General features: G+C 66.3%; 37 protein-coding genes and 1 pseudogene (1 of these 38 cut by a window edge). 18 read left to right on the top strand and 20 right to left on the bottom strand.

Annotated features, from left to right (window positions below; translation table 11 throughout):
- Positions 1-191: 191 nt before the first annotated feature.
- From ACUXVH_RS16245 to gnd, 3 genes are read right to left on the bottom strand one after another with little or no spacing between them, the layout of a single operon-like run.
- Positions 192-1,028, bottom strand: coding sequence for an HAD family hydrolase (locus ACUXVH_RS16245; RefSeq protein ID WP_445495383.1), 837 nt, complete (start codon positions 1,026-1,028; stop codon positions 192-194).
- Positions 1,010-2,527, bottom strand: a complete 1,518-nt coding sequence (gene zwf, locus ACUXVH_RS16240) for a glucose-6-phosphate dehydrogenase (RefSeq protein WP_445495381.1) — start codon at positions 2,525-2,527, stop codon at positions 1,010-1,012. The genes ACUXVH_RS16245 and zwf overlap by 19 nt, the downstream gene beginning before the upstream one ends.
- On the bottom strand, positions 2,524-3,504 hold the full coding sequence (gene gnd / locus ACUXVH_RS16235; protein ID WP_015635708.1) for a phosphogluconate dehydrogenase (NAD(+)-dependent, decarboxylating): 981 nt from the start codon (positions 3,502-3,504) through the stop codon (positions 2,524-2,526). Before gnd ends, zwf begins: the two co-directional genes overlap by 4 nt.
- 407 nt (positions 3,505-3,911) lie before the next feature.
- Here gnd and ACUXVH_RS16230 point away from each other — a divergent pair, with 407 nt between their 5' ends.
- The 5 genes from ACUXVH_RS16230 (at position 3,912) to ACUXVH_RS16210 (ending at position 9,008) form a co-directional block, all read left to right on the top strand.
- A complete protein-coding gene (locus ACUXVH_RS16230) occupies positions 3,912-4,088 on the top strand; it encodes a DUF6026 family protein (RefSeq protein WP_220222694.1) in 177 nt (58 codons plus the stop codon).
- Between the two features lie 246 nt (positions 4,089-4,334).
- Complete coding sequence (locus tag ACUXVH_RS16225) at positions 4,335-6,077, top strand: phosphoethanolamine transferase CptA (RefSeq protein ID WP_065364121.1); 1,743 nt, start codon at positions 4,335-4,337, stop codon at positions 6,075-6,077.
- A gap of 292 nt (positions 6,078-6,369) precedes the next feature.
- A complete protein-coding gene (locus ACUXVH_RS16220) occupies positions 6,370-6,594 on the top strand; it encodes a hypothetical protein (protein ID WP_445495378.1) in 225 nt (74 codons plus the stop codon).
- Between the two features lie 318 nt (positions 6,595-6,912).
- Entirely contained in the window at positions 6,913-7,587 is a 675-nt protein-coding gene (locus tag ACUXVH_RS16215; protein WP_011061434.1) for a heavy metal response regulator transcription factor, read from the top strand.
- The gene (locus tag ACUXVH_RS16210; RefSeq protein ID WP_445495376.1) at positions 7,584-9,008 is read left to right on the top strand and encodes a heavy metal sensor histidine kinase; all 1,425 of its coding nucleotides are present in this window, start codon (positions 7,584-7,586) and stop codon (positions 9,006-9,008) included. Before ACUXVH_RS16215 ends, ACUXVH_RS16210 begins: the two co-directional genes overlap by 4 nt.
- Here ACUXVH_RS16210 and chrA read toward each other — a convergent pair.
- The 8 genes and pseudogenes from chrA to ACUXVH_RS16170 form a co-directional block, all read right to left on the bottom strand.
- Positions 9,005-10,192: a chromate efflux transporter gene (gene chrA / locus ACUXVH_RS16205; protein WP_015635712.1), complete on the bottom strand. Its 1,188-nt coding sequence runs from the start codon at positions 10,190-10,192 to the stop codon at positions 9,005-9,007. The genes ACUXVH_RS16210 and chrA overlap by 4 nt on opposite strands.
- The gene (locus ACUXVH_RS16200) at positions 10,192-10,683 is read right to left on the bottom strand and encodes a GNAT family N-acetyltransferase (protein WP_065364722.1); all 492 of its coding nucleotides are present in this window, start codon (positions 10,681-10,683) and stop codon (positions 10,192-10,194) included. Before ACUXVH_RS16200 ends, chrA begins: the two co-directional genes overlap by 1 nt.
- 158 nt (positions 10,684-10,841) lie before the next feature.
- Positions 10,842-11,969 (bottom strand): cell division protein ZapE, encoded by a 1,128-nt coding sequence (zapE, locus tag ACUXVH_RS16195; protein WP_015635714.1) that lies wholly within the window; start codon positions 11,967-11,969, stop codon positions 10,842-10,844.
- Positions 11,970-12,145: 176 nt separating this feature from the next.
- Entirely contained in the window at positions 12,146-12,475 is a 330-nt protein-coding gene (locus ACUXVH_RS16190; protein ID WP_011061439.1) for a ketosteroid isomerase, read from the bottom strand.
- A gap of 52 nt (positions 12,476-12,527) precedes the next feature.
- Entirely contained in the window at positions 12,528-13,244 is a 717-nt protein-coding gene (locus ACUXVH_RS16185) for a helix-turn-helix transcriptional regulator (protein ID WP_015635716.1), read from the bottom strand.
- A gap of 250 nt (positions 13,245-13,494) precedes the next feature.
- Positions 13,495-15,972: a TonB-dependent siderophore receptor gene (locus ACUXVH_RS16180; RefSeq protein WP_065364124.1), complete on the bottom strand. Its 2,478-nt coding sequence runs from the start codon at positions 15,970-15,972 to the stop codon at positions 13,495-13,497.
- A 122-nt stretch (positions 15,973-16,094) separates the two neighbouring features.
- Positions 16,095-17,054, bottom strand: coding sequence for a FecR family protein (locus ACUXVH_RS16175; protein ID WP_401332960.1), 960 nt, complete (start codon positions 17,052-17,054; stop codon positions 16,095-16,097).
- Between the two features lie 7 nt (positions 17,055-17,061).
- Positions 17,062-17,559, bottom strand: a pseudogene (locus ACUXVH_RS16170) (RNA polymerase sigma factor); the annotation flags it as partial.
- 258 nt (positions 17,560-17,817) lie between these two features.
- Here ACUXVH_RS16170 and ACUXVH_RS16165 point away from each other — a divergent pair.
- Complete coding sequence (locus ACUXVH_RS16165; protein ID WP_011061444.1) at positions 17,818-19,257, top strand: nucleobase:cation symporter-2 family protein; 1,440 nt, start codon at positions 17,818-17,820, stop codon at positions 19,255-19,257.
- A 168-nt stretch (positions 19,258-19,425) separates the two neighbouring features.
- Positions 19,426-19,887, top strand: a complete 462-nt coding sequence (locus ACUXVH_RS16160) for an LEA type 2 family protein (RefSeq protein WP_011061445.1) — start codon at positions 19,426-19,428, stop codon at positions 19,885-19,887.
- Here ACUXVH_RS16160 and glsB read toward each other — a convergent pair whose 3' ends face one another.
- From glsB to ACUXVH_RS16115, 9 genes are all read right to left on the bottom strand, one after another.
- Positions 19,888-20,796, bottom strand: a complete 909-nt coding sequence (glsB, locus tag ACUXVH_RS16155; RefSeq protein WP_011061446.1) for a glutaminase B — start codon at positions 20,794-20,796, stop codon at positions 19,888-19,890.
- A 171-nt stretch (positions 20,797-20,967) separates the two neighbouring features.
- The gene (locus ACUXVH_RS16150; protein WP_210672391.1) at positions 20,968-21,426 is read right to left on the bottom strand and encodes an REP-associated tyrosine transposase; all 459 of its coding nucleotides are present in this window, start codon (positions 21,424-21,426) and stop codon (positions 20,968-20,970) included.
- Between the two features lie 186 nt (positions 21,427-21,612).
- Positions 21,613-23,403, bottom strand: a complete 1,791-nt coding sequence (locus ACUXVH_RS16145) for a dipeptide ABC transporter ATP-binding protein (RefSeq protein ID WP_445495371.1) — start codon at positions 23,401-23,403, stop codon at positions 21,613-21,615.
- Positions 23,400-24,245, bottom strand: coding sequence for an ABC transporter permease (locus ACUXVH_RS16140; protein ID WP_169891568.1), 846 nt, complete (start codon positions 24,243-24,245; stop codon positions 23,400-23,402). The genes ACUXVH_RS16145 and ACUXVH_RS16140 overlap by 4 nt, the downstream gene beginning before the upstream one ends.
- Positions 24,246-24,268: 23 nt before the next feature.
- Positions 24,269-25,330 (bottom strand): ABC transporter permease, encoded by a 1,062-nt coding sequence (locus tag ACUXVH_RS16135; RefSeq protein WP_445495368.1) that lies wholly within the window; start codon positions 25,328-25,330, stop codon positions 24,269-24,271.
- A complete protein-coding gene (locus tag ACUXVH_RS16130; RefSeq protein ID WP_015635724.1) occupies positions 25,323-26,894 on the bottom strand; it encodes an ABC transporter substrate-binding protein in 1,572 nt (523 codons plus the stop codon). Before ACUXVH_RS16130 ends, ACUXVH_RS16135 begins: the two co-directional genes overlap by 8 nt.
- 10 nt (positions 26,895-26,904) lie before the next feature.
- The gene (locus ACUXVH_RS16125; RefSeq protein WP_065364129.1) at positions 26,905-28,104 is read right to left on the bottom strand and encodes an LLM class flavin-dependent oxidoreductase; all 1,200 of its coding nucleotides are present in this window, start codon (positions 28,102-28,104) and stop codon (positions 26,905-26,907) included.
- Positions 28,105-28,291: 187 nt separating this feature from the next.
- Complete coding sequence (locus ACUXVH_RS16120) at positions 28,292-29,023, bottom strand: class II aldolase/adducin family protein (protein WP_041118341.1); 732 nt, start codon at positions 29,021-29,023, stop codon at positions 28,292-28,294.
- A gap of 15 nt (positions 29,024-29,038) precedes the next feature.
- Positions 29,039-30,094, bottom strand: a complete 1,056-nt coding sequence (locus ACUXVH_RS16115) for an ABC transporter substrate-binding protein (protein WP_077934177.1) — start codon at positions 30,092-30,094, stop codon at positions 29,039-29,041.
- Between the two features lie 465 nt (positions 30,095-30,559).
- On the opposite strand from ACUXVH_RS16115, the gene ACUXVH_RS16110 reads away from it, so the two are divergent.
- The 11 genes from ACUXVH_RS16110 to ACUXVH_RS16060 form a co-directional block, all read left to right on the top strand.
- Positions 30,560-31,807 carry an acyl-CoA dehydrogenase family protein gene (locus tag ACUXVH_RS16110; RefSeq protein WP_445495365.1) on the top strand — a complete coding sequence of 416 codons (1,248 nt, stop codon included), beginning with the start codon at positions 30,560-30,562 and terminating at the stop codon, positions 31,805-31,807.
- Positions 31,808-32,048: 241 nt separating this feature from the next.
- A complete protein-coding gene (locus tag ACUXVH_RS16105; RefSeq protein WP_123473433.1) occupies positions 32,049-33,830 on the top strand; it encodes an ABC transporter ATP-binding protein in 1,782 nt (593 codons plus the stop codon).
- Positions 33,823-35,730, top strand: a complete 1,908-nt coding sequence (locus ACUXVH_RS16100; protein ID WP_342402223.1) for an ABC transporter ATP-binding protein — start codon at positions 33,823-33,825, stop codon at positions 35,728-35,730. The genes ACUXVH_RS16105 and ACUXVH_RS16100 overlap by 8 nt, the downstream gene beginning before the upstream one ends.
- Positions 35,731-36,001: 271 nt before the next feature.
- Positions 36,002-37,159, top strand: coding sequence for an LLM class flavin-dependent oxidoreductase (locus ACUXVH_RS16095; protein WP_041118346.1), 1,158 nt, complete (start codon positions 36,002-36,004; stop codon positions 37,157-37,159).
- Between the two features lie 19 nt (positions 37,160-37,178).
- Positions 37,179-38,231 (top strand): ABC transporter substrate-binding protein, encoded by a 1,053-nt coding sequence (locus ACUXVH_RS16090; protein ID WP_011061459.1) that lies wholly within the window; start codon positions 37,179-37,181, stop codon positions 38,229-38,231.
- A 37-nt stretch (positions 38,232-38,268) separates the two neighbouring features.
- The gene (locus ACUXVH_RS16085; RefSeq protein ID WP_019094957.1) at positions 38,269-39,327 is read left to right on the top strand and encodes an ABC transporter substrate-binding protein; all 1,059 of its coding nucleotides are present in this window, start codon (positions 38,269-38,271) and stop codon (positions 39,325-39,327) included.
- Positions 39,328-39,724: 397 nt separating this feature from the next.
- Positions 39,725-41,995 carry a TonB-dependent receptor gene (locus ACUXVH_RS16080; protein ID WP_065364723.1) on the top strand — a complete coding sequence of 757 codons (2,271 nt, stop codon included), beginning with the start codon at positions 39,725-39,727 and terminating at the stop codon, positions 41,993-41,995.
- Between the two features lie 190 nt (positions 41,996-42,185).
- Entirely contained in the window at positions 42,186-44,657 is a 2,472-nt protein-coding gene (locus ACUXVH_RS16075; RefSeq protein ID WP_220222708.1) for a TonB-dependent receptor plug domain-containing protein, read from the top strand.
- A 367-nt stretch (positions 44,658-45,024) separates the two neighbouring features.
- On the top strand, positions 45,025-45,792 hold the full coding sequence (locus tag ACUXVH_RS16070) for an ABC transporter permease (protein ID WP_019094960.1): 768 nt from the start codon (positions 45,025-45,027) through the stop codon (positions 45,790-45,792).
- 10 nt (positions 45,793-45,802) lie between these two features.
- Complete coding sequence (locus ACUXVH_RS16065) at positions 45,803-46,564, top strand: ABC transporter permease (protein WP_015635737.1); 762 nt, start codon at positions 45,803-45,805, stop codon at positions 46,562-46,564.
- A 9-nt stretch (positions 46,565-46,573) separates the two neighbouring features.
- Positions 46,574-46,876 carry the 5' portion of an ABC transporter ATP-binding protein gene (locus ACUXVH_RS16060; RefSeq protein WP_445495360.1) on the top strand. The gene runs 495 nt beyond the window's last position, so only the first 303 of its 798 coding nucleotides appear in the window; it begins with the start codon at positions 46,574-46,576; its stop codon lies off the right edge, out of view.

The following is a 46,876-nucleotide window of genomic DNA, read 5'->3' as shown; positions in this document are numbered from 1 at the left end:
CGTGCCCTGTTGCTCTGCCTGACCCTGGGACTTGCCGCCTGCAGCTCCGCGCCCACCCATTACTACACCCTGCTGCCTTCGGCCCCCCGGGGGCGCCGGGGGGTGTGGTGGGGGGGGGGGGGGGGGGGGGGGGGGGCGCTGGGGGGCGGGGGGGGGGGGGGGGGCCGGGCGGCGCGCCCGCCCCACGGCCCTCAACGCATGAGGATATAGCGCTCGATGGCTTCGGCGGCGCCGTCTTCCAGGTTGCTGCCGGTGATCACATCAGCCTGGCGCTTGACCTGTTCTTCCGCCTGGCCCATGGCAATCGACAGGCCGGCACGCTGGAACATCGCCGGGTCGTTGCCGCCATCGCCCAGGGCCGCAGTGTGCTCCAGCGGCACCCCCAGGTATTCGGCCAGGGTCACCAGGGCCTGCCCCTTGTCCGCCTGCAAGGCAGTGAGATCGAGGAACCTGGGTTGGGAACGGGACGCCTGGGCCTGCCCTGCAGTGGCGGCCTGCAGGCGGGCCTCCAACTGCACCAGCAAACGGTGATCGCTGCTGGCGGCGACGATCTTGTCGATGCGCGGCAGGTATTCCTCGAAGCTGTCCACCACCTTGGGGGCGTAACCCAGCGCCTGGCGCTCCAGGGGCATCAGGGCACCGTCCAGGTTGCGCAGCAGCCATTCGTTGTCGGCAAACACCCAGGTCTCGACCTGTGGGCAGGGTTCGAACAGCAGCAAGGCGGTGACCGCCGCTTCCACCGGAACATGGTGGCGAGCCAGGAAACTGCCATCGGGCTTGACGATGCTGCCGCCGTTGAAGCCGGCAGTGGGCAGGTCGACGCCCAGCGCCTCGATCTGCTGCAGCATGGCCCGCGGCGGCCGTCCGGTGGCCAGGCTGAAGGCTACCCCGGCCTCGCGCAGCGCACGGACCGCATCCAGGGTGCGGGGGCTGAGGCTGTGGTCGGGGCGCAACAGGGTGCCGTCCATGTCACTGAGGAGGAACTCGATAGGCCGCGCCTGCATGCCACTCACCCCAGGGGTCGCCATACGCGGCCATCCCGGGCCAGCAGTTCATCCCCGGCTGCCGGGCCATCCACGCCCGCCGGGTAGCTCTGCAAGCTGACGTCCTGTTGCCAGGCATCGAGGAAAGGTTGCACCGCGCGCCAGCCGTTCTCGATGTTGTCGGCGCGCTGGAACAGGGTCTGGTCGCCGATCAGGCAGTCGTAGATCAGGGTTTCGTAGCCAGTGGAGGGCTGCATCTCGAAAAAGTCGCGGTAGGCAAAACCCAGCTCGATGTTGGCCATGTCCAGGCTCGGCCCGGGCTTTTTCGCCAGCAGGTCGAACCACATGCCTTCGTTGGGCTGGATCTGGATCCGCAGGTAGGTCGGCAACAGGCGCTCGACCTCGGTATCGCGGAACTGTGCATAGGGCGCCGGCTTGAAGCAGATGACGATCTCGGTGTCACGCACACTCATGCGCTTGCCGGTGCGCAGGTAGAACGGCACCCCGACCCAGCGCCAGTTGTCGATCATCACCTTCAGCGCAACGTAGGTTTCGGTGCTGCTGTCCGGCGCCACGTTGGCTTCCTCGCGGTAGCCCGCCAGGGCCTTGCCGGCCACTTCACCGGCGCTGTACTGGCCGCGCACCGAGTTGGCCCGGGCCTCTTCCACGGACCAGGGGCGGATAGCCCCCACCACCTTGGCCTTTTCGCCACGTACCGCATCGGCGCCAAAGGCAGCGGGCGGCTCCATGGCCACCATCGCCAGCAACTGGAACAGGTGGTTGGGCACCATGTCCCGCAGGGCACCGGTGTGTTCATAAAAGCTGCCACGGGTTTCCACGCCGACGGTTTCCGCCGCGGTGATCTGCACGTGGTCGATGTAATGGTTGTTCCAGAATGCCTCGAACAGGCTGTTGGAAAAACGGCTGACCAGGATGTTCTGGACCGTTTCCTTGCCCAGGTAATGGTCGATGCGATAGATCTGCTTCTCGCTCATGACCTTGAGCAGGCAGCCGTTGAGGGCTTCGGCGGTCTGCAGGTCGGAGCCGAAGGGCTTTTCAATCACCACCCGGCGAAAAGCCTGCGGCCCCTCCTCCAGCAACCCGGCGCTGCCCAGGCGGCGCACCACTTCACTGAAGAAGCGCGGTGCGGTGGCCAGGTAGAACACCGCGTTGCCGGTGCCGCTGGCGGCAATCCGCGCCGCCAGTTCGGCATAGGTGGAGTCGTCGAGAAAATCGCCCTGGACATAGCTGATGCCCCGGGTCAGGCGGGCCCAGACGGCGGCATCCACCGCCGCCCCCTGGCCTTGCTTGTTGAGCACTTCATCGCGAAGGAAGTCTTCCAGCAGGGTGGCGAACTCGGCGTCGCTCACCGCGTTGTGGTCGACGCCGACAATCCGCAGCCCCTCATCCAGCAAACCGTCGCGGCTGAGGTTGTACAGCGCCGGCATCAGCAGGCGCTTGACCAGATCACCGCGGGCGCCGAACAGGAACAGCGTGGTCGGCGGCGCCGGCAACGCCTTGGACTTCTTTCGCGTGGTGGTCATTTTTTCCCGGTCTCCACATGGCCGCCAAAGCCGAAGCGCATGGCCGAGAGCAGCTTGTCACCGTAGGTGCCCTGGCCGCGGGAGCGGTAGCGGGAGAACAGCGAGTTGGACAGTACCGGCACCGGCACCGATTGCTCCATGGCCGCTTCGATGGTCCAGCGCCCTTCGCCACTGTCGGCCACCGAGCCGGAGAAGCCGTCGAGCTTCGGATCGCCCGCCAGGGCATCGGCGGTCAGGTCCAGCAGCCAGGAGGACACCACGCTGCCACGGCGCCAGACTTCGGCGATATCGGCGACATTGAGGTCGAAGCGCTGGTCTTCCGGAAGGCTTTCCGAGGCCTTGGTCTTGAGGATGTCGAAGCCCTCGGCGAAGGCCTGCATCATGCCGTACTCGATGCCGTTGTGGATCATCTTGACGAAGTGCCCGGAGCCGGCCGGGCCGGCGTGGATGTAGCCGCGTTCGGCACGGTCGTCATCGGCGACCCGGTCCTTGGTCCGCGGGATGGTGCCCATGCCGGGCGCCAGGGCGGCGAACAGCGGGTCCAGGCGCAGCACTTCGGCAGCGTCGCCGCCGATCATCATGCAGTAGCCACGCTCCAGGCCCCAGACGCCGCCGGAGGTGCCGACGTCGATGTACTTCAGGCCCTTTTGCGCCAGGTCGCGGGCGCGGCGGATGTCGTCTTTATAGTAGGTGTTGCCACCGTCGATGATCACATCGCCCGGCTCCAGCAACTGGCTGAGCGTGTCGATGGTGTCTTCGGTGGGTGCGCCCGCGGGCAGCATGACCCAGACCGCCCGGGGCTTTTCCAGGCCCGCCACCAGGGCCGGCAGGTCGGCGACGCCCTTGGCGCCTTCCGCGGCCAGGGCGCTGACGAAGTCGGTGTTGCGGTCAAAGACTACGGTCTCGTGCCCATTGAGCATCAGGCGCCGTGCAATGTTGCCGCCCATGCGGCCCAGTCCAATAATCCCCAGTTGCATGTGCTGATGCTCCTACTGCAAAAATTCTGATCAAAAAAAGTTATAGCCCAGTGGGCCGGGGCAAAATCCCGAGGGGCGCAACTATACAAGGCAAGAAGCCCCAAGACAGCGCAATCTTCAGACAGATTCCGAGTTTTTACCCCCGACGGCGCGAATTACCCATCGACCGGCCCCAGCCAATTCCCCTGACGGGCAGCAGAGCAATGAAGATTAGTCCTGTGCCAGCCCCTGAAGTTTCCCTGGCCCTGGGTGGATAACGCTGCAAATCTGCGCGAAGACACAGCGACCGCGAAAAATAAAAAAGTTCCCTTTGCCCGAAAAATAAATAAAATTGTCACCGATAGTGTTTTGCGCAGGGATGCGGCCAGCGAAGCATAGTTGAGACACGCCATTTGCGAGGTGAAGCAATGGGCACAGTACTACCGGCACGACCAGCACAAACTCTGTACGTCAGCATTCGTCGTGACGAATTGCGTCAACTCAAAGACGAACGCGATCAACTGCAACGGGAGCTCGCACAATTGCGCCTGCAGTTGCAAAGCCAGGGTCAACCGGCGCCGCTACACCTCTCCTCCGCGAGCTGAGCCTCGCCCCTGAACGCAGGCCCGACCTGCGTTCAGCCCCGCTGTAGGTCCCGGGCCAAGCCGCCTTCCCTCGCCATACCGCCACAGCCCACCCCGTTGCAGACCACAAAATAGCGACGTTCAGCTGACAAAGTTTTCACACTTGCCTGTCGATACTCCCGGCCATTGTGGCCGTCTTGTTACAAGACGGCGCTCATTCGCGACGCCCTTGGCGCGCAATGAATCTGGATCCCTGGGGAGCGCTCAATGGCATTGTTCAAACGCAGTAATGCATCTGCGAAAGGTTTTGACTGGATGGGGCTGCTCTGGCTGTTCCTGTTCTTCTGGTATTTCTCCGGCATCACCCAACTGCTGATCCAGCTGACCGACACCTCCGGCTTCACCGGTTTCCGCCAGGCGTTCTTAATGAGCGCCATCTGGCTGGCACCGATGCTGCTGTTCCCGGCGCGCACCAAAGTCATGGCCGCCGTGATCGGCGTGGTGCTCTGGGCCTGTTCCATGGCCAGCCTGGGCTACTTCTTCGTCTACCAGCAGGAGTTCTCGCAAAGCGTCATCTTCATCATGTTCGAGTCCAACCCCTCGGAAGCCGGTGAATACCTGACCCAGTACTTTGCCTGGTGGATGCTCCTGGCGTTCCTCGCCCACAGCGCATTCGCCTTCTTCCTCTGGACCCGCCTGCGCCCGGTCTACCTGCCTCGGGGCCAGGCCCTGGTGGCGGCGACGGCTATCCTGGTGGCCATCGTCGGCTACCCGCTGGTCAAGCAGATCTCCCGCGCCGATACCCTGGCCGCCGGCCTGGAGAAATTCGAAACCCGCATCGAGCCCGCCGTGCCCTGGCAGATGGTGATTGCCTATCGCCGCTACCGCGAGCAACTGGACGGCATGCAGGGCATGCTCGCCAGCGCCAGCAAGATCGCCCCCCTGACCAACCTCAAGGACAGCATGGCCAACCAGCCGGCGACCCTGGTACTGGTCATCGGCGAATCCACCAACCGCCAGCGCATGAGCCTGTACGGCTACCCGCGCCAGACCACCCCGGAGCTGGACAAGCTCAAGGATCAGCTGGCGATCTTCAACAACGTCATCACCCCGCGCCCCTACACCATCGAGGCGCTGCAGCAGGTACTGACCTTCGCCGACGAAGAAAACCCCGACCTGTACCTCAAGAGCCCGTCCCTGGTCAGCGTGATGAAGCAGGCCGGCTACAAGACCTACTGGATCACCAACCAGCAGACCATGACCAAGCGCAACACCATGCTCACCACCTTCTCCGAACAGGCGGACGAGCAGGTGTACCTGAACAACAACCGCAACCAGAACGCCCGCCAGTACGACGGCGACGTGCTCGAACCGTTCTCCAAGGCCCTGGCCGACAGCGCACCGCGCAAGTTCATCGTGGTCCACCTGCTGGGCACCCACATGAGCTACCAGTACCGCTATCCGCCCAGCTTCGACAAGTTCAATGATCGCCAGGGCGTACCGGCCGGCGTGCGCGACGACCAGCTGCCCACCTACAACAGCTACGACAACGCCGTGCTGTACAACGACTTCGTGGTCTCGAACCTGATCAAGAACTACGCCAAGACCGACCCCAACGGTTTCCTGCTGTACCTCTCGGACCACGGCGAGGACGTCTTCGACTCCGCCGGCCATGACACCCTGGGGCGCAACGAAGCCCGGCCGACGGCGCCGATGTACACCATTCCGTTCATGGCCTGGGCCTCGCCGAAATGGCGGGAAACCCATGACTGGAGCTTTGCCTCGGACCTCAGCCGCCCCTACATGAGCTCCCAGCTGATTCACACCTGGGCGGACCTGGCGGGCCTGAGTTTCGATGAGCTGGACCACAGCCGCAGCCTGGTGAGCGACAGCTTCAAGCCACGCCCGCTGCTGATCGGCGACCCCTACTCGCGCCAGAGCAAGCCCTTGATCGACTTCAGCCTGATGAAACCCAAGGCCCCGGACGAAGCCACGGTGGTACAGAAGTAAGCCCCCTGTCACGCCCGCTGGATCCGGCTTGCCGGCAAACAGCCCCGAGAACCCTGGCCGGTTCCCGGGGCTTTTTTTTGCACCAGGCCGCATCCGCAGGTGGCGCCTTCAAGGCGGTGCCCTTCCCGGCCAGCGCGGCCAAGCGCCGGCAAAGACACATGATGTCGAAATTGTAATCAGCACTTCAGGCTGACGTTAACCCTCGCTTAATACACTTCGGTGAAACTTTCGCCCATCACTTCTTGTGCAGGGACGTAACAAGTACCGAACATTCTTAAGCAGGAAAAACAGCATGAAACTTTCAACTTTGGTATTAAGCGGCCTGATTCTGGTAGGTTCCAGCGCGGCCTTTGCCGAAGGTGGCTCGGAAAATATGCAGCGCTTCTATGACAACTTCCGCGTTAGCCAGCAGCAACTTCACGGCGACAAGACCGAAAACACCGCAAAAGCCGAAAAGCAGAAATCCGAGTCCAACTATTCCGCCTCGGATGCCAAGCAACAACAGCCTGGTGCCTGACTCCCAGTTCCAGCGATACCCATTCCCGGCAATCTGCTCCTTTGCCAGAAGTGGATGTTTGGCGCCCTTGCGGGCGCCTTTTTCATAGGGGCTGCCCTTCCTCTCTTGCACCCGCATGACAGACAGATGACAACCTGGTCATCTGCCGCCCGCAGTGCCCCGGCTCAATTAGTATCGCCGCACCATGCCGCTCGCCACTGATCGGACAGCCTGGTTAATCAGTTGAATTAGCTGGGTTATTTTATTGACCCTATAGCTACTACAGACTTTAACCTGCGCTCGCTCGACAGCCCCGACAGCTTTGAAGAGGATATTGCAATGCGCATTCTGGTGATTGAGGACGAACCCAAGACGGCCGACTACCTGCATCAGGGCCTGAGTGAAAGTGGCTATGTGGTGGACCGGGCGAACAATGGCGTGGACGGCCTGCACCTGATTCAACAACAGCCCTATGAATTGGTAATCCTGGATATCAATCTGCCCGGCAAAGATGGTTGGCAAGTTCTTGAACAACTGCAGGGAAACTATCCCGCACGGGTCATGATGTTGACTGCCCGCGGGCGCCTGGAAGACAAGGTCAAGGGCCTGGATATGGGCGCCGATGATTATCTGGTCAAACCGTTTCAATTTCCCGAGTTGCTGGCCCGGGTTCGTACCCTGATGCGTCGTAGTGAAGTCATTGTCCAACCGGAAGTTCTGCAAGTTGCCGACCTGCAACTTGACCCGCGCCGTCATCGAGCTTATCGCGGCAGTCGGCGTATCGACCTGACGACCAAGGAATTCACCCTGCTGCATGTATTGATGCGCCACAGCGGAGAAGTACTGACCCGCACCCAGATCATTTCCCTGGTCTGGGACATGAACTTCGACTGCGACACCAATGTGGTGGAAGTCTCCATCAGCCGCTTGCGGGGCAAGATCGACGACGCCAGTGACGTCAAGCTGATCCATACCCTGCGCGGTGTCGGTTATGTCCTGGAAGCACGCCCATGACAGCGCGCCCCGCCGCCGCGGCCAGCAGCCTGTCCATGCGCCTGGGGCTGACCGTCGCCCTGATGGGCGCGGCACTGGTGGTGCTGCTGGCAACCCTGGCCTACCTGGCGTTGAACCATGAGCTGGACAACCTGGCGCGCAAGGGCCTGGACAGCAAGCTGGAGCAGATCCGGCACAGCCTCACCAGCGACCTCAAGAGCAGTGACCTGGCGGCCCGCCCCCATTCCCTGCTGGACCTGGTGATGGGCCACGACAACCTGCAATTGAGCATCCTCGGCAGCGATCCGCTGGCCGAACCCCTGCTGATTGTCGGCGGCATGGCCCAGGAGTCCCTGCCCGAGCCCCTGGGCAATATCGGTGGCGATGGCTATATCGACTGGCGCGACAGCCGCGGCAACCCCTTGCTCAGCGCCCTGCAGCAGATGAGCCTGCGCAACGGCGAGCAGGTCCAGGTGGTACTGACCCTGGACCGCAGCAACGATCAGGCGCTGCTCAGCGCCTACCTGCGTTCCACGGTGATCGCCCTGCCCCTGTTGCTGCTGCTGATCGGTTTCGGCGCCTGGTGGCTGGTGCAACGGGGCCTGCTGCCGCTGCAGCAGTTCAGCCGGGTCGCGGCGCGGGTGACCACCCAGGACCTGACCCACCGCCTGAAGCTGCAGGGCCTGCCCCGGGAGCTGGCGGAGCTGGGCCAGGGCATCAATGTCATGCTGCAACGCCTGGACGGCGGCGTGCAGCGCCTGTCGCAGTTCTCCGACGACCTGGCCCACGAGTTGCGCTCGCCCATCAGCAACCTGATGGGCAAGGCCCAGGTGACCCTGTCCCGGGAACGCCCGCCAGAGGAGTACAAGGCGGTGCTGGAGGCCAGTATCGAAGAGCTGGAGCGGGTCACGCGGATCGTCGCCGACATGCTGTTCCTGGCCCAGGTCAGCCAGCCGGCGTCCCAGGCCCGGTTCGCCCGGGTCTCGCTGGGGGAAGAAGCGCGCCGGGTCATCGACCTGTTCGCCCTGAGCGCCGAAGAGAAGCAGCTGCAACTGCAGCCCAGTGGCGATGCCTGGGTGCTGGGGGACCGGCTTATGATCCAGCGGGCCATTTCCAACCTGCTGTCCAACGCCATTCGCCACAGCCCGCCGCGGGGGCAGATCAGCCTGCGGGTGGAGCAGACCATGGAGGCCGTGAGCCTGAGCGTGGGCAACCCCGGCCCGGGCATCGCTGCCAGCCACCTGCCCCATCTGTTCGAGCGCTTCTATCGGGTCGACAGCAGCCGCACCCGGGCCGAAGGCGGCACCGGACTGGGCCTGGCCATCGTCCGTTCGATCATGAACCTGCACCAGGGGCGCACCGAGGTCAGCAGCATCCCGGAACTCCTGACCGAGTTCCGCCTGGTATTCCCCCGGCTCGACCCGGCGCAGCACGACCTCTAGAGCAGCCAGGCACCGGCACCGGCCCCCAGCAGCACCAGGGCCCAGGGCGGCACCCGGCCGCTGCGCAACAGCAGCAGCGCCAGCAACACCGCCACCAGTTCCGGTGCGCCGGTCACGCTGCTGGTCCATAGGGGTTGGTACAACGCTGCCGCCAGCAGGCCCACCACCGCGGCATTGACCCCGGCCAGGGCCGCCTGGATGCCCTGGCGGTGGCGCAGCCGCTGCCAGAAGGGCACCACGCCGATCACCAGCAACAGCCCCGGCAGAAAGATCGCCAGCAGGCACACCACCGCCCCACTCCAGCCATCGATGGCCGCGCCGAGAAAGGCCGCGACGCTGAACAGCGGGCCGGGCATCGCCTGGGCGCTGGCGTACCCGGCCAGGAACAGCGGGCTGCTGACCCAGCCGGGCTCCACCACCTGCGCCTGCAACAGCGGCAGCACCACATGGCCGCCGCCGAATACCAGAGCGCCGACCCGGTAGAAACCATCGAACAGGCTCAGCAGGCGCCCCGGCCAGAGCAGCACCAGCCCCGGCAACAGCACCAGCAGCAATAGCGCCAGCCCCAGGCAACACGCCCCCAGGCGGCGACTCGACCCAGAGGGAGGGCTCTGGACCTGCACCTGGAACACCGGCCTGATCAGCCAGCGGCCCAGCAGCGCCGCCAGCAGCATCACCAGCAACTGCCCGCCCAGGCCCGGCCAGCGCAGCACCAGCGCCGCGGCCAGCACTGCAATGACGATCTGCAAGGCGCCCCGGCACAGGCTGCGGGCCATGCCCCACAAGGCCTGGGCCACCACCGCCACCGCCACCAGTTGCAAGCCCTTGAGCGCCCCGGCCGGGACCCCGCCCCCCAACCCCAGGGCCAGCAGTGCCAGGGCCAGGGCCGAAGGCAAGGTAAAGCCGGCCCAGGCACACAGGGCCCCGGGCAGGCCACGGCGAGACAATCCCAGGGCGATGCCGACCTGACTGCTGGCAGGTCCGGGAAGAAACTGGCACAGCGCGACCAGCTCGGCATAGGCCGCCTCCCCCAGCCAGCGCCGGCGCTGGACGAATTCCTGGCGAAAGTAACCCAGGTGCGCCAGCGGCCCGCCAAACGAACTCAGGCCCAGGCGCAGAAACACCAGGAAGATCCGCCAGGGTGTTTCTACCGGGACCGGCGCGCAGGGGCTGGGGGCGTGCATTACAAGGCTTTGCTCCAGAACAGCATGCGCCCGTGAGCCGGGTCGAGCATGGCATTGGCGAAACCGCAGGCGCGATAGGCGGCCTGGGCCTGGGCATTGCCCTCCAGCACTTCCAGGGTGACCTTGCAGCAGCCCCGTTGCCGGGCGATGTCCTCGACCTTCTGCAGCAGGCGCTTGCTCAGGCCCTGGCCGCGGTAGCTGTCCAGCACCACCACGTCATGGATATTCACCAGGGGCCGGCAGGCAAAGGTGGAGAAGCCTTCGAAGCAGTTCACCAGGCCCACCGGCTGCCCGCCGGCAAAGGCCAGCACGCTGAACGCCTGGGGCCGCTTGGCCAGCTCCGCCGGCAACTGCTGGAGCCGGTCTGCGTCCAGGCGTTGGCCGCCGCCCATGGGGTCCTCGGCATAGTGGTTGAGCAACACGCCTATGGCTTCGGCATGCACCGGGTTGCTGTAACTGGCTTGCAACACCACGACATCGGCAACGTCCATGTTCATCCTCGATCAACGTATTGAAAGTGAGCGCTCAGGGCTCAGGCAGCCTCGATTGTAGGCTGGGGGATTTGACCAAACGAAGATTTTTAACCCGCGCACTACAGAAAAAATCCTAAGCAGCGGCCGGGATCCATGGCAGCCGGAAGGGTTTCCCTTCAGGCCGCGGGCCCACCGGCAAAACGCTGCAACTGCATTTCCTGCAGGCGGCTGAGGGTGCGGCGGAAAGCGAACTCCAGGTAGCCCTCGGTGTACAGCTGTTCCATGGGCACCCGGGCTTCCAGGTACAGCGGCACCTTGCGGTCGTAGCACTCGTCCACCAGGGCGATGAAACGCCGCACCGCGTCGTCATGTACCGACAGCTGCGGCAACTCACGATCCCCGGCCACCACCCGCTCGGCACCATCCTCGGTGCCCCGGGCAATGCGTGCGGGGCGCTGGCAAGCGCTGAGGTTGGGCACATCGCTCAGGAGAATGGCCTGGAAGCGGTCGCACAGGGCCATGAAGTCCATGGCGGAAAACGGCTGTTCGCACAGTTCGACGAAGCTGCACCAGACCACCGTCCCGCACGCCTTGACCACCTGCAACGGGCGATAGCCGAGCAACAGCGGCTCGCTGCTCGCCGGCTGCCCGGCACTCAAGCGCTCGAACACCGGCCCCAGGGCGCTCGGCTGCCCCTCGGCGCCAAGCCAGTAGCGTTGCTCGGCGGCGCCCGGGTGCAGGCGGTGATCCTGCTCGCCGTCCACCGCCACCACCTGCATGTGCTGGCGGATGGCGCTGATCGCCGGAACGAAGCGCTCGCGGTTGAAGCCATCGGCATACAGCTGCTCCGGGGGCTGGTTGGAGGTGCAGACCAGCACCACGCCCTGGTCGAACATCACCTGGAACAGGCGCCCGAGGATGATCGCGTCACCGATGTCATTGACGAACAGTTCATCGAAGCACAGCACCCGCACCTCTTCGGCCAGCTCCCGGGCCAGGGCCTGCAAGGGGTCGGCAATACCGGTCAGCTGGAACGAACGCTGGTGCACCCAGCCCATGAAGTGATGAAAGTGCTGGCGCCGCGCCGGGACCCGCAGGCTCTGGTAGAACTGGTCCATCAGCCAGGTCTTGCCCCGCCCAACCGCGCCCCACAGATAGACCCCGGGCACCGCCGTGCGCCCTTGATGCAGGGCTTCATGGCATTGCTGCAAGGCCTGCACCGCCCGCGCCTGCGCCGCGTCGGCGACAAAGCCCTGCTGCTCCAGGGCGTACTGGTAGGCGCTCATGGGGGAATCGAATGGCATGGGGCTCGGGCCTCCTGGCAAAGAGCCGCAGTATGCCAGCATGAGCCGCTCCAGGCCGACCTGTAGCCGCTGCCGAGCCCGCGAAGCTGGGAAAAGGACCGCAGGGCCTTGCCTGGCGATCTCCAGCAAAACCTTGGGCATGCTCAGGTTTTTCGCCGCCTGCGCCAGCGGCTACATCAGCGGGAAATATCCAGGCGTTCGATCCGCCCCTGGGCGTCCAGGCGGAAGGTATGGCGCAGGGCCTGGGGGCTGCCGGGGAAGTCACCGCACACCCGGCTGTCGAGCAGCACTTTGCCGGTGCGCTGCTGGACCCCGAGGATTTCCAGGCGGCACGCGCCTTTGCCCATCCAGCGGGCGATCTGCTGGGGCCCCACGCAGTGCTCGCGTTCATCGAAGACCTGGGCGCGGTCGGCGAAGATCGACGCCACCACTGCGCTGTCGCCGCTGTTGATGGCCGTGACATAAGCGGCGATGGCCGGGGCCAGGGAAGGGTCTGTGGCCGACATGACAAAAGCTCCTTGCTGTTGAATGAGCGGGCCATGCTAAAGCCCCCGCGTGTCATTTCCTGTCAGCAGTGAAACGGCCCTGCTCATCGCTGTGCATGCGTTTGCGCCAGGCGCGCAGCCAGTCGCTGCGCCGCCCCGGATACCGCTCGCCCTGTTCCTGGGCGGCGGCAATGCGGTCGGTGCGGAAGGTGCGGTAATCCTCGCGCAATTCACACCAGGCCACGATCACCCGGGCCTCGTTGAGAAAGCCCAGGGCCAGGGGCCAGACCCGGCGCTGGCTGGGGTTCTGGTTGACGTCGGCATAGTCGATCAGCAGCTTGGCCTGAAGGCGGATCGCCTGGCGGAACACATTGAGCGACACCGGGTTGTCGGGGAAGCCGTAGCCCGCCGGGCCGGGCAACAGGGTCGGATTGCGCAGTGCGTCCTGGGCCGCGGGGGCCAGCACCGCAGCGATCTTGGCCATGGCATCGGCGGCGGCCTTGCTCAGTTCCTCGTCGCCGCGCTGGTCGACGTAGCGCAGGCCCAGCACCACGGCCTCGGTCTCGTCGGCATTGAGCATCAACGGCGGCAGGAACAGCCCGCTGCGCAGCACGTAGCCTATCCCGGCCTCACCGTAGATCGGCGCGCCCAGGGCGGTCAGCTCGGCGATATCGCGGTACAGGGTGCGCTCGGAAACCTCCAGCTCCGAGGCCAGGGTCGCGGCGGTCACCGGACGGCTTTTGCCCCGCAGCATCTGCAGCAAGGTGAGTAAACGACTGGCTCGCGACACGCAGGTGCACTCCGGAAAAAACACCGGCGCAGATTACCAGAGCCTCCTGACAGTTTCTGTCAGGAGGATGGGGGTTGGCGGGACATTGCCAGGCATGGTTCTGCCGGGGTCCTGTAGCCGCTGGCGCAGGCGGTGAAGGCACTGCGTCGCAGGGTTCGGCTGGGAGTTGCCAAGCAAGGCCCTGCGGGCCTTTGCGCAGCCTCGCTGGGGCTCGGCAGCGGCTACAGGGGCCGCAAGAGCCCCCGGGGCATCAGTAGGCCATGGTCCAGGTCAGGGTGTAGGTGCGGCCACGGCCCTGGTAGTCGTAAAGGTAGTCCGGGCCGTAGGTCGGCGAGTAGAACAGCTTGGCGCGCTGGCCCCAGACGGTGCTGTACTGCTTGTCCAGCAGGTTCTGGATGCCGCCGCTGAAGGTGCCGAACTCGGTGTCGTGGCTGCCCAGCAGGTCGAAGGTGGTGTAGCCGTCGATGGTGTTGGGCGCATCCACGCTGTGGGTGGCGTCGATCTGCTTGACCGCGTCGTCCTTGAGGGTGAAGGCGTGGTTGCCCTGCAGGCGCACGCTGCTGCTGTCGTCCTTCCAGCCGACGAAGGCGGTGAGCTTGGACAGCGAGGCATACCGCGCATCACGCTTTTGCCAGCCGCCGTTCTTGCCCTCCTCCTCGGAACGCACCGCGTGCAGGGTGCCGCCCAGCTCCCAGCCGTTCTGGAAGTGCCGGGTCAGGGCGCTTTCAAAACCGTAGTCGCGGCTTTTCTGGTCCTTGACGTCGATGGTCAGGGTGGCCTGGTCGGTGGTGATCACCTTGTCCGACCAGATGTAGTACAGCGCCGCCTGGGCATCCCAGTCGCTATCGGAGAAGCGCCAGCCGGTCTCCACCTGGCGGCTCTTGATCCCGGCCAGGGGGTTGTCGTCCACGCTCAGGCCCGGCTTGCCGTAGAACTTGGCCGGGTCCGGCAGATCGAAGCCCTCGCCGTAGTTGACCCACAGCTGGTGGCCGTTCTTGAAGTCGTAGATGGTGCCCAGGTTGTAGAGGTTGACCGCATAGTCGTTGCTGCCGCCGGGTACGTTCTTGAACTGGCCCACGTCCACGTCCATCTGCTGGCGCCGGTAGCCGCCGGATACCGTCAGGTTGTCGGTGGCGTGCCAGTCCAGCTGGGCATAACCGGACAGGCCGTCGACCCGGTAGCTGGGATAGCGCGGCGCCTTGCTCTGGGTCACCAGGTCGAGGCCGCCGCTGCCCGAGGAGATGCCCTGGTCGAAGGTGCTCTGCTGGGCATTGAAACGCTCGCGGTCCAGGTCCACGCCGTAGGTCAGCTTGAACGCCTCGAACTCCTTGGCGAACAGCGCCTTGAGGCTGGTGACTTCGAAATTCTGCTGGGACGCGGCGAAGTACACACCCTTGGAGCCTGCGGGGCTGCCGCTGTTGTAGTAGGGGAACGGGAAGAAGTTGTCGTCTTCCTTGCGGTACGAGGCCTGCAGGTAGAAATCCTGGCCCAGCACGTCGCTGTGGTGGTAGTTGGCGTTGAGCAGCAGGCGCTTGGTACGCGGTTCCAGGTCGGTGGAGTAGCCGCCGCGCAGCTCGGCGTCTTCCAGGTTGGACGGCGCCTTGTACTTGAGGTTGGGGAAGTAGATCCCGGTGCTGCCATGGTTGCCGGAGTCGTAGTACTGGGCCAGCAGGTCCAGGCTCTGCTCTTCGTTGAACTGCAGGGCCAGGCTGCCCATCAGGTCCAGGGTACGGTTGTACTGCAGGTCGGTCTGGGTGTTGTCGATGAAGATCTGCTTGCCGGCACCGTCATAGAACGCCTGGTTCTGCTCCCCCGCCACCGCCAGCCGGCCGCTGATGGCTTCGTTGCCGCCGCTCACCGACTGGGCGATGCGGGTCGTCAGGTCGTCACTGTTGTTGAAGCCGCTGCTGGCCCCCAGCTGGGTCTCGAAGCGCGCCGGGCCCGGTTCGCCTTTCTTGGTGACGATATTGATGATGCCGCCGGTGGCGCCGCCGCCGTAGATGGCGCTGGCCCCGGACAGCACTTCGACCCGCTCGACGTTGAACGGCGAGATGCTGTCGAACTGCCGGGACAGGCCCCTGGAGCTGTTCTGGCTGACCCCGTCGATCATCACCAGCACGTTGCGCCCGCGCATGTTCTGGCCGTAGTTGGTGCGCCCTTCCGGAGCCAGGTCGAGGCCCGGTACCAGCTTGCCGATGGCTTCCTTGAGGCTGACCCCGGTGCTCAACTGCTCGCGCAGCTGGCTCTGCTCCACCACCCACACGGTGCCGGGAATCTCGCTGATGGCGGCGCTGGTGCGTGACGCCACGGTGACCTGGGTCGGCTTGAGGTTGAGGCTGGCGGCCGGCACGCCAGCCCGACGCAGGATCACCGTGTGCCCGTCGCTGAACGACCAGCTCATGCCACTGCCGGCCAGCAGGCTTTGCAGGGCCTGGGCCACCGTGACCTCGCCGTTGAGGGCGGTGGATTGCAGCCCCTCGACATCGCTGGTGGTGTACAGCAGGCGCAGGTCGGCCTGATCGGCGAAGCGGGTCAGCGCCTGGTCCAGGGGCTGGGCCGGCAGGTTCAACGAGACCCGGCGCTCCTGGGCGCTGCCGGCCTGGCTGACCGTGGCGGCCTCCTGGGCCTGGGCCAGGACCGGGCTCAAGGCCCCGGCGAACAGGGCCTGGGCCAGTAATGTGCGGCGCATGATGTGGTGACCGCGCCCCAGTGTCGACAGCTTGAACATTGCTTTCACGTGTTCCTTCCCAGCCGGTTGAAATGACGTCAATGAGAATGATTGTCTTCTCAGTCTCACTACGACGATTTCCCCCAGGGGAACTTGCAGTGCCCAGGCAAAAAAAATTCGACTCAGTGCAGGACCGCCAGCCATGGCAGGTAGGTGACGTGCAGCGGGTAGCGCTGCTGCAGGGCCTTGAGCGAGCCTTGCGGATCATGCAGGTCGAACACGCCGCTGATGGCCAGGGACGCCAACTGACCGTCGGAAATCAGGATGCGCCCGTGCTGGTAGCGCTCCAGTTCACCTATCACCTCACCCAGCGGGCGGCCGTTGAAGATCAGCTTGCCGCGCTGCCAGGCGGTCAGGCTGGCGGCGTCCACGGTCTGCTGGGCCAGCAGCGGCTGGCCGGGCTGGTATTGCAGGCGCTGGTCGGCCTGGAGCAGCACCGGTGCGTGGTCACCGCTGAACTGCACCTGCCCTTCGCGCACCACCACCGTCAGTTGGTGGCCGTCGCGGCGCACGCTGAAGGCACTGGCAGCGCTTTGCAGTTGCTGGGCCTGGGCCTGGACCACGAAGGGCCGCTGCGGGTCGGCCAGCGGTTCGAACAGCGCTTCGCCGCTGCGCAGGATCACCCGGCGCTCATCCGTCGAGTAGGCCACCGACAGCGCACTGGCGCTGTTGAGGGTGACCCGCGAGCCGTCCGCCAGGGTGATGCTCTGTTGCTGGCCGACCCCGGTGTGGTAGTCCGAGGTCAAGGCCGGCCACTGCTGCCAGCCCAGGCCAGCCCCCAGCGCCAGCAGCAGCGAAGCGGCCAGCGCCGGCCAGAAGCGCCGTGGCCGGCGCACCATGGCGGGCGGCGCCTGGTGTTGCCGCGCGGTCTCGGTCTGCCCCAGGTCACCCCACAGTTGCTGGGCCTCGGCGGCCGCTGCGGCATGGGCCGGGCTGCGCTGGCGCCATTGCTGGAAGGCCATGCGCTGGGCCGGCGTGGCGTTGCCGGAGTGCAGCAGCACCAGCCAGTCGATGGCGGCGTCTTCGAGGCTTTCGGGGTGGTCGGTCATGGCATCGGCGGCAGGCAAGAAGGAATCATTCATGGTGGACTTTCAGCCAGTCGCGGCAATGGCGCAGGGCCTGGCCGATGTATTTTGCCACCATGCTTTCGGAAACGCCCAGGCGCAATGCGATTTGTGCCTGGGTCAGGCCTTCCAGGCGATTGAGCAGCAAGGCCTGGCGGGCGTTGTCCGAGAGTTGCGCCAGGGCCTCGTCGAGCACCGCCAGGCGCTCCTTGGCCAGCAGCACGGCTTCCGGTGCCGGGGCCGGGTCCACCGCTTCGGCGTGCTCCTGGCCGTCGGCGAGGTTGGCCGCCAGGCGCTGCTCGCGGCGCAGGGTGTCGATGGCCAGGTTGCCGGCCACACGGAAAATGAAACCGCGATCGTTGTGCACCTCCACCGTCTGCGGATCGACCTTGAGCAACTTGAGGTAGGTCTCCTGGGCCACGTCCGCCGCCCGTTGGCGATCGCTCATGCGCCGGGTGAGAAACTTCAGCAGGTCGTCGTAATGCTCTTGAAAGCTGCGCAGCAGGCTGGGGGTCGGCAGCATCGGGGGGCGGTCCGCAGATCGGGGAGGCGGATTATTCCATAAAGGCAAATGAGAAACAGTATCTTTCGTATCCTTTCCAACTTGGCTTTTTCCGCCTGTTTGCCCTTCTGGCTGCGGCGCCTTTCTGGCATCCTGCGCCTCCTTTTTTCTGACCGGGTGCGCACGTCTTGTCCATGACATGGCGTTGCGGCCCAAGTCCCGTCCACTTTCCGACGTGTGCCCCCGTAGTTTTCACACGTCACTGGCAGGCCTTTTCCCATGACCGCACCCGACCGCTCCCCTCCCCGCTACAAGTCAGACCTGATCTACGGCCTCAACGACCGTCCGCATTTCAGCGCGGCGATCTTCGCCGCCCTGCAGCATGTGCTGGCCAGTTTCGTCGGCATCATCAGCCCGACCCTGATCTTCGGCGGGGTCCTGGGGCTGGAAAGCGAGCTGCCGTACCTGATCAGCATGGCGCTGTTCGTCTCCGGCCTGGGCACCTTCGTCCAGGCCCGGCGCCTGGGGCCCATCGGTTCCGGCCTGCTGTGCGTGCAAGGCACCAGCTTTTCCTTTATCAGCGTGCTGCTCAGTGCCGGCTTCATGGTCAAGGGCCGGGGTGGCGACACCAACGAAATCCTCTCCACCATCTTCGGCATCTGCTTTGTCGCAGCCTTTATCGAGATGTTCCTCAGCCAGTTCATCGGCAAGTTGCGCAAGCTGATCACCCCGGTGGTGACCGGCACCATCATCACCCTGATGGGCCTGTCGCTGATCAAGGTGGCGGTCACCGACATGGCCGGCGGCTACGGTGCCAGTGACCTGGGCGCGGCGAGCAACCTGGGGCTGGCGGCGCTGGTGCTGCTGACCATCGTGGTGCTCAACCGCTTCAACCACCCGATGCTGCGCCTGGGCTCCATCGTCATCGGCCTGACCCTGGGCTTCGTGGTGGCCTGGATGCTCGGCCGGGTGGACATGGCCGCCATGCCCGAGGTGCCCCTGGTGAGCGTGCCGGTGCCGTTCAAGTACGGCTTCTCCTTCGACCTGATCGCCTTCATTCCCCTGGCGGTGATCTTCCTGATTTCCCCCCTGGAAGCAGCCGGCGACCTGACGGCCAACTCGATGATTTCCCAGCAGCCGGTCAAGGGCCCGCTGTACATCAAGCGCATCAAGTCCGGGCTGCTGGCGGACGGTTTCAACTCGGCGGTGGCTGCGGTGTTCAACAGCCTGCCGATGGTCACCTTTGCCCAGAACAACGGGGTCATCCAACTGACCGGCGTGGCCAGCCGCTACGTGGCCTACTTCATTGCCGGGCTGCTGGTGCTGCTGGGCCTGTTCCCGGTGATCGGCGCGGTGCTGCAACTGATGCCCAAGCCGGTGCTGGGCGGCGCCACCCTGATCATGTTCGGTACCGTGGCCGTGGCCGGGATCAAGATCCTCGCCGAGGCCGGGCTGCACCGACGCAACGTGCTGATCGTGGCCATCTCCCTGGGCATGGGCCTGGGCGTGGCGGCGGTGCCGGAAGTGCTGCGCGAGCTGCCCAAGGCGCTGCACAACATCTTCGAGTCGCCGATTACCGTGGGCGCCTTCTGCGCGATCTTCCTGAACATCTTCCTGCCGGAGGAATTCCTTGAGCTGGAAGAAGACGAGTTCGATCCGGAAGCGGCGACCCTCAAGGTCATGCAAGACCCGGACATGAGCGGCAAAGCGAACTCCTGAGGCTCGCGGGCGTCTATGCTGCGAGCGCTGGTGATGGGCCCTCGGCCGTGGAAGGCTGGCCGGGGGTTTGCCAGGCAAGGCCCTGCGGGCCTTGTCGTAGCCTCGCAGGCTCGGCAGCGGCTACAAGGTGCTGGCCAGCCATTCATTTCCATTGCCGACAGGTATTCCATGCGTAGATTGATCGCCTTGACCCTGGTACTGCTCAGCCTGAGCGCTTGTGCGCTGTTGCCCAATCGCGATCCACTGGCGATCAATGTGGTGGGCATCGAGCCACTGCCGAGCCAGGATCTGGAAATGCGTTTCGCGGTGAAACTGCGTCTGCAGAACCCCAACGAAAGCCCCATCGACTACAACGGCGTGGCCCTGGACCTGGAAGTCAACGGCCGCCCCCTGGCCTCCGGGGTCAGCGACCAGCAGGGGCATATCGGCCGCTACTCGGAAGACATCCTGGTGATCCCGGTCAGCGTCTCGGCCTTCTCGGTGCTGCGCCAGACCCTGGGCCTGAGCCAGACCCAGAGCCTGGACAACCTGCCCTACGTGCTGCGCGGCAAGCTTGCCGGCGGGCTGTTCGGCACCCAGCGCTTCATCGATCGCGGGCAGCTCAGCCTGAGCAACCCCGGCGCCTGGTAACTAGAACACCGACCAGCCGATACGCTGGCTGAGCAGTTCCAGGGCCGCCATGCCCACCAGCGAGTTGCCGGCGCTGTTGAGCTCCGGCGACCAGACGCAGACCGTGAACTGCCCCGGCACCACCGCCACAATTCCCCCGCCCACCCCGCTCTTGCCCGGCAGGCCGACCCGATAGGCGAAGTTGCCGGCCTCGTCGTACAGGCCGCTGGTGGCCATGATCGAGTTGACCTGCTGGGTCTGGCGCCGGGTGAGAATCTGCTCCCCGCTGTGCTTGCAGAAGCCGTCGTTGGCCAGGAAACAGAAGGCCCGGGCCAGATCTACGCAGCTCATGCGCAAGGCGCAGTGGCTGAAGTAACTGCGCAGCACCGCCTCCACATCATTGTGAAAGTTGCCGAAGGACTGCATCAGGTAGGCCATGGCCGCGTTGCGGGCGCGGTGCTGGTACTCCGACTCGGCCACCCGACCGTCCACCATCACCTGCAGGTTGCCCGACAGGCGCCGGACAAAGTCGCGCATGGACAAGGCCGGCGCGGCAAAGCGCGACTGGTTGATGTCGCAGATCACCAGGGCCCCGGCATTGATGAAGGGGTTGCGCGGCCGGCCACGCTCGAACTCCAGTTGCACCAGGGAATTGAACGGCTGCCCCGAGGGCTCGTGGCCCAGGCGCTCCCAGATCGCCTCGCCGGAATGACCGATGGCCTGCACCAGGCTGAAGACCTTGGAAATGCTCTGCACCGAGAACGGCGTATCGGCGTCACCGGCGCTGAACACCTGGCCGTCGTTGCCATACACGGCAATGCCCAACTGATTGGCCGGCACATCCGCCAGGGCCGGAATGTAATTGGCCACCTGGCCTTGGCCGATCAGGGGGCGGACTTCATCGAGAATCTGGTTCAACAGGTCTTGCATGTTCTGGCTCATTACCAATACGACTGCGGGGCTATGGCAGCTAGACGCACGCCAGAGCCGGCGCAGCACAGTCCACCGGCAAATGCCCCCCCTGTAGGAGCTGGCTTGCCAGCGAAGGCGTCGGCAGATTCGCCACATGCCTTTCGGGCCCCTTCGCCGGCAAGCCGGCTCCTACAGCCAGATGGCGTCCCAGAGGGGGTAATCGTGCACGCGGGTGACCAGGCCGGCGCGAATCGGGTTGGCGACTATGTAACGGGAGCCCCCCAGCAGGTTCTCTTCCCGGCGCAGTGCGCGGTCGTGGTAACCCTTTTGCCAGACGCGACCGGTTCGCTGCAGGCAAGCATTGATGTCCCGTGCGCTGCGGGATTTGATGTCGCGCATCAGGGCCGATAGCGAGCCCGTCCCCAGCGCCAGCAGCCAGTGGAAATGATCAGGTATCACCACCCAGGCCAGGGAACTGGCACGACCTTCAAGTTGGGCCTGGTGCAGTTGTCGCACCAACAGGCGGCCGATACGCCAATCACCAAAGAATGGTTCGCGGTGGTGGGTCACAGCAGTGAGCAGGTAGACCTGGCCGGTTTGAGAGTAGCGCCCGGTACGCAGCCGGTTGCCGTGGAAGCGCTGGGGCATTGCGATGCCCTCCGTGTGACGGATACACAAGCCAAGGCTAACCCGTGGGTACGGGTGCGCCGGGGCATTGTGGATCCGGGTATTTCTGGGAGGGTCTCTTCGCCGGCAAGCCGGCTCCTACGGGTGAGCGCTGGCCTTGCAGGAGCTGGCTTGCCAGCGAAGGCGGTGCAAGAGTTTCTGAAGATGTCACCCAAGCCGTGGCGAATTCTCCAGCAGGGTCCGGGTGTAGATGTGCTCGGGTCGGTCCAGCACGGCGTCCACTGCGCCCTGCTCCACCACCCGTCCCTGCTTGAGCACCAGCACCCGGTCGGCAATGGCCCGTACCACGCCCAGGTCATGGGTGACGAACAGCAGGGTCAGGCCTTCGTCTTGCAACTGGCGCAGGAGCGCGAGGATCGAGGCCTGTACCGAGACGTCCAGGGCCGAGGTGACTTCATCGCAGATCAGCAGTTTGGGTTCGCTCACCAGGGCCCGGGCAATCGCCACCCGCTGTCGTTCGCCCCCGGACAGGCTGTGGGGATAGTGGTCCGCCAGGGCCGGCGACAGCGACACCCGTTGCAGCACCGCATGGACCCGCGCCCTGGCCTCGGCCCCCCGGATGCCGAAAAAGTGCTCCAGGGGTGCGCTCAGGGTCTGGTACAGGGTGTGCCGCGGGTTCAGCGCCCGATAGGGGTTCTGGAAAATGTACTGGATCTGGTGCCGCAGCCCTTTGCTCCGCTGCCGGGCCGACAGGCTCAGAGGCTGGCCGGCATACCGCACCCGGCCTTCGGCGTGCTCGCCAAGCCCGGCCAGGGCCCGGGCCAGGCTGGTCTTGCCGGAGCCGGACTCGCCCACCAGCGCCAGGCACTCCCCCGCCACCACTTGCAGGCTGACGTCGAACAGCACCTGGCGGTCATAGGCCAGGTTCAGGCCCTGGACCTCCAGCAGCGGCCGTCGTTCGCTGCCGGACACAGCCGCTTGCACCGCCACCACGGGCGCCGGCATGGGCAACGCCTGCCGATAAGGGTCGATACAGGCCACCTGGACATCAGTTGCAAGCCCTTGCAGCAACGGCTCGCCCGCTGTGCATTGGGCACCCTGGCGCGGGCACCGGGGCGCGAAGGCACACCCCGCCGGCCGCTGCCCCGGCGCCGGGGCCTGCCCAGGTATCGCCAGCAGGGGCCGGCGCTGGCCGACATCGGGAATCGCCGCCAGCAGGCCCCGGGTATAGGGGTGGGCCGGCTGGCGAAACAGCGCCTCGCGGGAGGCGCTTTCGACGATCCGCCCGGCGTACATCACCAGCACCCGGTCCACCAGGTCCTTGATCACGGCCAGGTCGTGGGACACATAGATCGCCGCCACACCCAGGCTTTTGCACAGGTGGCGCAAGGTGCCGAGGATGTGCGCCTGGGTGGTCACATCCAGGGCCGTGGTGGGCTCATCGAGCACGATCAGCCGGGGCCGCAGGACAAAGGCCAGGGCCAGCATCACCCGCTGCTGCTGGCCGCCGGACAGCTGATGGGGAAAGCGCCGCAGGAACTCGCGATCCGCCGGCAAGCCCACATCCTTGAGGGTGTCGCGGATCCGCTGCTGCCGCCCGTGGCGGTCCAGGTGCGATGGATGCACCGCCAGGGTTTCCTCCAGCAGGTCGGCAATGCGCAGCGCCGGGTTCAGGGCGGTGGCCGGGTCCTGGGCCACATAGCCGATCAGGCCGCCCCGGGCCCGGCGCAGGTCCTGCGCCGAGAGGTCCAGCAACGACTGCCCGGCCACCTCGACCCGCCCTTCGACAATCCGCGCGCCCCGCCGGGCATGGGCCAGCAGGGCCGTGGCCAGGGTGGTCTTGCCCGAGCCCGACTCCCCCACCAGGCCAAGAATTTCCCCCGCGGCCAGGCTGAAGCCGACCCCGGACAACACCTCCACGCCAGCCGCCAGCTCCACCCGCAACCCCTCAACCTGCAGCACCCGGGCCTCTCGGGTCACTTCCACCACGGCGTTCATGGGCCTTTCTCCCCGATCCGCGCCTGACTGCGGCCGATGCCCTCGGCGAGGATGTTGGTGCCGTAGGCGAACACCCCGATCAGCAGCGCCGGGGCCAGCACCGCCCAGGGCTGGACCAGCAGCCCGGCCTGGTTCTCGTTGATCATCAGCCCCCAGTCGGCGGCCGGCGGCGCCACCCCATAGCCGAGGAAGCTCAGCCCCGACAGCATGCCCACGCCCCAGGTCAGCATGTTGCCGAAGTGCACCAGCAGCGGCGTGAGGATGTTCGGCAGGATTTCCCCAGAGAGGATCCGCCAGCGCGAATAGCCCATCATCTGCGCCGCCTCGACGAACTCCTGCCCCGCCACCGCCACCGCGCTGCCCCGGGCCAGGCGCACCACCCCGGGGGTGAAGGCGATGGCCACGGTGAGCACGATCAACCAGGGCGCGCGCCCCAGCATCGAAACGATCAACAGCACCAGGATCAGGTCGGGAAAGGCCAGGGACACATCTGCCAACCAACTGATCAACGTGTCCAGCCGGCGCCGCGAAAGGCCGGCCAGCAACCCCAGGGCGCCGCCCACCAGCAGGGCGATGGAGGCCGCCGCCAGGGACATCCACAACACCGACAGGCCCCCGCTGAGCAACCGCGAAAGCACGTCGTGGCCAAGAAAGTCATGGCCGAGCCAGGCGCCGGCAGCGGGCGCGCCGTATACCGGGCCCAGCATGTCGGTGCTGCCATGGGGCGCCAGCCAGGGCCCGAACAGCGCCAGCAGTACCACCAGCAAGGTGATGAATGCGCCCTTGCGGGTTTGCGGTTCGCCCAGCCACAGGCGCCAGCGGGAAATGCGTAAGTCGTTCATGGATAGGTCCTCATGCCGCAGGTTCAGGGAGCCTTGGGCGCCGAGCGGCGCCACCAGGGCTGGAGGCCTCGTCGGTTGCGGCGGATCAGGCCGGCCCGCCGCGCCGTACGCAACTTGGGGGTCAGCAGCACCGTGGCCAGGTCTGCCAACAGGTTGATCAGCACCACCCCCAGGGTGATCACCAGCACGATGGCCTGGATCATCGGCAGATCGCGCATCTGGATCGCCGAGTTGAGGGCGGTGCCGATCCCCGGATAGCTGAACACCACTTCCGCCAGCAGGGCCCCGCCGATCAGGGTGCGCAGGGTCAGGGCCAGCCCCTGCACCGCCGGCACCAGGGCATTGGCCAGGGTGTGGCGCCAGACGATGCGCCACTCAGGGATGCCCCGCAGCCTCGCGGCGATCACATAGTCCGATTCCAGGGCCTCGATCATTGCCGCGCGCACCATGCGCGTCAGGTAGGGCAAGGCCGACAGGCTCAAGGCCAGCACCGGCAGTATCAGGAATTGCAGCTGGCGCCACAGTGCCAACTGGGGGTCGAGGATCGACACCGCCGGCAGCAGGTCCATGTGGGGCATGGAAAACAGCAGCACCAGGCCAATGGCCAGAAGAAAACCCGGGGTAGCCTTGAGGAAGATCAGCAACGACAGGCTCAAGCGGTCCAGGCGGCTATCACGACGCAGGGCCAGGGTCACCCCCAGCAGCAGCGCCGCGGGCACCACCAACGCGATGACCCCGGCCAGCAACGCCAGGGTGTAGCCCAGGCGCGCGAAGAGGACGTCGGCCACAGGCGCGCTGGAATCCAGGGACTGCCCCAGATCGCCTTCCAGGGTCTGGCCCAGCCAGTGCAGATACTGCTCCAGCAGGGGCCGGTCCAGCCCCAGTTGCCGTTGCAGGGTGAGGATGCTTTCCAGTGGCGCGTCGGGGCCAAGGATCACTCGCGCCGGGTCCGAGGGCAGCGCCTGGGTGGCGATGAACACCACCAGGCTGATGACCCAGGCCGTGAGCAGGCCGTAGCCCAGGCGGCCGACGAACCAGGACAGCCAGGCCGGGCTACGGGGCGTGTTGCGGCAGGTGTCAGGCATGGTTCAACCACATTTCGTCAAAGCGCCAGGAGGCGAAGGTCGTCTGTTCCGGCACGAGCCCGCCAACCCGCACCGAGGCCGCGTCCAGCACATCGTTGAAGCCCCAGATCAGCAGCCCGCCGCGCTGGTGCTGGATGGCCTGGGCTTCGTGCACCCATTGCCGGCGCAGTTGCAGATCGGGCTGGGCCAGGGCCTGCTGGTACAGCTGGGTGAATCGCGGGTCGTGAAAGTTGCTGCGGTTGTAGATGGCCTGGGGAGCGTCGTTGTGCAGCGCCGAGGCAAGAAAGCCCCGGGCCGGCGTGGCCCCGGGCGACAGCAGCCACTGTTCGCGCTGGGGGCCGTTGAACACCGAAGCGTCAACCTGGGTCACCTTGACCTCGACCCCGGCCCTCTTCGCCTGCTGGGCGAACACCAGCGCCGCGTTCACCCCCGGGCCCGGGGTGGTGGTCAGCTCCACCCGCAGGTCGCTGTGCCCGGCCTGACGCAACAGCGAACGGGCCTGTTCCAGGTCATGGGGCCGCTGGGCAATGCCGTGGTTGTAGGTGGGGTCGTGGGGCGAATACAGGTCATTGGCGACTCGGCCGAAACCATTGAGCCCACGGTCCACCAGCTCCTGGCGGTCGGCCAGCAGGCGGAATGCCTGGCGCACCCGCACATCCTGGAACGGCGCCTTGGCCAGATTGAGGTTGAAGCCGGTGAAAGAAGTACTCGGCGAGGCGTAGAAGCGCAGCCGCGGATCGGCCTTGAGCAGCGCGCTGTGCTCGGCCTGTACGCCGCTGGCCACGTCGATCTGCCCGGCCCGCAGCGCCGCCGCCCGCGACACCTGGTCCTTGAACTCGATGATCTCCAGTTCGTCGGCGTAGGGCTGGCCGGGCTTGTAGTAGTTCTCGAAACGGCTGTACAGCGAGCGCTGGCCGGGAATGAAGCGCTTGAGCCGGTAGGGGCCGGCGCCCACCGGGTTGGTCTGCGGGTGGTAGTCGGTGGGCACTATGGCACCGAAGCTGATCAGGGTTTCGTCCAGGGGAAAGAAGCTCTGGCCCTGTTTGAAGCGGATTTCGATGGTGCGCTGATCGAGCTTGCGCAGGGCCTGGCGATCGATGGCCCCCACCAGCCCGGCAAAGGGCGAAGCCAGTTGCGGGTCGGTCAGGCGCAGGATGGAAAACAGCATGTCGTCGGCGCCGATGCTCTTGCCGTGGTGGAACTCCAGCCCCGGCTTGATGCGGATGGTCCAGACGCTGGCGTCGGCATTGGGCTCGGCGAACTCCGCCAGGGCCAGCCGGGTGCTGACGTCCGGGTTCCATTCCCAGAACTTGCTGTACAGCGCCCAGCCGCGAATGATCCCGCCGCCCACCGGTTTGTGGGCGTCGAGATTGCCGGACTGGTCGCCATCGATGATCCCCACCCGCAGGCGCCCGCCGCGCACCGGGGTGCCGGGCAGCAGCGGCGCGGCACCGGGCGCCGCACCGTTGTCACAGCCGCTGAGCAGGCTGCTGCCCAGCAACAGGCCGCCACCGGCGGCCAGGGAATGGCCGAGGAATACCCGGCGGGAAAATGCCTCGCTCATGGCTCGCTCCTCAGGCCTGCTCGGTGGCCTTGGCCGGTTGCCTGGCCACCAGCGTGGCGCCCAGGCGCGGCACCTCGAAACCGTGGTCCAGGTCCAGCAGCGGGAACAGCAGGTCGGCCACCCGGTGGGCCTCGTCGATCAGCGGAAAGCCCGAAAGGATGAAGGCCGAAGTGCCCTGCTCTTCGTATTCACGAATGCGCTCGGCCACTTGCCGCGCGCTGCCCACCAGGTAGGTGCCGGCGGCGGGCCCGAGAATGTTGAAACCGAACAGGCTCGGGCCGAGCCAGACATTGGGGTAGATCTCCAGGTCCCGGGCCTTGGGCAGGCGGCCGGCGCGGATCGCCTCGACATTGCGCTGGATCTGCGGGTCGTCGCTGTGGAAGCTGTCCAGGGTTTCCCCCGGCGGCAACTGGCGTTCGATGGAAGCCCGGGCGGTCTGCAGCGAGGTGCGCTGCAGCAGTTTCTCGGCGTGGGCCCAGGCCTCCTCCTCGGTTTCCCGGACGATGATCTGCAGGCGCGTACCGAAGCTCAGCTCACGGCCGATCTTCGCCGCCTCGGCGGCCACCTTGCGGAATTTCTCGCCGAGTTTCGGCGGCGTGTCGGCAAAGCTCAGGTACACATCCAGCAACTGCACTGAATGGGCCACTCCCGGGCCGGAGGTGCCGGCGCCCCACAGCGGGATGCCGGGGCGTTGCCTCGGCGCGTGCCAGCCGCCCAGGGGATGGCCGGCCGCGGCCGGCGAGCGCGGCGCCAGCTTGACGTAGCGGCCGTCGTAGCCGTCGGTGTCCCCGGCATAGAAGCCCTGGAACGCCCGCCAGTACTCCAGGCTGAAGTCATAGCGCTCATCGTGGGGATAGTGCACCCCCAGGGTGGCCAGCCCGGCGTCACTGCCGTTGACCACGTTGAACAGCAGGCGGCCGTTGGAGAACTGATCGAAGGTCAGCGCCCATTTGGCCAGCACCGCCGGCGACAACTCCCCCGGGTGCTGTGCCACCAAAAAGCGCAAGCGCTGGGTGGCATCGATCAGCGCCGCCGAGACCGCCAGGCTTTCATTGGGGCTCGAACCCAGCAGCGAACCGTAGTAGCCCAGGCGATCGCTGGCCACCGCCAGTTGCTTGAGGTGCTGGAAATCGGTGTTCCAGCGCCCTTCCGGCTCCCAGGGATAGGGGCCGTCGGGGGTGGTGAGGTACCAGAGAATCTTGACTGCCATGTAGCTGTTCCTTGAATGATTGAAGCCTGTACAGCCATCGCTGCCCCGCCCACCGCCCACCCCCACCGCGTAGGAGCCGGCTTGCCGGCGAAGAGGCCCTCAAGCCTTGTATCGCCCTTGCGGGCGCTTTCGCTGGCAAGCCAGCTCCTACAACAGCTCCGATAGCCGCTGCCCGGGGGGCGGCAGGTCAGCTGCGGCGGTCGATGGCGGGCACCAGGCCGAGCTCCGTGGCGCGCTCGTACAGGCCGCTCATCTTCCATTGCTGGGTCAGTACGCCTGGGCCATAAGGGCGGGAGCCACCCAGGGCGTCGGCCAGCAGTTGCAGTTGCGCGCCCTCTTCCAGCAACAGGATGAATTCCGCCGTGGCCCGCAGGCCCTGCTTGCCCCATACCGTGGAGCCGCCGTTGGCTTCGAGAATCGCCAGGTTGAAGGGGTTCTGGGCAATGCTGTCGAGGATGAAGTCCACCTCGGGCTGGCGCCGGTCGATGTACACCGGCAGCTCCCGGGCCAGCTGGTAGCGCTGCACCGGCACATAGTGGAACGGCAGCGTGCGGTGGGTCTGCGCCCAGGCGCCCAGGTACGGCGAATGCACGTGGGACACGGTGGTGATATCGGAGTGTTGCTGGAACAGTTTGGTGTAGCGACCGAGGCCACCCTTGCCCTGGCCGAGGATCACCTTGCCGGCAAAGTCGGTGACCGTGGCCTGCAACGGTTTGCGGTAGTTCCACGGGCCGCCGTAGTTCACCGAGACCAGCAGTTCCTGGCCCGGTACCCGCTCGATGAAGCCCACGGTGCCGTTGGCGGTGATGGTCTGGGTTTCGCGGAACACGGTGAACGCCTGTTCGGCCTCCAGCAGCACCTGATCGATGAAGGCCTGCAGTTCCTGGGTAATGGGTTGTTCGTTGATCAATACGGTCATGGCAATTCTCCGGGTTCAGGCGCGGCGCTGGGCCAGCAGTTCATGGGCGGCGTGCAAGGGACGTGGGTCGACCCAGTCGGCAATGGCGAAATCCCGTTCCAGGAAGCCATGGCGATAGAGGAAGTTTTTCTGGATATCGAGAAACTCCAGGCGCTGCGGCGACAGGTCCGGCGCCAGGGTGGTGTGGAAATCGCCGCGGTAGGCCTCATTCACCCCGGCACTGCCGGCCCGGGTTTCCTCTTCCAGGATGGCGTTCAGGGCCGGCCGGTTGTGGGCCGCCCAGTCGGCGGCGCGCAGGGTCTGGGCGAGAAAGCGCACCACCAGGTCGAAGTGATTGTCCAAGAGGCTCTGGTGCACGGTGATCGGTCGCGGCGTGCCGTTGTTGATGCGGTAGCGCGGCTCGGCGACCAGGTCCAGGTCGATGCCCACCACCAGCCCCAGGCGCCGCGCGGCATCGGCGGCGGCAGCCCCCTTGACGTAGACCGCGTCCACCTCGCCGCGCACCAGGTAGTCCAGGCCGGACCACAGGCGCTGCAACCCTTCCTGGGGCGAGGCGGCGCGCTCCTGGTCCTGCAATGCCACTTCCACCAGTTGCACGTCGTCGAAACCCAGGCCCGCCAGGCTCAACGCGCCCTTGTAGCCGTGCAGGCTCATGGCCCGGGCGATGCTGCCCGGGCGGTTTTCGCCCCAGGCCGGCAGCGCCAGGCGCTTGCCCTTGAGGTGCTCGGGGCGGCTGATGCCGGAATCCGGGCGCACCAGCAAGGTTTGCCATTCCTCGATCCAGGTCAGGCCGATCAGCCGGCTGGGGGAACCGGCGGCGCGGGCAGCCAGGGCCGGCACGTTGCCGCCCTCGCGAAACAGCCCGGGCAACTGATGATCGTAATGGTGATGGCCCAGTTGCCGGGCTTCCTGCAGGGTCGCGACCGGCAGGCCGTCGGCGGCAAACTCCTCGCTGAGCCAGCCCAGCTTGTAGGCGATCCCGGAAGCCGTGGGCACCGGGCAGCGGGTGAACCAGATCTGCTCCAGTTCAGGCTGGGCAGCGGACGTGGGCAATGTGGCGGCAAGCGTCATGAACGAGTTCCTGTGCAATGGCTGTTGCCAGGGCTATTGCAGCGCCCGTGCCAACCGGGCAAGGCCCCGGATTACGGGGCCGGGGCCGCTGCCCGCGAAACCGGCACCTCGCCGACTGCTGCCCGACCAGCAGCATTGCGCAGCGACTGCTGCTGTCGGAGCAACGGGCCGACGAGCATTGCTGCTGGAGCAGCAGCAGGCGTTTTAGCACCCATTGCGCACCCGCCCGCCAGCCTTGTCGCACAAGGCCTGCAACGGATTTTCAGCACACTGAAAAGGCCCTGGCGCAGAACTTGCTCAAGCCTCCTCAGATCCAGCCCTTTTTCGTAGGAGCTGGCTTGCCGGCGAAGGCGTCGCCAAGACCGGCGCCAGGCTCAAGGGCCCTTTCGCCGGCAAGCCGGCTCCTACGGATCAGGTCGATACACACGCCCCTGGGGGCAGATTTCTTCAGATAGAGGTACCAGCATGAGTAGCGTTCAAGCCCTTCCTGTCACTCCGGTCCGTGTCCTGGGCAGCGAGGCCGAAGCCATCGCCGTGGCCCGGGAAATCGCCACGGAAATCGCCGCCATCGCCGCCGACAGCCAGGCCAACGGCCAGTTGCCGCGGCGCCAGGCGCAGTTGCTGTCCGACAGCGGCCTGACCGCCATCGGTGTGCCCAAGGCCTTCGGTGGCCTGGGGGCCTCGGTGGCCACCATCGTCGAAACGGTGCGCCTGATCTCGGTGGCCGATGGCGGTGTGGGCCAGTTGCTGCAGATCCACAACGTGATGCTGCGGGGCATCTTCAACGGTTACCCGGATGCCGTGCGCGACCGCGTGGTCAGCGATGTGCTGGCCGGCAAGCGCCTGGGCAATGCCCTGGCGGAGATCGGCGGCAAGAACAAGTTCGCCCTCAAGACCCGTATCGAGCGCCGCGCCGACGGCAAGCTGATCCTTAACGGCAGCAAGTTCTACTCCACCGGTTCCTACCTGGCCGAATGGATTTCCCTGACCGCCGCCAGCGAAGAAGGCGGCGCCGGGGTGCTGCTCAACCGCAACGCTCCGGGCCTGACCCTGGTGGACGACTGGCATGCCTTCGGCCAGCAGAATTCGGTCAGCGGCACGGTGCTGTTCGACAACGTCGAACTGGACGAAGACTTTGTCTCGCCGCGCAAGGGCCCGATGAAACGCACCGGCCTGACCTTCCCGCAGATCCTCCATGCGGCCATCGACACCGGGATCGCCGCCGGAGCCCTGGGGGCCGCGGTGGACTACCTCAAGCAGCACGCCCGGCCCTGGGTGGAAAGCGGCGTCGACCACGCCAGCGAAGAGCCGCACATCATCAAGCAGATCGGTGAATACGCGGTGGCCCTGCGTGCTGCCGAATCCTTGCTGCGCGATGCCGCGCGGGTGTTCGACGAACACGAGCAGGACCCGGACAACAAGGAACTGCAGGACCAGCTGATCCTGTCCGTGGCCACCGCCCGGGCCCATTCCGACAGCGCCTCGCTGAAGATCTCCAGCGACATCTTCTCGCTGTTGGGGGCCAGTTCCTCCCTGAGCAAATGGAACCTCGACCGCTTCTGGCGCAATGCCCGGGTGCACACCACCCACGACCCGATCCGCTGGCGCCTGCACCACGTGGGCAACTACTACCTCAACGGCGTCGACCCGGGCGAATACACCGCGATCCTCAACGCCAAGGAGCAACAGGGCGCGACCCGCCCCGCGCCATAACCCCAACCACCGCCATCCCTCGTAGGAGCTGGCTTGCCAGCGAAAGCGTCCTCAAGACCGACACAAGGCTCGGGGGCCTCTTCGCCGGCAAGCCGGCTCCTACCAATAACCATGGCATCACGCACACCGTAGGAGCTGGCTCGCCAGCGAAGGCGTCCTCAAGACCGACACAAGGCTCGAGGGCCTCTTCGCCGGCAAGCCGGCTCCTACGGGGGTGGCCGATTTTTTGAACGAGCCCTGCATGATCGAAAAACACCCTCTTTTGCGCGCGCTGGCGATCTACCGGGAAGTGCCCTGGCGCTTCACCCTGGTGGCGCTGCTCTATGTCGCCGTCAACCTCGGGCTGGTCTGGCAGCAGTGGCTGATCGGCCATGCGGTCAACGATGTCAGCAGCGGGCAGGCGGTAAAGCACCTGGCCGACGGCAGCCTGGATGCCAGCCTGGGCTGGTACTGGCTGTGGCTGCTGCTGGCGGTGGCCCTGGGCCGCGGCCTGTTGCAGTACGCCGCCACGGTGTTGTCCCTGGTGCTCAGCCAGGAACTGCTGACCCGCCTGCGCGAGCGCATCCTGCAGCAGGTCCAGGGCCTGCACCTGGGCTACCACTGGCAGCACGGCATGGGTGAAATGATCACCCGTACCACCCGCGATGCAGACAAGGTCCGCGATGCCCTGATCAGCTTCTGGCGCCAGGTGGTGGAAACGCCCCTGGTGGTGCTGGCCACGGTCGGCCTGCTGGCCTGGTACAGCCCCTGGCTGGCGGTGGTGCCGCTGCTGCTCACCGCCTGCGGACTGTGGATCTTCGTGCGCCAGACCGAGCACCTGGTGAGCCTCGACCGCGCAGTGGGCGCTGCCTACGACCGGGTCAACCAGGACCTCAGCGAGGGCATCGGCGGGGTGCGGGTGATCAAGTCCTTCGCCCTGGAGCACAGCCGCATCCAGGGTTTTGCCGCCCAGGTCGGGCTGTTCGCCGAGCACGCCCGCCGGGCCCTGGCCTATTCCAGTTCGCGTATCCCCCTGCCCCAGGCCGTGGTCGCCCTCAGCCACGTGTGGATCCTGGTCTACGGCGCTCATCAGGTGGCGGCCGGGCAGCTGGGGATCGGCGAGCTGGTCAGCGCCCTGCTGATCGTGACCACCCTGGTGTTTCGCATCGAAGGCATCGGCCGGGTGATGCAGACCTTCGCCGATGCCCGCTCCAGTGCCGAGCGCATCTGGCAGTTGCTGGACGAGCCGCTGCACATCCGCAGTGGCAACGCCCGGCTGCCCCAGGCGCCCCTGGGGTTGCGCCTGGAGGGGGTCAGCGTCAGCGCCCCCGGCGGTGGCCGGAAGATTCTCGATGACTGCTCCCTGAGCCTTGAGCCCGGCGAGGTGGTAGCCCTGGTGGGCGCCACCGGCACCGGCAAGAGCCTGTTGGCCAGCCTCCTGCCGCGCCTCACCGAGGCCGGTGCCGGCCGGGTGCTGCTGGGCTCGGAACTCAGCGGCTGGCAGGACGTGCGCGACCTGGACCTGCAACAGCTGCGGCGCCGGGTGCATGTGGTGCCCCAGGAAAGCTTCCTGTTTTCCGACACCCTGGCGGCCAACCTGCGCCTCACGGCCCCCGACGCCAGCCACCGGCAACTGCGCCAGGGCCTGGCCCTGGCAGCCGCCGAAGACGTACTGGAACGCTTGCCCCAAGGGCTGGACAGCCGCCTCGGCGATCGCGGGGTCACCCTCTCCGGTGGCCAGCGCCAGCGCCTGAGCCTGGCCCGGGCGCTGCTGGGGGAGCCGGACATTCTCTGCCTCGACGACGCCACCAGCGCCCTGGACGCCATCAGCGAACGCCAGGTGCTGGACAACATCCGCCAGTTGCGCCGAGACCAGGGCCGGGCCACCACCTTGCTGGTGATCTCCAGCAAGCTCTCGACCATTCTCCTGGCGGACCGGGTGTTGCTGCTGCAGGACGGGCGAATCCGTGCCAGCGGCCGCCACGCCGAGCTGCTCAAGACCAACGCCCACTACCGCGACCTGCTGGGAGTCGACCATGGCTAATCCAATCGCCGGCAAGGCCCTGAGCGATATCGAAATCGAGGAAATGCTTGCCCGCCAGGCCCTGGACCGCAGCATGCTGTCGCGCCTGCTGCCCCTGCTGCGGCCGATCCGCGGCCCGATCCTGACGGTGATCGGCATCGAGTTGCTGCTGGTGTTCACGGTGTTCCTGCGGCCCTGGTTCGTGCGCGAACTGCTGGACCGCGGGCTGGTCCCGGACCAGGGTCACTGGCTGCTGGACGAGTCCCTGGTGCTGTGGCTGGGCCTGGGGCTGGCGGCCAGCTGGCTGGGGCGCTTCGTCCTGGCCGGGCTGTCGCAGTTCGTCGCCGGCAGCGCGGCAATCCGGGTGCTCAACGACCTGCGGGTCAAGGTCTTTGCCCATATCCAGGCCCTGAGCGTCAGCTACTTCGACCAGACCCGCGCCGGGCGCATCATTTCCCGCGCCGACCGCGACGTCGACAGCCTGGAGCCGCTGCTGATCCAGGGTCCGCCGGAGCTGCTGGGGGCCCTGCTGCGCTGCGGCCTGGCGGCGCTGATGCTGTGGCGCATCGACCCGCGCTTCTTCCTCAGCCTGGCGGCCACGGTGCCGCTGCTGGCGCTGGCGACCTGGGGCTTCAAGCGCATCTCCCAGCGCAACTGGGCCAGGGTCGCGGAGAACCGCAGCCGCTTCACCGCGCACCTGGTGGAAAGCGTCAGCGGCGCGCGCATGCTCCAGCAATGCGGGCAGCAGGAACCCAACCTGCAGCGCTATCGCGGCCTGCTGGATGACTTCAACCAGGCGCTGATCCGCGGCAGCCTGCGCTCCAGCTGGTTCGCCCCATTCACTGCGCTGCTCAGCACCGCCGGCATGGCCGCGCTGCTGCTGGTGGGCGGCTATGGGCTGGCCGATAACCAGATCAGCGTTGGCCAGATGGCGGAAAGCCTGTTCTACGTGTTTCTGTTTCTGGGCCCGTTGCAGGAACTCTCTGACCTGTTCGAACGCTACGCCACCGGCTCGGCCTCGGCGCAGCGGATCTTTCTGCTGCTGGACACCCGGCCCCAGGTCCTCGACCCGGCCCAGCCCCAGCGCATGCAGCGGGCCCGGGGCGAGGTCGGTTTCGAACAGGTGCGGTTCGCCTACGACCCCAGGAGCAAAAACGCGGTGATCCAGAACCTGGATCTGCAGATCAAGGCCGGCGAAGTGCTGGCGATTGTCGGCCCCTCGGGCCATGGCAAAAGTACCCTGGTGCAGTTGCTGACCCGTTTCTACGACGTTCAGGGCGGCGCCGTGACGCTCGACGGCGTGGACATCCGGCACCTGGCCCAGCACGACCTGCGCCGGGCCGTGGGCGTGGTGCTGCAGGACAATGTGCTGTTCAGCGGCACTATCCTCGACAACCTGCGCCTGGCAGCCCCCGGCGCCGATGATGCAACGCTGATTGCCGCGGCCCGGGAGCTGGGGGCCGACGAGGTGCTGGAACGCCTGCCCCACCAGTACCACAGCGAGGTCGGCCCCCTGGGTGGACACCTGAGCCATGGCCAGCGGCAACTGGTGTGCCTGGTACGGGCCTACCTGGCCAACCCGGCGGTGCTGGTACTGGACGAAGCCACCTCGGCGGTGGACATCCACACCGAGCGGCGCATCCAGCGCGCCCTGCGCCGGCTGTGCCAGGGGCGCACGGCGATCATCATCGCCCACCGCCTGGCGACCATCCGCGACGCCGACCGGATCGCGGTGATCCGCCACGGCCAACTGGTGGAACAGGGACCGCATCAGCAGTTGATCCGGCAGAACGGCGCCTATGCGGCGTTGTACCAGGCCTATCTGCGTAGCGCCGACCAACCCGGCGGCGCAAACCCCGCGGCCCCTTTCGCCGGCAAGCCGGCTCCTACACAAGCACCGCCGGTATCGCGCCAGCTGTAGGCGCTGGCTTGCCAGCGAAGGCGCCCGCAAGGACAGCACAAGGCTCAAGGGCCTGTTCGCCGGCAAGGAGGCGCTGGGTTGTTGCGCGCTCAGCAGCGGTTGCTGCCGGGGTGCTGCTACAGCAGCACCAGGGCCCTGCGCGAGGCCGGCTGAAGCCACCGAACCCCCGCCATGGTGGGCTGCGACGGCCATGGCATGGCCGTTGCAATTACCCCCTGACAGGCGTCTTCGCACCCGCGCGGCGCAACGGGTTACTGAATCAGGAGCACCCATGAGCACTGAATTTTTCTGGCGCCTGCCGCTGGGCACCGACGGCCCGCAGTTGAGCACCGACAAGCACAATCGCGGCAACCCCCACCCCCGCGCCGGGCATATCGCCCCCGGGCGCCTGGCCAACGGCGAGCCCGACGGTTTCACCTACATCGACTACATCGCCCAGGTGGCCAAGGCCGCCGAGCTGGCGGGCTTCGAAGGCGCCCTGCTGCCTACCGGCCCCGAGCCCTGGGTGGTGGCCGCGGCCCTGGCCCGGGAAACCCGGCGCATCCGCTTTCTGATCGCCTTCCAGGCCACCTGGACCCTGCCGGCCTACGCCGCCCAACAGGCGGCGATCCTGCAGAACCTCAGCCACGGCCGCCTGGACTGGAACATCATCACCGGCGGCAACCCGGTCAGCCAGCGAGCCAATGGCGATTACCTGGACCACGACCGGCGCTACCAGCGCACCGGCGAGTTCCTCGACATCATCCAGGGCCTGTGGCAGAACGAACGCTTCTCCTATGACGGCGATATCTACCAACTGGAGAACGGCGCCCTGCCCCCGGGCCTGCAGCAGGAGCGCAAGCCGGGGGTGTATTTTTCCGGTTTCTCCGATGCGGCCCTGGACGTGGCGGCGCGGCACGCCGACGTCTACCTCAACTGGGCCGAGCCCATCGACCAGCTCAAGCCCCACATCGAGCGAGTTCGCGAGCTGGCGGACAAACAGGGGCGCACGGTGCGCTTCGGACTGCGGGTCGATCTGTTCGCCCGGGAAACCGAAGAGCAGGCCTGGGCCGACCTGCGCCGTCAGTTCGACAAGCTCGAAGGCAAGGGCAGCCTGATCGCCAAGAACTTCACCAGCGGCTCGGATTCGGTGGGCGCAGCGCGGCAGACCGCCTACCACCAGAACGTCGACCGCTTCGACGACCTGATCCTCGGCCCCAACCTCTGGGCCGGCTTCGCCAAGGCCAAGCCGGGGCCCACCGTGGGCCTGGTGGGCAGCCACCAGAACGTTGCCGAGCGCCTGGCGGAGTACCGCGATGCCGGTTTCTCCACCTTCATCCTGGCGGGCAACCCGCACCTGGAAGAAGCCCTGCGCATCGGCCAGGAAGTCCTGCCCCTGGTGCAGCAACGCCCCGTCGCCCAGGCGACGCCGCTACAGGCCCGCGCCTGAGCCTATAAGGAGCCCGTTCATGTCCCATCCTCTGGATACCCTCTGGTACACCCGCTGCCCGGTCCCCACGGGCCTGGGCATTGCCGTGCAGAAAGGCTGGCTGCAAGACAGCCTCGGCGCCCTCGGCACCCAGGTGCAGTCGCTGCGCGAGTCCAGCGACCAGGCCGTGCGCGAGTCGCACTTCGATCACAGCCTGCGCAACTCGGTGCGCCACGGCGGCAGCATCCCGGCCCTCTGGGCCCGGGCCCAGGGCCGGGAAACCCGGCTGATCGGCCTGTCCTGGGCCGATGAGGTGCAACTGATCCTGACCCGTGCCGACAGCGGCATCCACCGCATCAAGGAGCTCAAGGGCCGACGCTTCGGCCTGCCGGACTGGGCCGGCGCACAGATCGACTTCACCCGCGCCCAGGCCCTGCGCGGCCTGGAAAACGCCCTGGGCCTGGACGGCCTGCAAGTGGGCGACCTGCAACTGGTGAACTACCGCTACGGCGGCACCTTCAGCGACCCCCAGGTGCAGACCCTGGCCGACACCCCGGTCAGCGCCCAGCCCAGCAGCGGACGCAACCTGGAACTGCAGGGCCTGCTGCGAGGCGAAGTCGACGCGATCTTCCTCAAGGGCGCCAGCGCCGCCCGCCATGCCCACGAGTTCGGCCTGCGTACCCTGATCGACACCGGCGCCCACCCCGACCCGCTGATCCGCTGCAACAACGGCACACCGCGCACCCTGACAGTGGACAGTCATCTGCTGGAGCAGCACTTGGACGTCGCCACCGGGATTCTCGGCGCGGTGCTGCGGGCCGAAGACTGGGCCCGCCACCACCCGGAAGACACCCGCCGCTACCTGGCCCGGGAAACCAACAGTAGCGAGTACTGGACCAGCGCTGCCTATGGCGAGGATGCCCACCTGCGCCTGCGCACCGGCCTGGAAGAACAGGCCATCGACGCGCTGCAGGATTTCAGCGCCTTCCTGCGGCGCTGGCGCTTCATCCCGCAGCAGGTGGATGTGCGCCAATGGATCGACCGCCGGCCGCTGGATGCGCTGCTGGCTACCCCTACCGCTCTGGCCGGCTGACCGCGCCAGGTTTCATGGATTCGAACTGAAGACCCTTATGAGCAAATCACTCGATACCCTCTGGTACACCCACAGCCCGGTGCCCACCGGGCTCGGCATCGCGGTACAGTCCGGACGCCTGGCAGAGGCCTTCCTGCCGTTCGGCACCAATATCCAGTCCCTGCGCGAATCCAGCGAACGCGAAGTGCGCGAGGCCCACTACGACCACCACCTGCAGAACTCGGTGCGCCACGGCGGCAACATCCCGGCCATCTGGGCCTACTCCAGCGGCGTGCAGACCCGGGTCCTGGGCTTGTCCTGGAGCGACGAGGTGCAGTTGATCCTGACCACCGCCGAAAGCGGCGTGAAGAGCATCCGCGACCTGAAGAACCGGCGCTTCGGCCTGCCCAAGTGGGCCAACGTGCAGATCGACTTCACCCGGGCCCAGGCCCTGCGCGGCCTGGAGAACGCCCTCAGGTTAGAAGGCCTGGAAGTGGCCGACGTGGAACTGGTGGACTACCCCTACGGCGGCACCTACAGCGATGAGCAGAAGCAGCACCTGTACGGTTCCGAAGTGAGCCTTGGGGTGACCCGCTTCAGCCGGCGCAACAACGAACTGATCGGCCTGCTGCGGGGCGATATCGACGCGATCTTCCTCAAGGGCGCCCACGCCGTGCACCTGGCCAACGAGTTCGGCCTGCAGGTGGTGGTGGACACCGGTTCCCACCCCGACCCGCTGATCCGCTCCAACAACGGCACCCCGCGTACCCTGACCGTGGACACCCACCTGCTGCGCGAGCACTTCGACGCCAGCGTGAAGATCGTCGACACCGTATTGCGCACCGAACAATGGGCCTGGGCCAACCCCGAGGAAACCCGGCGCTTCCTGGCCCGGGAACTGAACACCAGCGAGTACTGGGTGGCGGCCGCCTATGGCGAGGATGCCCACCGACGCCTGCGCACCACCCTGGATGCGCGATCCATCGAGGCCTTGCAGGACTTCACCGATTTCCTGCATCGCTGGCAGTTCATTCCACGGCGTTTCGACGTGCGCGAGTGGATCGACTTCAGTGTGCTGGAGGCGGTCATCGGCTCCACCTCTCGCGTGGCGGTATAACCCCACGAACTGACGGTGGAACCCGTAGGAGCTGGCTTGCCAGCGAAGGCGCCAGCCCAGGCGATGCATGTCTCGCGGGCCTCTTCGCCGGCAAGCCGGCTCCTACGGGCTTGGGGGGCCGGTGCTGGCGCAGCAACAGTCCAGCGGGCAATCGGTGCTGCTCCAGCAGCACCAGCCAAGCAACTTCTGCTGAATCCTGCGCAGGATGTTTTAAACCTCTGGCCCGCAACTTTTCACGCCTGCCAAACCCCTCTCTAAAACACTCAAACGAATTTAAATTAATCCTTGTTTTTCAATGGCTTGATCAAACTAACGCTTACCCATAAAACCCACTAAGCCTCTTGGCACGTTCTCTGCTCTAGCCCTCTTAGCGAAACTTTAAATGGGGGAGTTCAACATGCATAAGCTTAATCCGATCACCAAGAGTCTATGGCTGGCACTGGCGCTCACCGGGGGCACATTCAGCCAGGGCCTGCTGGCCGCTGAAACCACAGGCACCGACACCACCGGGAACAGCAGCGAACCCGCCCTGAAGACCGTCACCGTCACCGCCCAGCACCGGGAGGAAACCCTGCAAGAGGTTCCGGTGGCGGTGTCCGCCGTACAGGGCACCAGCCTGGTGACCGACGGGGTGCGCAACATGGGCGACATCACCACCTTCATCCCCAACGCCTCGGCCAAGAACCCCGACGGCGACGGCCGCCCACGCTGGTACATCCGCGGCCTGGGCACGGGCGACACCGGGGCGGCCACGGTGTTCCCGGTGGGCATCTACGCCGATGATGTCTACCTCAACGCGCCCATCGCCGGCGGCGGGCCGCTGTTCGACCTGGAGCGCATCGAGATCCTGCGCGGGCCCCAGGGCACCCTGTACGGCAAGAACACCACTGCCGGTGCAGTCAATGTGATTTCCAAGAAGCCGACCTTCGACACCGACGGCTACGGCACCCTGGGCATCGGCAGCAAGAGCGAGCGCATCCTCAATGGCGCCATCGGCGGTGCCCTGGTGGATGACAGGCTGGCGGCGCGGCTGTCGCTGTATTCGGAAGAACGCGACGGCTTCCAGAAGAACCTCACCGACGACCATACCTACGGCGACGTCGACAAGAAGGCCGTGCGCCTGCAGTTCCTGGCCAGGCTCAACCCGGACCTGGACGCCCTGCTGAAGATCCACGCCCGGGAATACAAGGGCGACGGCAGCAACGGCTCGCTGCCGGTGGGCCGTTACTACAACGTCGGCTACCAGCGGCCCGACGGACGCAACATCGCCCTCAACGTCAACGAGGATGCCAAGCTCGATCACGACGGTACGTCCCTGACCCTGAACTGGCACCTGGGGGACTACACCCTGACCTCCATCAGCGCCTACGACTACATTCGCGGGCAGTCCACCAGCGACGCCGACTACACCCCCTACGAGGTCAACGGCGCGGCCATCAGCGACAACCGCTACAACCAGTACTCCCAGGAACTGCGCCTGGCCTCGCCGCAGCAGGAAACCCTGCGCTGGCTGGCAGGGGTGCACTACTTCCATGAGGACCTGGACAGCTCGGCCAAGCGCCTCATCACCCCGGGCCCCACGCCCAACGGCACCGGCTCCAACCAGACCGGCGGCGCCACCGACTTTCGCGACCTCAACTACCAGCACACCACCGACAGCTACGCGCTGTTCGGCAACCTGACCTACGACTTCACCGACAACTTCACCGTGACCGGCGGCCTGCGCTGGACCCAGGAAAAGAAAGACATCGACCTGGACCTGACCCAGCTCACCCGGGCCACGGCCAACGGCCCGCTGATCCCCCTGGGCGCCGCCGGCAGCAACGGCAGCCGCGACGAGAGCAAGACCTGGGAAGCCTGGACCTACGATCTGACCCCGGAATACCGGATCAACGACAACGTCCGGGTGTTCTTGCGCTACGCCCACGGTTTCCGTTCCGGGGGCTTCAATACCGGGCTGTCCACCAGCCTGGCGCAGTTGACCACGGTGGACCCGGAGAAACTCGACGCCTACGAGATCGGCCTCAAGTCGGAATGGTTCAACCACCGCCTGACGGCCAACGCCAACGTCTTCTACTACGACTACTCGGACATCCAGGTGAACCTGCTGACGGTCAACAACGGCGTGCTCACCACGGCCCTGACCAATGGCGCCAAGGGCAAGGTCAAGGGCGCGGAACTGGAGCTCGAAGGCCAGCCCACCGACTATCTGCACCTGCGGGCGGCGATCTCGTTCCTGGATACCGAGTACACCGACTTCAAGAACACCAACCCCAACACCGGCGCGGTCACCGGCGACTACAGCGGCAACAGTTTCGTGCGCTCGCCGCGCAACGTGGTGTCCCTGGGGGCCGACTACACCATTCCCCTGGAGATCGGCGGCAAGCTGGTGGCCGGCGGTGACGTGAGTTTCCGCGACAAGGAATACTTCCTCGCCGACCGCCAGAGCAGCGCCGACAAGACCCTGAGCCAGCCCCACTACACCCTGGCCAACACCCGCCTGACCTGGTTCAGCCCGGATGAAAAGCTCAGCGTCACCGGCTTCGTCAACAACCTCACCGACCGCCGCTACCAGGTCCATGGCCGGCCCAACGGCACCCTGGGGCAATACGTCATCACCTACGGCGACCCGCGCACCGTGGGCCTGAGCGTCACCAGCCGCTTCTGACGCCCGCGGCAGGCCACCCGAACCCTGATTTCCGGGCCGCCGGTATCGCCCACCACCGCACCCACCCTGTAGGAGCCGGCTTGCCGGCGAAGAGGCCCGCAAGCCTTGCGCCGTCCATGACGACGCCTTCGCTGGCAAGCCAGCGCCTACCGGGGCGGTTGGGGTCATTCATTTCACAAGGAATCCAAAGATGTTCCATCGCAATCCGTTGGCCGGCGCCGTGGCGCTGGTCGTCGGCAGCCTTGCCGTGCCCGCGTTCGCTGCCCAGACCTCAAGCAATGCCCCCGGCGCCAGCGCCGATCACCTGGACACGGTGGTGGTGCTGGGCACCCGGCGCAGTGATGTAACGGCCCTGGAAAGCGCCGCACCGGTGGACGTGCTGTCCGCCCAGCAGTTGCAGCAGACCGGGGCCAGCGACCTGTCCGGCGCCCTCACCGCCCTCTCGCCTTCGTTCAGCTACCCGCAGTCGCCCCAGGGCGCCTTCGCCGGCTCCATCGCCCAGGGTGCTTCCCTGCGCGGCCTGGCGTCGGACCAGGTGCTGGTGCTGGTCAATGGCAAGCGCCGCCACACCAGCGCCAACGTCACCCGCCAGAGCCTGGTCAACGGCCGGGGCGCCGCCGCGGTGGACCTGAGCCTGATCCCCCTGAGCGCCATCGAGCGAGTGGAGATCCTGCGCGACGGCGCCGCCGCCCAGTACGGCTCCGACGCCATCGCCGGGGTGATCAATATCGTGCTCAAGGAAAAGGACGACGGTGGCAACGTCGGCTATCGCTTCGGCGGCTACGACAAGGGCGATGGCCTGCAACGCAAGCTCAGCGGCTGGAAAGGCTTCAGCCTGCCCAACGACGGCTTTTTGACCCTGAGCTTCGATGCCGGCAGCCAGGACCCGGCCAGTGACACCAACCCCGACAACCGGATCTTCTACCCCGGCTCCACCAGCACCCAGACGCCGCGGGAGCAGAACAACCGCTACCGCACCTGGCGCTGGGGCTCGGGCAATGTCTCGGACCAGTACAACTTCGCCGCCAACAGCGAGTTCGGCCTGGGCGAGGGGCTGACCGCCTACGGTTTTGCCACCTACTCCCACAAGAACACCGACGCCGAAGGCTTCTTCGACCCGCCCACCACCTTGCGCAACAACTACGGCAGCGACGCCCTGCAACGCTACCCCGACGGCCGCCTGCCGATCACCCGCTACTCGCTGGAGGACTATGCCCTGACCGGTGGCCTGCGCTACGAGGACGAACGCCTGGGCAAGTTCGACCTGGCGCTGAACCACGGTGACAACAGCCTGAAATCCGCCGACCGCAACGCCATCAACCCCAGCTGGGGCGAGGCCAGCCCGGCGAAGATCTACACCGGCAAGCGCGAGGCCGACCAGACCAACCTGACCCTGGACTGGGTGCGGGACTTCCCCACCGACCTGCTGTTCAAGCCCCTGACCCTGTCGGCGGGCCTGGCCTGGCGCCAGGAGAACTACGAACTGAGCGCCGGCGAAGCGGCGGGCTGGCAGAACGGGCCGCTGTTCAATACCGTGGACCCGGCCACCGGGCGGCGCATTCCCGGCTACTACTCGGGCATTACCCAGGTCGACGCCGCATCCCTTGAGCGCAAGGTCTGGGGCGCCTATATCGACGTCGAGGGCCAGGTCACCGAGAAATTCCAGGCCGGGGTCGCGGTGCGCACCGAGCACTACTCGGATTTTGGCGACACCACCAACGGCAAGCTGTCGCTGCGTTACGACTTCACCCCGCAGCTCGCCGCCCGGGCCACCGCCAGCACCGGCTACCGGGCGCCGTCCCTGGTGCAAAGCGGGTTGTCCTCGTTCAGCGTGCAAGTGGTGGAGCAACCGCCGGGCAGCGGCAACTACGTCGAGGTGCAGCAACGCACCCTGCGCGCCGACAGCCCGGAAGCCAAGCTGCTGGGGGGCAAGGCGCTGAAGCCCGAGGAGTCCACCAACTACTCCCTGGGCCTGGTCTGGCGGCCGCTGGCCAACGCCTCGGTGACCCTGGATGCGTACCGGATCAACATCGACAACCGCATCACCCTGTCCGACCAGTTGCCGGCCTCGGTGGTCACGCCGATCTTCGCCGGCACCCCGTACGCCAACATCCAGAGCGCGGCGTTCTACACCAACGTCGCCGACACCCGCACCGATGGCGTCGAGCTGACCGGCAACTACCAACTGGACCTGCAGCAATGGGGGCGCCTGAACCTGTCCAGCGGCTACAGCCAGAACAACACCAGGATCACCGCCCTGCGGGACGTGGGCAACATCGCCGGCTCGCAGATCGTCGGCCGCACCACCCAGGGCCTGATCGAGGACGGCACCCCGAAGAACAAGCTGACCCTGAGCGCCAACTGGCTGTACGACAGCTGGGGCCTGACCCTGGCACAACGCAGGTACGGGCAATGGAAGAGCCTCAACGCCAGCAACCCGACCCTGGACCAGACCTTCAGCGCGCAATGGGTCACTGACCTGGACATTTCCTACAGCTTCGATAAGTCGCTGAAGCTGTCGGTGGGCGCCATCAACCTGTTCGACACCCACCCGGACAAGGCATCCGGGGCACAGTTGTATGGCGTGCCGAAATACTCCATCACCAGCCCCGAGGGCGCCCAGGGCGCGTTCTACTACACCAGCCTCAGCTACGACTTCTGAGGCCGGACTGCTGCCGGGGTGTTGCCCTGGCAGCAGTGGCTGCTGCCCAGGCATCAGTTTCGCTGGCACGCCAGCGCCCACAACCCACCCACACGCCGCTGCTCCCGTAGAAGCCGGCTTGCCGTCGAACAGGCCCGCAAGCCCTGCATCGCCCCGGCCGACGTCTTCGCTGGCAAGCCAGCTCCTACAGCCGCCAGATGCATCCCGCAGTCCCGCCCGCCCCGTAGGAGCCGGCTTGCCGGAGAACAGGCCCGTAAGCCTTGCACCGCCCCGACCGACGCTTTCGCTGGCAAGCCAGCTCCTACGAGCGCGCGATGGCACAGGTCTTGCGATAGGCATCGGGTACTTCGCCGATATAAGAACCGCCATGGCTCATTCCTTGCGCTGCACGCTCACCTCCCTGACCTGGCTGGTCTCGCCCCTGGCCCTGTTGCTGCTCTGGACCCTGGTGGCCCAGGCCGGGATCTTCCCGCGCAACCTGCTGGTACCGCCGGCCCAGGTGCTGCACACCTTCGAAACCCTGCTGGCCAGCGGCGAGTTGCTGGAGCATTTGCACAACAGCCTGTCGCGCCTGGGCCTGGGCTTTGCCCTGGGGGCCCTTGGCGGCCTGGTGTTCGGGGTGTTGATGGCCCTGTCCAAGACCGTCGAGGCGTACTGCGCGCCGCTGTTCCATACCCTGCGGCAGATCCCCAGCATCGCCCTGATCCCGATGTTCGTGCTGCTGTTGGGCATCGATGAAACCTTCAAGATCGTCATCGTCGCCAAGACTGCGTTCTTCCCCGTGGCCCTGGCCGCCAGCGAGGGGGTCAAGGCCATTCCCCGCAGTTACTTCGAGGTGGCCGACGTCTACCGCCTGCGCTGGCCGACCCTGGTGCGCCAGATCGCCCTGCCCGCCGCGGCGCCACCGATCATCACCGGCCTGCGCATCGGCCTGACCCGCTGCTGGGTGGTGCTGGTGGCCACCGAGCTGCTGGCCGCCGACAGCGGCCTGGGGCAGATGATCGAGATGGCCCGGCAGATGCTGCGCATCGATGTGGTGATGGTGGGGATAGTGGTCACCGGCGTGATCGGCTTTGCCCTGGACTTCTCCTTCCGCCGCCTGGAACAGCGCGTGCTGCGCTGGCAAACCCGCTAGGAGCCCTTGCATGACGACTCTACTGGCCAAGTTTCGCGGCCTGCTGCTGCCCCTGCTGCTGATCGGCGGCTGGGAATACCTGTCCCGCCAGGACGCCGCCGGGGCCTACGCCTTCGTGCCGCTCTCCACCATCGCCAGCGCCTTGCTGGAACTGCTGGGCAACGGCGAGTTGCCGGTCAACCTGCTGGCCAGCCTGGGCCGGGCCAGCGGCGGCCTGCTGCTGGGCACCCTGGCCGGGGTCATGCTGGGAGCCCTGATGGCCCTCTCGACCCTGGCCAACCGCCTGATCGGCCCGCTGTTCCATTCGATCCGCCAGGTGCCGATGCTCGGCTGGATTCCGCTGATTGCCATGTGGTTCGGCAACGGTGAGTTTTCCAAGATGCTGATCGTCAGCCTCGCGGCCTTCTACCCCATGGTGCTCAACACCTACCAGGGCTTTTGCCAGGTGGAACGGCGCTACCGCGAGGTCGGCCAGGTGCTGGTGCTAAACCCGGCGCAGCGGCTGCGGCACATCCTGCTGCCGGCGGCCCTGCCGAGCATTGCCACCGGCCTGTTGCAGGCCCTGGCCTTTGCCTGGGTGACGGCGGTGGGCAGCGAGCTGTTCCTGTCCTCCGGGGCCGGCCTGGGCAACCTGATGATGAACGCCGAAGCCGGCTCACGCATGGAAGTGATAGTGCTCTGCGTGCTGTGCATCGGCCTGTGCGGCTACCTGATGACATTGCTGCTGACCCTTCTGAGCCGCCGCCTGCTGCGCTGGCGCCCTACCCGTTAAGGCCTCCCCATGAATGCGATCGCCCAATACGCCCCGCTCCCCACTCATCTCCACGCCCTGACCGGGGCCCTGCAGCTGCGCGGCCTGAACAAGAGCTACCGGATCCAGGGCCAGGCCCTGCCGGTGCTGCAAGGCATCGACCTGGACGTCCAGCCCGGAGAGTTCGTCAGCATTGTCGGTGCCAGCGGCTGCGGCAAATCCACCCTGCTGCGGCTGATCGTCGGCCTGGAGGGTGACTATCAGGGGCAGATGCTGTTGGACGGCAAGCCAGTGACCGGCACCAGCCTGGAGCGGGGCATCGTGTTCCAGGAC

Source organism: Pseudomonas sp. 8(2025) (genome assembly GCF_052665325.1).
Note: the sequence above shows the minus strand (reverse complement) of the source record. Positions and strands in the feature narration are given on the sequence as shown.

What these genes read in the sequence shown, in the direction of transcription:
- ACUXVH_RS16245 (WP_445495383.1), bottom strand. Translation starts at nt 1,028, where the DNA reads ATGGCGACCCCTGGGGTGAGTGGCATGCAGGCGCGGCCTATCGAGTTC.
- zwf (WP_445495381.1), bottom strand. Translation starts at nt 2,527, where the DNA reads ATGACCACCACGCGAAAGAAGTCCAAGGCGTTGCCGGCGCCGCCGACC.
- gnd (WP_015635708.1), bottom strand. Translation starts at nt 3,504, where the DNA reads ATGCAACTGGGGATTATTGGACTGGGCCGCATGGGCGGCAACATTGCA.
- ACUXVH_RS16230 (WP_220222694.1), top strand. Translation starts at nt 3,912, where the DNA reads ATGGGCACAGTACTACCGGCACGACCAGCACAAACTCTGTACGTCAGC.
- ACUXVH_RS16225 (WP_065364121.1), top strand. Translation starts at nt 4,335, where the DNA reads ATGGCATTGTTCAAACGCAGTAATGCATCTGCGAAAGGTTTTGACTGG.
- ACUXVH_RS16220 (WP_445495378.1), top strand. Translation starts at nt 6,370, where the DNA reads ATGAAACTTTCAACTTTGGTATTAAGCGGCCTGATTCTGGTAGGTTCC.
- ACUXVH_RS16215 (WP_011061434.1), top strand. Translation starts at nt 6,913, where the DNA reads ATGCGCATTCTGGTGATTGAGGACGAACCCAAGACGGCCGACTACCTG.
- ACUXVH_RS16210 (WP_445495376.1), top strand. Translation starts at nt 7,584, where the DNA reads ATGACAGCGCGCCCCGCCGCCGCGGCCAGCAGCCTGTCCATGCGCCTG.
- chrA (WP_015635712.1), bottom strand. Translation starts at nt 10,192, where the DNA reads ATGCACGCCCCCAGCCCCTGCGCGCCGGTCCCGGTAGAAACACCCTGG.
- ACUXVH_RS16200 (WP_065364722.1), bottom strand. Translation starts at nt 10,683, where the DNA reads ATGGACGTTGCCGATGTCGTGGTGTTGCAAGCCAGTTACAGCAACCCG.
- zapE (WP_015635714.1), bottom strand. Translation starts at nt 11,969, where the DNA reads ATGCCATTCGATTCCCCCATGAGCGCCTACCAGTACGCCCTGGAGCAG.
- ACUXVH_RS16190 (WP_011061439.1), bottom strand. Translation starts at nt 12,475, where the DNA reads ATGTCGGCCACAGACCCTTCCCTGGCCCCGGCCATCGCCGCTTATGTC.
- ACUXVH_RS16180 (WP_065364124.1), bottom strand. Translation starts at nt 15,972, where the DNA reads ATGTTCAAGCTGTCGACACTGGGGCGCGGTCACCACATCATGCGCCGC.
- ACUXVH_RS16175 (WP_401332960.1), bottom strand. Translation starts at nt 17,054, where the DNA reads ATGAATGATTCCTTCTTGCCTGCCGCCGATGCCATGACCGACCACCCC.
- ACUXVH_RS16165 (WP_011061444.1), top strand. Translation starts at nt 17,818, where the DNA reads ATGACCGCACCCGACCGCTCCCCTCCCCGCTACAAGTCAGACCTGATC.
- ACUXVH_RS16160 (WP_011061445.1), top strand. Translation starts at nt 19,426, where the DNA reads ATGCGTAGATTGATCGCCTTGACCCTGGTACTGCTCAGCCTGAGCGCT.
- glsB (WP_011061446.1), bottom strand. Translation starts at nt 20,796, where the DNA reads ATGCAAGACCTGTTGAACCAGATTCTCGATGAAGTCCGCCCCCTGATC.
- ACUXVH_RS16150 (WP_210672391.1), bottom strand. Translation starts at nt 21,426, where the DNA reads ATGCCCCAGCGCTTCCACGGCAACCGGCTGCGTACCGGGCGCTACTCT.
- ACUXVH_RS16145 (WP_445495371.1), bottom strand. Translation starts at nt 23,403, where the DNA reads ATGAACGCCGTGGTGGAAGTGACCCGAGAGGCCCGGGTGCTGCAGGTT.
- ACUXVH_RS16140 (WP_169891568.1), bottom strand. Translation starts at nt 24,245, where the DNA reads ATGAACGACTTACGCATTTCCCGCTGGCGCCTGTGGCTGGGCGAACCG.
- ACUXVH_RS16135 (WP_445495368.1), bottom strand. Translation starts at nt 25,330, where the DNA reads ATGCCTGACACCTGCCGCAACACGCCCCGTAGCCCGGCCTGGCTGTCC.
- ACUXVH_RS16130 (WP_015635724.1), bottom strand. Translation starts at nt 26,894, where the DNA reads ATGAGCGAGGCATTTTCCCGCCGGGTATTCCTCGGCCATTCCCTGGCC.
- ACUXVH_RS16125 (WP_065364129.1), bottom strand. Translation starts at nt 28,104, where the DNA reads ATGGCAGTCAAGATTCTCTGGTACCTCACCACCCCCGACGGCCCCTAT.
- ACUXVH_RS16120 (WP_041118341.1), bottom strand. Translation starts at nt 29,023, where the DNA reads ATGACCGTATTGATCAACGAACAACCCATTACCCAGGAACTGCAGGCC.
- ACUXVH_RS16115 (WP_077934177.1), bottom strand. Translation starts at nt 30,094, where the DNA reads ATGACGCTTGCCGCCACATTGCCCACGTCCGCTGCCCAGCCTGAACTG.
- ACUXVH_RS16110 (WP_445495365.1), top strand. Translation starts at nt 30,560, where the DNA reads ATGAGTAGCGTTCAAGCCCTTCCTGTCACTCCGGTCCGTGTCCTGGGC.
- ACUXVH_RS16105 (WP_123473433.1), top strand. Translation starts at nt 32,049, where the DNA reads ATGATCGAAAAACACCCTCTTTTGCGCGCGCTGGCGATCTACCGGGAA.
- ACUXVH_RS16100 (WP_342402223.1), top strand. Translation starts at nt 33,823, where the DNA reads ATGGCTAATCCAATCGCCGGCAAGGCCCTGAGCGATATCGAAATCGAG.
- ACUXVH_RS16095 (WP_041118346.1), top strand. Translation starts at nt 36,002, where the DNA reads ATGAGCACTGAATTTTTCTGGCGCCTGCCGCTGGGCACCGACGGCCCG.
- ACUXVH_RS16090 (WP_011061459.1), top strand. Translation starts at nt 37,179, where the DNA reads ATGTCCCATCCTCTGGATACCCTCTGGTACACCCGCTGCCCGGTCCCC.
- ACUXVH_RS16085 (WP_019094957.1), top strand. Translation starts at nt 38,269, where the DNA reads ATGAGCAAATCACTCGATACCCTCTGGTACACCCACAGCCCGGTGCCC.
- ACUXVH_RS16080 (WP_065364723.1), top strand. Translation starts at nt 39,725, where the DNA reads ATGCATAAGCTTAATCCGATCACCAAGAGTCTATGGCTGGCACTGGCG.
- ACUXVH_RS16075 (WP_220222708.1), top strand. Translation starts at nt 42,186, where the DNA reads ATGTTCCATCGCAATCCGTTGGCCGGCGCCGTGGCGCTGGTCGTCGGC.
- ACUXVH_RS16070 (WP_019094960.1), top strand. Translation starts at nt 45,025, where the DNA reads ATGGCTCATTCCTTGCGCTGCACGCTCACCTCCCTGACCTGGCTGGTC.
- ACUXVH_RS16065 (WP_015635737.1), top strand. Translation starts at nt 45,803, where the DNA reads ATGACGACTCTACTGGCCAAGTTTCGCGGCCTGCTGCTGCCCCTGCTG.